The following is a 56,718-nucleotide window of genomic DNA, read 5'->3' as shown; positions in this document are numbered from 1 at the left end:
ACGGCCTGCTCAGCCCCGTCCACGCCGATCTGACCGGCCTTCCCCCGATACTCATCCAGGCGGGCTCGGAGGAGTACCTCCTCGACGACGCGATCCGGCTCGCCGCCCGCGCCGCCGCCGACCACGTCCCCGTCACCCTCGACGTCACCCCCCACGTCCTCCACGTCTTCCAGGCCTTCGCCGCCCTCCTCGAGGAAGGCGAGGACGCCCTCGTCCGCGCCGCTGCATTCCTGCACACCCACACCCGCTGACCACCGACAAGGATTCCTCTCGCATGGACCTCACCGACACAGTCGTCCTGATCACCGGCGCCTCCTCGGGCATCGGCGCCGCCACCGCCCGCGCCGCCGCCGACGCCGGCGCCCGGGTGGTGCTGGCCGCCCGGCGCACCGAACGGATCAACGCCCTCGCCAGCGACCTGCCCCACGCCCTCCCTGTCACCTGCGACGTGACCGACCCCAGCCAGATCCGTGCCGCGGTCAGGGCGGGCGCGGACCACTTCGGCCGCCTCGACGCCCTGGTCAACAACGCCGGCCAGGGCCTGCACCTGCCCCTGCAGGACGTCGACCCTGACGACTTCCGCGCCGTCCTGGACCTCAACGTGATCGCCCCACTGGTGGCAATGCAGGCGGTGCTGCCCATCATGCGCGCGCAAGGAGGAGGCGCCATCGTCAACGTCAGCTCCGCCACCACGCAGATGGTCCTGCCAGGACTCGGCGCATACGCGGCCGGCAAAGCCGCCCTGAACCAGCTCTCCGCCACCGCACGCACGGAACTGGCCGCAGACGGCATCACCGTCTCCACCGTCCTCCCCTTCGTCACCGCCACCGAGTTCCACCAGACCCTGCGCGCCGGAGCCGTCGTCCCCGCCGCCGCAGACTTCCCCGTCCACACCCCGGAACAGGTCGCCGCCGCGATCCTCGACCTCATCCGCACCGGACGGGCCGAAACCAGCCTCCTACCACCCGGCATCGGCAACCCGCAGCGCCCCTGACCGATCGCCCGCCGTGCCGGAAGACATAGGATTCGGGTCGACGAGAAGCGGAGGGAATGGCACGTCCTGGCGGATACGGACGGCAACGAGTTCTGCGTCATGGCCCCGCCCGACGCCTGCCAGACAGGCCCTGACACGGCCGGACTTCACCGATGCCCGCCCCACCTTGCGATTCGGGACCCTGCCGCCGGCGGAGGAGTAATGGCCGTTGTCCAGATCGGCGAGCAGGCCGTGCTGACCGGGTTCTCAGCCGAGCGTCCGGCGGATGATGAGGTTGGACGCCGGGTAGGTCTGCGTGACGATGTTCGCAAGGACCCGAAGTATCCCGGCACCATGAGTACGTCCGTGGGAACGCTCACGGCGGGCAGGCCCAGACGGCTGCCGGTGGCCGCCGCCATCTGGCGGAACGGGATGGGCCCCGTCCCCAACCGCGTGCCAGTACCTGCCGGGCGGCCCCTTCTCCAGGGCCAAGCGGAACAAGGAGGCGACATCGCGGACGTGCACGGCGTTCCACAGGTTCGCGCCGTCTCCTGGGCAGCCGACGAAGCCCTTCCCCTTCCCGAGCGCGATCAGCACGATCGAAGACCGCACTCCCCGCTCGGCGAGGCCGGTGACGGCGGCTCCACGACCTTGCGACCCCGCAGGGCGCCCTTGTACTCGTTGCACTGCGGGAAGGGCCGGGTCCTCCTCGCTGTCCGGTCGGCCCAGGTCCCCCGGCGAGCCTATGCTTCCCACTGCGACCAGCGGCTTTCCGGTCCCCGCCAGCGCCTCGCCGTACGCGAGCATGATCGGGAGCACCGCGGCGGCCACAGCCTCGATCCCCCCGAGGGAAGCAGGTCCTGCGGGTGCGCGACGTGGATGACGCCGTCGCAGCCCCCGGCTGCCTCCTTGAGCCCGTCGAGATCTCGAAGGTGCTCGGCTTCCGGGCAGGCATTGCGGTCATCCCGGCGGTGCGGGCGTTCGAGGCCCGGCACCCGGACGTGGTGGTGGACGTGCAGCGGATCGAAGGGGACGATCAGGCCGCGATGCTGCTCGACGGCCGCATCGACGTCGCGATGTGCGGCTGCTCATCGACGAGCCGACCCGCGCGTGGCCCCGCTGTACACCGAGCTGCGGGTGGTGGTGATACCCGCCGGCCAACGGTTGGCCGGCAGGAAGGAGGTCACCGAGGCCGGCCTGGCCGGCGAACCGCTGGCCTGGCATACCGACCCGAGCATGCAGCCCACCAGGCGCCCGCACCCCGGCGCCGGATACCTGGTGCGCGGGGTGGACGAGACACGCGAACATGTCGCGGCCGGCCGGGGCATCTCGTTCCTGGCCTGTTCGGCAACGGTGTTCTACTAGCATCCGGACGTCAGGTACATGCCCATCCCGGATCTGGCACCCGACAAGGTGTGCCTCGCGGTGGCGGCATCGCGCAACTCGTCGGTGGTCGACGACTTCTTCACCACCGCTCAGGCGACGGGGGAGGTCACGGCGGAATGCGGGAACTACGAAATGTGGCAGCTTGGGAGCGATTCCGTGTCAGAACACGGTTGAGCCGTCCGACTGCCACCAACAGTGCCAACAGGGGGCGCACGGCTACAGCGATGGCGAAGGCATTGAGGTTGGGGACGGCGGGAGGTAACCCTCCGCACAGCGGGCGGGCAGGGTCCTGAGCGGCGGCGCCCGGGAACCGCGGTCGACGAGGTCCTCACGGCGGTTCCTGTCGTCGTCCGGGTCAGGTCGCGGGGGTGGTGTGCCAGTCTGGGTGGCCGGGCATCGGTGGGGTGGCCGGGGAGTAGAGCCAGCCGTCGAGGAAGCCGGAGAGATCACGGCCAGCCACCTGCGAGGCGAGGCGGACGAAGTCGGCTGTGGTGGCCGAACCGTCCCGGTGCTTGAGCACCCAGTCATGTTCGACGCGCTGGAACGCGCGGTCGCCGATCTCTTCGCGCAGCGCGTAGAGGACCAACGATCCCCCGTCGTAGATGTTGGGGCGGAAGAGGCTGAGCCCGACGCCGGGGGTCGGCGCCTTGGGCGCTGCCGGTGGGCCGTCCGCGGCCCGTACCGCGTCCGAGTCCTGGTAGGCGGCCAGCATGCGATGGTCCAGCGTGGGGCCGCCCTGCTGCTCGCCGTAGAGGGTCTCGTACCAGGTGGCGTGGCCCTCGTTGAGCCACACGTCCGCCCAGCGGTTCGGGGAGACGCTGTCGCCGAACCACTGGTGGGAGAGTTCGTGGACCATCAGCGACTGGACGTACCATGCGGGCACGTCGGTTCGGGTGAAGAGGTTTTTTTCGAAGATCGGCAGGGTCTGGGTCTCCAGTTCCGCGCCGATGTGGGTGTCGGTGACCAGCAGCCCGTAGGTCTCGAAGGGGAAGCTGACGCCGAGTTGTTTCTCCATCCAGCCGATCTGGCCAGGCGTCATCTTCAGCCAGGGTTCGAGCGTCGCGGCCTCCGATGCTGGCACGACATCGCGTATCGGCAGACCGTGCGGCCCCTGCCGGTGCAGGATCGACGAGTCGCCGAGGGAGACCTGCATGAGGTACGTGGCCATGGGGTGTTCGCCTCGGTACACCCATGTGGTGGTCGCGCCGTGCCGGGCGTGGGAAATGAGTACACCGTTGGCGACCGCAGTGACATCGGCGGGCGCGGTGATCCGGTAGGTGAAGTAGGCCTTGTCCGACGGATGATCGTTGCTGGGGATCACCCGGTGAGCGGCATCGGGCTCGTTGAGTAGTTCGAGCCCGTCCGGGTTGGGTATCCAGCCACCCGTCATGCTGTTGCCTGTCGGGTCGTTCGAGTGGCTGATGCTGATCTGCAGATGCTGGCCGGCCCGTACGCGGTGGGCGGGGGTAAGCACCAAGTCCTCGCCGACCGTTGCGAAGGGCACCCGGCGGCCGTTGACCTCCACCCAGTGAACCGTGCCGTGGGTGTAGTCGAGGTTGATGGTGCTCAGCCGGGAGGTCGCCGTCGCGTCGATCCTCGTGACGGTGTCGAGGGGGCTGGTGTTGTCCCCGCTGTAGGTGAGGGAGATGTCGTAGGAGTGGACGTCGTAGCCGAAGTTGCCCAGATCGGGGAAGAGAGGGTCGCCGATTCCGGAGGCCGGGGGAGACACGGGCAGACCTGCGGCTATGAGCGCGATGGAAGCGGCTGCGAGCAGCCCAAGTCGCCCACCACGCAATACATTTCGCATGGTTGCAGTGTGACAGATGTGTCGCCGCCGAGCTTGTCCGCCCAGATTCGCTCGTCAGCCTCCTGGCCAACCAGAGCAATTTGCCGAGATGACCGGGCGCGAATACGTCATTGGTTCCGCCCGTGACGAACTGGGCCACCGGGCCTCTGCTTTCGCAGGAAGATCTCGGTCGATCCCCTGGACAGCAGAGGCCCCCATGCGCGGGCGCTTGCCCGCCGCATCGACCTGCTGGCGTTGTGGGCCGGTCAGCCGCAAAGGGTCAGGTCGACCTTGTCGCCGCTGTGGAGGACGGTCGGGCTGAGCGGGGAGACCGCGATGACCGAACCCGGCTTGCAGTTGTCGACCACCCCGTGGGTGACCTTGCCGACCTTGAGGCCGGCCTGCGCCAGTGCCGCCTTGGCCAGGAACAGGTCCATGTCCTTCAGGTCGAACGGCTTGATGTACGGCACCGTGGTGACGTCCCCCTTGACCGTGGTCGCCGTCGTGGTGGCGCGGGGGGAGGTCGGCGGCGCGTCATGCGTACCGGTGCCGACGGTGGCCAATGCGGTGCCGCCGCCGGCCAGGATGAGGGCAGCGGAGATACCCGCGATGAAACCGGCGCGCCTGCGGCGGGTACGGGTCTTGATGCCGGTGGCGTCGAAGTGCGGCGCGGGGGAGGTGTTGGCGAAGTCGTTCAAGGCGGTTACCAGTTCCTTCTCGAAGAATTCGGGGTGGGTGTCACCGCCGCGCCGCCCGGGGGTGGTGATGCGTAGCCGGTCATCCGGTTCGGGCTCCTTTCCGGGGCTGCGGTGACGAAGGTTCGGAGTGTGCGGGTATCTGGACCCGGAGCTTTTCGAGTCCCCGGGTGAGCTGGGACGTACGGCGCTCGGTGAGATCCGCAGATCCTCGGCGATTTCGGCATCAGAAAGGTCGTGGAAGTAGCGCAACACCACGACGGTGCGCATGCCTATCGGCAGACGTTGCAAGGCGCGGACCAATTGGTCCCTGCTGTCGACACGCCCGCATTCGTCCCCGGGGACGAGCCGGTCGTCACCGGTGTCCCGCTGGGGCACGACACGACGGAATCGCCGCCACCGGTCGTTGGCCAAATTCACCATGATGCGCCGCACATAAGCGTCCGGCGTGTCCTGGGCGACGATGGTGCGCCAACGGCGGCAGGTGCGTTCCAGGGGTTTCCTGGACCAGATCTTCAGCGGCCTCACGGCTTCCCGTCAGGACCAGGGCCCCTCGGAACAATGCCCCGGAGCGGGCCGCGACGAAGGAGGGAAAATCCTCCCCCCCGGGTCGATTCCCGCCGACGCCGGATCGGACCGGCCCGAGTATCCGGACCGGCCCGAGTATCCGGACCGACCGGACCATTCGGACCGACGGGTTCGACTCGCCTCGGAGAGCCGTGAATTCCATTTGGCTGCCAGAGCCACACCGCTCCCCCCTTCCTGTCCCCCAATGACGGTGGAGCGCCCCTGCCTGCTGCACCGCTTCTTTGAGACCTGCGTCACACAACGGGAAAGTCGAGCGGGCCAGTTGGAGCCGCGGGGCGGCGGTCGGCCCGACTCTTCGGGCCCGGGCAGGGACGGCAGGGCTGTGCCGACGGCGGTTCGCGCCGGCTGGGAGCCGAAGCAGTGCCGATCTCCGCGACACGCCCGTCAACACTCAGCCGGTGCGCTCAACTGGCCTGTTGCAGCCACAAGTCGGGGCCGAAGACCTCGTAGTGGATGTCCGCTGCCCGCACGCCGGAATCCAGCAACTGGGCACGGACGGCGCGCAGGAACGGCAGCGGACCGCACAGGTAGGCACGAGTCCCGGACGGAATCGCGGGTGCGCCGGGACCGGTCAGGTCCACCAGCCCGGTCCGGTCCTTGGGCCACTCGCCCAGGGGGCGCTCGTACCAGACATGGATCTCGGCGTCCGCCAGCTTCCCGGTCAGGTGCCCGAGCTCGGACCGGAAGGGATGCCTGGTCTGGTCGCGGTCACCGTGCACGGCGATGACCTTGCGTGAACTGCCCTCCTCGACGAGGGAGGCGAGCATGCTGATCATCGGCGTGCAGCCGATGCCAGCGGAGGCGAGCAGCAGCGGGGCGTCGTCCCGGTCCAGCACGACGTCCCCGGACGGTGCGCTGATCCGCAGTTCCAGGCCCACGCCGATTGCCTCGTGCAGGTGGTGGGACACCTCCCCGAGCGGGTTGCCCAGCTCGCGCTTCACGCTGAACTGCAGCGCGCCGTCCGGGTGACCGGACAGGCTGTACTGCCGTATCTGGCGTGCACCATCGGGTAGTTCCACCTGGACCGACACGTACTGGCCCGGCCGGCCCTCGGGCACGGGGAGCCCGTCGGCGGGAAGCACCAGGAAGGTGACCACGTCATCGGTCTCCTGGTACCGGGCCACGACCCGGTAGGTACGCCAGACTTCGCCCGGGGCAAGCCCCGACTGCGCGTACAGGCCGCGCTCCAGGGCCTTCAGCGCGTTGGCCATCAGCCAGTACACCTCGTCCCAGGCGGCCGCCACCTCAGGGGTGACCGCCTCGCCCAGGACTTCGGCGATTGCGGCGAACAGGTGCGTGTGAACGATCTCGTACTGGCCCTCGGTGATACCGAGCGAGACGTGCTTGTGGGCGATGCGCGCCAAAAGCGCGTCCGGGCGCTCCTCCGGGCGGGCCAGCAGCGCGCCGGCGAAGGCCGCGATCGAACCCGCGAGCGCCTGCTGCTGGCTGCCGTTGGCCTGGTTGCCGCGGTTGAACAGATGACCGAGCAGGTCCGGGTGGGCCTCGAACAAGCGCCGGTAGAACACCTGGCTGATCTCGCCGATGGCCGCGCCCACGACGGGCAGGGTGGCTTCAACAGTGCCGGCGGATCGGGATGACAGCATGGCGACTCCAAATTTGCATATCAGATTCATGTTTATCTCCGCGCCGACACGCCGCGTCGTTGCGGCGGTCGGGTGCGCCCCGGATTACGCCGGGGCGCTGCGCCCGGGCGGCCCCGACGGGCGAGGTGACAGGGCGAGCAGGACCGGGCCGGTCGGCGAGGCCACGAGGTCGCCGACGGACAGGTGGTCCAGGGCGGCGTAGAACTGCTCCTGGGCCTGGCGCAGTGCGCCCCGCAGCAGGCAGGCGGCCCGCAGCGGACAGGCCGGGGACTCTTCGCATCCGGCCACGTCGCCGGCCCCCTCCAGATCCCTGACCAGCGCACCGAGCGAGCCGGTGCGCCCGGCCCGGGTCAGCGTGAGGCCACCGCCGCTACCGCGCCGTGCCTCGACAACCCCGAGGTGGCACAGGCGTGCGACGACCTTGGCGGCGTGGGAGTACGGCACGGCGATCGAGTCCGCCACCTCCTGCGTGGTGAGGCTGACGCCATCTTCGAGGACCGCAAGCCGCATGGCGATCCGCAGCGCGATGTCGGTTCTCTTCGTCAGCCTCATGGGAGGACTGTAGCTAACCGGCATCCAACATTCGTATTCGGGGGTGTCCGGTGGGCATGACCGCCGCCGCGCGCGCCATGGAAGCCCTGCTCCTTGTTGATGCCCCCCTGGGCGCGTGAGCGCGCGTGAGCGCGCGGGGGAGCCGCTGACCGTGCGGGACGAGCAGGCGGGGGGCGCCAACGCCCGCCATCCCAACGTCCTCGCTGCCCAGCGCCGCGAACGCGCCCGCATCCGCGGCGACAAGGGTGGAAGCTCTGAAGAACGCGCCCGCAGCGCGCAGACAGCCCGGACGATCCCAGCGAGCAGCGGTACGAGGTTCACCGTGGACCGCCCGTCGCACGCTCGGCGGCGCCCACGGCCGGTGCCTGGGCCACGACGTGCCGGCCTGAGCCAGGCGCGCCCGGCCTCGCGCCCACAGCCCCAGCTGCGCGGGGCGACGGTGACGCTGGAGGTGGAGTTGCAGCGTCGGGTCGAGGCGGGCATGGAGGCGATGCTCGGCATTCGGTTCCTGGCGTCGGAGTACCCGACGGGTCCGTGGCACCGAGGCCGGATCGACACCCTGGGTCTGGACGAGAACGGCGCTCCGGTGGTGGTGGAGTACACGAAGACGGTGGACAGTGGGGGACTGTCCCAGGCTTCCTCCTACTTGTCGTGGTTGTGTTCCGCCCGTCACGAGTTCGAAGCGCTGGTGCGGAAGCGGCCGGGTTCCGGGGCAGTCGAGGAGATCGACTGGCGGAACGCGCGGGCGGTCTGCATCGCCGGCGACTCCTCCCGGCATGACCGGGTCGCGGTGTACGACAACCGCAGACGGATCGACCTGGTGCGCTACCGGGTCTTCGACGGTGGTCTGCTGAATCTGATGCTGGTCGAGTCTTCACCCGCGTCTGCCGGACCGGGTCCGGCGCAGCAGCGCAACCGGGGGGCGACCGGTGCCGGCGACAGGCTTCGGGCAGTGCCGAACGTTGTTCCTGACGGGCTGCGGGATCTGTACGGCGAGCTGGACGAGGCGTTGAACGCGTGGGGCGAGGTGGAGGTGGCCCGGCTTCGCCACTACATCGCGTACCGGCGGATGGTGAACCGCGCCTCGGTCCTCTTCCGTCCGTCGTACGGGATCATCCTGGTGCACCTCTCCCTCGACCCGGACACGGTCGTGCTGGAAGAGGGCTTCTCGCGCGATATGCGCGGTATCGGGCACCTAGCCTCCGCTTTTCGTTTGCGGTGGTGTCCAGACCTTGGGCGGGAACGCGAAAGTGCCTTCTGAGCTGGGATGATGAGGCTTGTCTAGGGCTTCTGCCATCACAGCGAGAAGGCACTTTCTGCGTGCAGACTACCGGGTCGCGTCCCAAGCTTGTCGTGTCGGCCGATGGCCGTGGGGTGGTCAGCCATGCCGGGTCGCGTCTGCTGGCCGACCTCGCCGATGCCACCGGCCTGACCGACGCGTTCAGTGACGCGCTGCGCCGGCTTCGGCCACGTGGCACCGGGCACGATCCGGGCAGGGTCGCAGTCGATGTGGCAGTCATGCTCGCCGACGGTGGCCAGACCATCTCCGATCTGGCCCTGGTGCGCGACCAACCGGAAGTATTCGGCCCGGTCGCCTCCACCCCGACGACCTGGCGTCTGCTGTCCTGCCTCGACCCGGCCGCGCTCGCCGCGTTGCGCTCGGCCAGAGCGGCCGCGCGGGAAGCGGCCTGGCTCCAGGTCACAGAAACCACAGGCGGTATACCCGCGGCCCGCGACGGCGGACGCGACCTGCCCGGCCTGGTCCTGGACATCGACGCTACCTTGGTGACCTGCCACTCCGACAAGGAACAGGCGGCACCGACCTACAAACGAGGGTTCGGCCACCACCCGCTTTTGTGCTTCCTCGACAACACCGGCGAGGCACTGGCCGGCGTGCTACGGCCTGGCAACGCAGGCGCCAACACCGCAACCGACCACCACCGTCCTCGACCGAGCCTTGGCCCAGATCCCCGACGCGCACCGCCACGGCACCCCGATCCTGGTCCGCGCCGACAGCGCCGGCGGCGCCAAAATCTTCCTCGCCCACCTGCGTTCCCTTCGGCAACGGGGCATCCACACGTCCTTCTCTGTCGGATACGCCATCACCGAGCCGGTCCGCCGGGCGATCCGGACCCTGCCCGAACAGTTCTGGCACCCGGCGCTGGAGCAGGACGGAACACTGCGGGCCGGCGCCGAGGTCGCAGAGCTGACCGGCATGGTCGACCTGACCGCACTCCCCGACGGCACGCGGGTCATCGTCCGGCGTGAACGCCCACACCCCGGAGCGCAGTTGTCGCTGTTCGACCTTGACGAGGGCATGCGCCACCAGGTGTTCCTCACCGACACCCCCGTCGGCGAAGGGTCCCTGCAGCATCTGGAGGTCCGCCACCGCGGCCACGCCCGCGTCGACGACCGCATCCGCTGCGGGAAAACCACCGGCTGCGGCCGGTTCCCCTCCCGCCACTTCGCGATCAACACCGCGTGGCTGGAGCTGGCCCTGACCGCCATCGACGTGCTCGCCTGGGCCCAGACTCTCCTGCTGGACGCCGAGTTGGCCACCGCAGAGCCGAAGAAGCTCCGCTACCGCTTGCTGCACGCAGCCGCCCGCCTTAGAGCGCCCGGCAGTAGGCGCTTCGGGGGGCCTGCAGGCGATTGTCTGATGTGTGTGAGCGGTGGGTACGCCGACGGGTTCGGTTACTGAGCGTTACGGGTCGGGGGATGTCCAGTGCGGCTTGCGCTTTCCGTTGCGTCAACTCCTACGGTCGCTCGTGTGGCCGGACACACCGGCCCGGCGAGGAAAGGTGCGGTGCCATGGCCTGGTCGATTGCGGACGTGGCCCGGATGTCCGGGGTGACGTCGCGGACCCTGCGCCACTACGACGAGATCGGCTTGCTTGCTCCCGCGTACATCGGCAGCAACGGCCACCGCTACTACGAGCAGGCCGGGCTGCTGCGGCTGCAGCAGATCCTGCTGATGCGGGAATTGGGTCTGGGGCTGCGGGAGATCGCGGCAGTCCTGGAGCGCCAGGTTGACCAGGTGGCCGCGCTGCGTGAGCACCAACGCAGACTGTTGGCCGAGCGGGACCGCCTCGACGTACTCGTCCGCACGGTCGCCCGCACCATCGCCGAACTAGAGGAGGACGAGGAGACACCCGACATGGGGAAGATCAGCAGGCCGGAGAACCTGTTCGCTGGCTTCGACACCGCACGCTACGAGTCGCCCGCCCGCACGCAGTGGCCCGACCAGGCGCAGCAGTCGGCGCAGTTCGCCGCCACGCTCACCGAGGCGGAGATGGAGCGGCTGCAGGGTGAGGCGACCGCAGCGATGGTCCGTATGGCCGAGTTCATGCAGGCTGACACGCCGATGACCGACCCCGCCGTGCAGGCCGAGGTCGACGCCCATTACCAGGGCATCTGCCGAATGTGGACATCGGACGCGGCCTCGTTCAAGGCCCTGGGGCAGAACTACGTCGAAGACGCGCAGTGGCGCGCGGCCTACGACCAGGTCGCCGCCGGGCTGGCCGAATACCAGCGGGACGCCATGGTCGCCTACGCCGACTCCCGGCTGAGCTGACCGGTCACCAGTTGCTGGGGCTGCAGACCCAGCAACCTGGCGCGCCTTCCACCCTGCTCCCCACGTTCCACCCGCTCCCATCTCCTGGCGGCGCCTTCCGTACGGAGCGGCACCGCCCCGCCCCTGGAGTACCCGCTGTGATCCCCGCCTACTGGCCCCGCCACCACCGCCATGAGGACAACGAACTCCTCGGCTACCTGCGCCCCGTTGAAGACGCCCTGGGTCAGTTCGTCCCGGCACCCTCGTCGGCCACCCGCTGAGCGGACCGGGCGGCGAGGACCACGCCCGCCAGTGCCTGGACCGCGCCGGACTGGACTACCTGGCCCAGGGCTGGCTGCTGTCCCTGCCCGGCCGCCCGGATCCCATCGCCGTTCAGATCGTCGAGGCCACCCCGCAGCAACTTCGCGTGAAGAACATCGATTACGGCTACCCGGACGCGGACATCGGCCACATCTTCGTCCTCGACGTCCCCACCACCGGACAGCTCCACCCGCGCTGAACCTCTACTGGGCCGGGTCGCCCGCCGGTTCAGCGGGTCGGAGGCTTGGTCATGTACATCTTGACGACAGCGGCCGGCATCGGGATGGGCTCGTACGGCGTGAGAGCCTCGGCGATGGCCTGGGCCAGGTCGTCGATCGTCCGCACCACGTACGTCGGCGGCGTGATCCAGGTCCGGAATGTGCCGTCGCCCGGCGGAGCGCGGATCAGCGGCGACCAGATCAAACATCTGGACCGGCTCTTCCGGCACCGCGCGCTCGCCGCCGAGCTCCACGGAAGGGAGCCGCTGACCGCCGGCCGCGAGGTGATCGCCGAGGTCCTGCGCGAACTCGCCGCCCAGCCGAAGGTCGTGCGGGTGTCGATGCAGACCAGCGGCGTCCAGCTCGACGCCGCGTGGCTCGACCTGTTCGACGAGCTCTGCCCCGGCCTGCAGATCGGCATCTCGCTGGACGGCGACGCCCAGGGCAACGCCTGGCGCATCGGCTACGACGGCGAGCCCGTCTACCCGCGCGTCGCGACGGCCCTGGAGCTGCTGGCCGAGCGGGGCCGCAAGGTCGGCGTACGAGGGCGCGCACATCACCCCCATTCGTGGAGCCGCCGTGAATCCGCACACCCGCCACGCTCTCAGCTCAGAGGCCGCGCAGCGTTCCCGCCCCGGGCCGGACGTAGACCGTCCAGGTCACGGTCGAGCAGACCGCGTACACCGCCAGGAAGGCGAGGTAGGCGGGGTCGCCGTTGTCGCCGGCCAGGAAGGACTGGCGGAAGGCGACGTTGACCAGCACCCCGCCGAACGCGCCGATCGCGCCGGCCATGCCGATGAGTGCCGATGCCCGGCGGCGGGCGTCGCCTTCCGCGGTGTCCGGGTTCGTGCCGGACGCGACGGCGGCGCGCCTCCTGGCCTGGAAGAGAGCCGGGATCATCTTGTAGGTCGAGCCGTTGCCGAGCCCGCTCAGCACGAAGAGGGCCACGAAGCCCGTGAGGAACACCGGCAACGAGTGCGCGTGCGAGGCCGCCAGGACGAGGCCCGCGCCCGCGGCCATCGCGACGAACGTCCACAGCGTCACCCTCGCGCCACCCCAGCGGTCGGCCATCCGTCCGCCGAACGGCCGCGCCAGCGAACCGAGCAGCGGGCCCAGGAAGGTCAGGCAGGCGGCCTTGACCGGGGTGTCGAACTGGGCGTGGAACTGGACCTGGAGCACCTCGCCGAAGGCGAAGCCGAAGCCGATGAACGAACCGAACGTGCCGACGTAGAGCAGAGACATCACCCAGCTGTGCGGGTCCCCGGCGACATCGCGCAGCGCCCACCGGTCGTCGGGCGCTGCGGGGAGGTTGTCCATCCTCAGCGCGGCGCCCAGCGCGGCCACCACGATCAGCGGTACGTACACCAGCGGCACCAGCCGCGGATGTGCCGCGCCCGCCGTGGCCAGCACCAGCAGGCCGACGAGCTGGACCACCGGAACCCCGAGGTTGCCGCCGCCCGCGTTGACACCGAGCGCCCAGCCCTTGAACCGCTGCGGGAAGAAGCCGTTGATGTTCGCCATCGACGAGGCGAAGTTGCCGCCGCCGACGCCCGCGACGCAGGCCACCGCCAGCAGCGTCCGGTAGGACACGCCGGGGTGCAGCACGATCCCCGCCAGTGCCGTGGGGACCAACAGCAGCAGGGCGCTCGCCACCGTCCAGTTCCGCCCGCCGAACCTCGCCACCGCGAAGGTGTACGGCAGCCGCAGCACCGCCCCGAGGGCCGTCGGCAGCGCGGTGAGGGTGAACTTGCCCGCCGCGTCGATGTGGTACTTCGGGCCGAGGAAGAGCACCAGCACGGACCACAGGCTCCACACCGAGAAGCCGATGTGCTCGGAGAACACCGAGAAGGCCAGGTTGCGGCGGGCGATCGCGGCGCCGCCCGCCTCCCAGAACGCCTCGTCCTCCGGGCGCCAGTCCGTGATGCCGCGCCCCCGGCCGGCGCCGGATGTCGTGCCCGTGCCCGTGCCCACCGCCGCACCCGCGTCCACCGCCGCACCCGTGCCCACCGCCGTGCCGGTGCCCGGGTCGGTCCCCTCCGTTCCGACGACCGTGCTCATCGGTTGCCACCCGCCTCACCTGGTTGGGAATGTCCGGTCTGACCGCGCCGTGCCCTGGCGACGCTACGAGCGACAGGTTTCGAGCGTCCTCCCGTCGCCGTTCGTCGGTGCTACGGCTCGCGCATTCACACCCGTTCAGATGGTGAGGAGAGCCCGGAAGGGGTGCCGGCCGTGCTGCGCACCGGATACGTCCGGAGCATGGCGGGCGTGCCGTCTGGAGCGGTCTCCTCGTCGAGGCAGCGGCCGTCGCGCAGGTCGAAGACGTGCTTGTACATCGGCGAGGCCACCGTCGGCGTGTCGCCGCGGCTGCCGAGGATGCCGCGGGAGATGACGTACGCGCCGCTGAACGGGTCGCGGTTGTCGAGCGCGTGGAGGCCGCCGGCGCGGTCGAGGAAGACCGCGATCTGCCGGCCGTCCTCGGTGAGCACGGCCACGCCGCGGCCGGGGGTCAGAGCGTCCTGGTCGCAGACCGGGGTCCAGCCGCGGCCGTCGAAGAGTTCCACGGTTCCGCTCATGCGCCACGCACCTCCAGCCGGGGGCCGGCGACCAGCGCCGGGGTGAGGATGCGCCCGTCCTCGCCGGGGCGGGCGGGGCGGACCTGTCCACGTTCGGGGACGAAGGTCACGGTCGGGTCGGGGGTGCCGGGGGCGTTGACGAAGGACGCGAAACGGCTCAGCCGCTCGGGGTCGTCCAGCACGGCGGCCCACTCGTCCTGGTAGCCGCCGACGTGCCGTTCCATCAGCGCGTCGAGCTCGGCGCAGATGCCCAGGGAGTCGTCCATGACGACGGCCCGCACGTGCTCCAGGCCGCCATCGATCCGCTCCAGCCACGTGGAGGTCCGCTCCAGCCGGTCCGCGGTGCGGATGTAGAACATCAGGAACCGGTCGATGGTGCGGATCAGCGTCTCGCGGTCCAGGTCGGCGGCCAGCAGGTCGGCGTGGCGCGGGGTCGTGCCGCCGTTCCCGCCGACGTACAGGTTCCAGCCGGAGGAGGTGGCGATGACGCCGAAGTCCTTGCCCTGCGCCTCGGCGCACTCGCGGGCGCAGCCAGAGACCGCGGACTTGAGCTTGTGCGGGGAGCGCAGGCCCCGATAGCGCAGTTCCAGTTCGATGGCAAGGCCGACCGAGTCCTGCACGCCGTAGCGGCACCAGGTCTCGCCGACGCAGGACTTCACCGTCCGCAGGGACTTGCCGTAGGCGTGGCCGGACTCGAAGCCCGCGGCCACCAGGCGGGCCCAGATCGCCGGGAGTTGGTCGACGCGGGCGCCGAACAGGTCGATCCGCTGCCCGCCGGTGATCTTCGTGTAGAGGCCGAAGTCGCGGGCGACCTCGCCGAGGGTGATCAGTCCGGTGGGAGTGATCTCGCCGCCGGGGATCCGTGGCACCACCGAATAGGAGCCGTTGCGCTGGAGGTTGGCGAGGAAGTGGTCGTTGGTGTCCTGGAGGGCTGCCTGTTCTCCGTCGAGGATGTGGCCGCCTGCCAGGCCGGCCAGGATCGAGGCGACGACGGGCTTGCAGATGTCGCAGCCCTCGCCCCTGCCGTGGCCGTCGATCAGGGCCGAGAACGAGGTGATCCCGGCGACGCGGGTGATCTCGTGGAGTTCGGCGCGGGTGTGGGCGAAGTGTTCGCACAGGCCGCGGGCGACACTGACGCCGCCGGCCTCCAGCTCCTCGGTGACGATGCCGCCCAGGACCTTGAGGCAACTGCCGCAGCCGGTACCGGCCTTGGTGCACTTCTTGACGTCCGGGACGGTGGTGCAGCCGTTGTCGGAGACCGCCTTCCTGATCGCGGCCTTGCTGACGTTGTGGCAGGAGCAGACCACGGCGTCGTCGGGAAGCGCGAGAGGCCCCGCGGGGCCGAGGCCGGCCGGCAGCACGAGCTGTTCGGGGGCGGTCTGCAACGGCTTGCGGGCGATGGCCAGCGGGCGCAGCAGCCCGTACGACTCGGTGTCACCGACCAGCACACCGCCGAGCAACTGCCCGTCTCGGCCGATGACGAGCTTGCGGTAGACGCCGGAGCGGCTGTCGCTGTAGAGGACGTCGAGGGCGCCCTCGGTCGCCCCGTGCGCGTCGCCGAAGCTGGCCACGTCGACACCGAGCAGCTTGAGCTTGGTGGACATGTCGGCGCCGGTGAAGGCGTCCTCGTCGCGGTACCCGCCGGCCAGCGAACGGGCGGCCGTCTCGGCCATCGCGTAACCGGGCGCCACCAGCCCGTACACCCTGCCGTCGGCGGCCAGCGCGCACTCGCCGATGGCGTGGACGCGGTGGTCGGCGGTGCGGCAGCGCTCGTCGACGACTACGCCGCCGCGCTCGCCGACCGGCAGGCCGCACTCCCGCGCCAGCTGGTCGCGGGGGCGCACCCCGGCGGAGAAGACGACCATGTCGGCGGGGAGTTCACGGCCGTCGGAGAGCCGCATGCCCCGCACCCGGCCGTCCTCGCCGACGAGGAGGGCCTGGGTGCCGGCGCCGGTGTGCACGTGGACGCCGAGGTTCTCGATCTTTCGCTTCAGCAGCCGGCCGCCGCCCTCGTCGACCTGGATCGCCATCAGCCGCGGAGCGAACTCCACGAGGTGTGTCTCCAGCCCCAGGGCGCTGAGCGCTCCGGCCGCCTCCAGGCCGAGCAGGCCGCCGCCGACCACGACGCCGGTCCGGGCATGCTCGGCGTCGGCGCGGATCGCCTCCAGGTCCTCGATGGTGCGGTAGACGTGGCAGCCGGGCGCGTCGTGGCCGGGGACGGGCGGGACGAACGGGTAGGAGCCGGTGGCCAGCACCAGCGCGTGGTAGGAAAAGGCCCGGCCGGAGGTGGTGGTGACCGTCCGCGCGGCCCGGTCGACCGAGGCGGCCCCGTCGCCCAGGCGCAGGTCGATGCAGTGCTCGGCGAGGAAGCCGGCCGGGGTGAGCGACAGTTCCTCGGCGCTCGTACCGGAGAACCACGAGGTCAGGTGGACACGGTCGTAGGCGGGGCGCGGCTCCTCGGCGAGCACGGTGACCCGCCAGGCGGCGGCTCCCGGCTGCTCGGTCAGGGCCTCCAGGAAGCGCTGGCCGACCATGCCGTGACCGACCACGACGAGGTCCTTGAGCCGGTGGGACGTCTGGCGATCGGTCATCGGAGAACTCCCTTTGCGGGCGGGGGGGTCGACGCCTCGACGGAGGTGGCGGCGGGCGGGGCGGGGGCGGCGGTGGCACCCGCGGTGAGGAGGTGGAGAGGGCGGTCGGGCAGCGGGGCGTCGTGCTCGTAGGCACGGGTGATCCCGTCCACGGTGGCCAGGTCGCCGAGGAGGATCGCGCCGACCAGGCGGTCGCCGCGCAGGACGAGCTTCTTGTAGCTGCCGCGTGTCGCGTCGCTCAGCCGCAGCACGTCCAGCTCGGGGTCGACGGCCAGAACCTCGTCGGTGTGGTCGATCTCGCCGAAGGCCGCGTACTCCAGCGGCCCGGCGGTCAGGCGGGCCAGCGGCCGGGAGCCGCTGTAGACGGCGTGCGGATCGGCGCCGGACAGCCGCGCGGCCAGCACGTCGGCCTGTTCCCAGGCAGGCCCGGACAGGCCGTGCACCGTGCCCCGGTGCTGCACGCAGTCGCCGATCGCGTACACCCCGGGCGCCGACGCGGCCAGTGTGTCGTCGACGACGACGCCGGTGCCGACGCGCAGGCCCACGGCGTGGGCGAGCGCGGTACGCGGCCGGACGCCGCAGGCGAGCACCACCAGGTCGGTGCCGAGGCAGTAGCCGGTGGCCAGCTCGACGTGGCGCCCGCCCCCGGCGGTGCGCCCGTCGGTGAAGGCGCGGGCACGGTTGCCGAGGTAGGTCTCGACGCCGAGGCGGCGCAGTCCGGCGCGGAGCGCCGCCGCAGCCTCCTCGTCGAGTTGGCGCTCGATCAGGTGCGGCCCCTGGTGCACGATCTCCACGGCCAGCCCGAGCGCGGCCAGCGCACGGGCGGTGCTGACGCCGAGGACCCCTCCGCCGACGACCACGGCGCGGCGCGCCAAGGTGGCGTCCTCGGCCAGCCGGACGCAGTCCGCGAGGGTGCGCAGGGCGTGCACACCCTCGCGCAGGCTCCCGCCGTCCGGGCCGCGCAGCCCGCGGACGGGTGGCAGCAGCGGATTGGCGCCGGTGGCGAGGACGAGGTCGTCCCAGCTCCGGCGCCGGCCGTCGGCGAGCGTCAGCGTGCGCGCGCGGAGGTCCACCGCCACCACCTCGCCGCCCACCTCCAGCCGCGCCCCGCCGATCGGCAGGGCGATCGCCTCGGCGTCGTAGCGGCCGGTGAGCACGTCGGCGAGCAGGACCCGGTTGTAGGGGGCGCGGGGCTCGGCCGCGAAGAGGGTGACCGTGCCGGTGCCGCCGAGCGCGGCGTAGCGTTCGGCGAACCGCGCGGCGGCCATCCCGCCCCCGACGACGGCGATACGGCGGCCCTTCACGCCGTCCCCCAGGGGCGCCCCGGGACGGGGCCGGCCGCGGCGGCCTCAGCCGCCTCCGATCCCAGAGCGTCGGCCCGTGCCGGTTCGACCCGGACGGCGCAGACCTTGAACTCCGGCATCTTCGACGTCGGGTCCAGCGCCGGGTTGGTGAGCGTGTTGGCACGGCCGGCGCCCGCCCAGTGGAAGGGCATGAACACCGTGTCGGGCCGGATCGCGTCGGTGATCCGGGCCGGCGCGACCACCCGGCCGCGCCGCGAGGTGACGGCCAGCAGTTCCCCCTCGGCGACGGCCAGCTGCCGCGCGAGGAGCGGGTGCAACTCCACGAAGGGGCCGGGCGCGGCGCGGGAGAGGGCCTCGACGCGCCGGGTCTGGGCGCCGCTCTGGTACTGGGACAGCACCCGTCCGGTGGTCAGGTGGAGCGGGTAGTCCGCGTCGGGCTCCTCCGCCGCCGGGCGGTGGGTGACGGGGGAGAAGCGGGCGCGGCCGTCCGGTGTGGCGAAGGCGTCGAGGAAGAGCCGCGGCGTGCCGGGATGGTCCTCCGCCGGGCAGGGCCAGAAGACGCCGTCCTCCGCGCGGATACGCCCGTAGGTGATGCCCGCGTAGTCGGCCGGCCCGCCGGCGGAGGCGCGGCGGAGCTCGTCGAAGACCTTCTCCGGGTCCTCCTCGAACCCGCTCGCGACGCCGAGCCGTCGGGCGAGTTCGCGCATCGTCCACAGGTCGCTCCGTACACCTTCGGGCGCTTCCACGGCGCGTCGGCGCAGGATCACCCGGCCTTCGAGGTTGGTCATCGTGCCGGTCTCCTCGGCCCACTGGGTGCTCGGCAGCACCACGTCGGCGAGCTGCGCCGTCTCGGACAGCACCAGGTCGCTGACCACCAGCAGGTCCAGCGCGCGCAGCCGCGCCGTGACGTGGGCCGCGTGCGGTGCGGAGACGACCGGGTTGGAGCCCATCAGCAGCATCCCGCGCACGCCGTCCGGGCCCGGCCGGCCGAGGCTGTCCAGCAGCTCGTAGGCCGACCGGCCCGCGTGCGGCAGCGCCGCCGGGTCGACCCCCCAGACCCGGGCGACGTGCTCACGCGCGGCGGGGTCGTCGATCGAGCGGTAGCCGGGGAGCTGGTCAGCCTTCTGGCCGTGCTCGCGCCCTCCCTGCCCGTTGCCCTGGCCGGTCAGGCAGCCGTAGCCGGAGTAGGGCCGGCCCGCCTTGCCGGCCGCCAGGCACAGGTTGATCCACGCCTTCACGGTGTCGGTGCCCTTGCTCTGCTGCTCCGGTCCGCGCGCGGTGAGCACCATCCCCGTACGGGCCTGTCCGAAGAGGCCCGCGACCTCGCGCAGCTGGGCGGCCGGTACGCCGGTCAGCCGTTCGACGCGCTCCGGCCAGTGGGCCGTCGCCGCTGCTCGGACCTCCTCGAAACCGGTGGTGCGGGCTTCGACGAAGGCGGTATCGACCAGGCCGTCGGCCATCAGCAGGTGCAGCAGGCCGAGAGCGAGCGCCAGGTCGGCTCCGGGCCGCGGTTGCAGGTGGATGTCGGCGTGCTCGGCGGTGCGGGTGCGCCGCGGGTCCACGACCACCAATGTGCCGCCGTTATCCCGCAGTTCACTGAAGTAGCGGAGCGCGGGCGGCATGGTCTCGGCGGGGTTGCCGCCGACCAGGATCAGGCACTCGGTGCGGGGGATGTCCTCCAGCGGGAAGGGCAGCCCGCGGTCCAGGCCGAAGGCGGCCCGATTCCCGGCGGCGGCCGAGGACATGCAGAAGCGCCCGTTGTAGTCGATGTTGGCGGTACCCAGCACCACCCGGGCGAACTTGCCCAGCTGGTACGCCTTCTCGTTGGTGAGCCCGCCGCCCCCGAAGACGCCGACCGCGTCGGCGCCGTGCTCGGACCGGATCGAGGCGAAGCCCCCCGCGACCCGGTCCAGCGCCTCGTCCCAGCTCGCCGCCCGCAACCCGCCGCGCACCCGCAGCAGCGGCGTGGTGAGGCGCGACGCCCGGCCGAGGAGCGCGGCGGCCGACCGCCCCTTCCCGCACAACGCACCCCGGTTCACCGGGAATTCGGGTCGCTCGACCACATGCGGCAAGCCGCCCCCGGGCGCCGTCCCGCCGCCGGACATCGCGTAATCCCCGGCCACCGCAAGGCGCATACCGCACTGCAACGAGCAGTACGGGCAGTGGGTGTCGGTCGTGGTATCCATGCCACGACCATGACGGCGGGGCGTTACACGCCCTTGTCGCCGGTGTTGCGCCCGGGGTACCCATCGCTCACGCGGCAGGGGTGACGTGGTGCGCGGCAGGACATGTTCCGTAACACGCGGCCGGAGTTGTCTAACGTGGGCGCGACCGCCGCGCAACCTCGTGGAAACCCGTCGCCCGGACCCTACGTCCATGGGCACCTCCCCGCACCCGGCCGCGCCCGGTCCGCTGACCGGCTTCACCGTCGGAGTGACCGCGGCCCGCCGCCGCGACGAACTCGTGGCGCTGCTGACCCGGCGCGGCGCCCGCGTGGTCGAGGCACCCGCGATGCGGATCCTCCCGCTGGAGGACGACATCGCGCTGCGCCGCGCCACCGAGCGCTGCCTCACCGCACCCCTGGACTACGTGGTGGCGACCACAGGAGTCGGCTGGCGCGGTTGGATGAGCGCGGCCGACGGCTGGGGGCGCGGCGCGGAGCTGGCCGCCGCCTGTCGCGACGCGGTCGTGCTGACCCGCGGCCCCAAGGCGACCGGGGCGGTGCGCGCCAGCGGACTGGACGAGGCGTACTCCCCGCACAGCGAGGCCACCGACGAACTGCTCACCTGGCTGCTGGCCCGACGGCTGACCGGGCGCCGGATCGCGGTGCAGGAACACGGCCTGCCGCTCACCTCGTTCAGCGCCGCCCTGCGCGAACGCGGCGCCGAGGTCGTCTCTGTGCCCGTCTACCGGTGGGCGCCCCCGGAGGACCCGGGCCCGGTACGGCGGCTGGTCGAGCAGACGGTCCGCCGCGAGGTGCACGCGGTGACCTTCACCAGTGCCCCCGCGATCACCGCGTTCCTCCAGACAGCGTCCGCCGACGGCCGGTACGAAAAGGTTCTTGAGGCTATGCGCACCGACGTGCTGTCCGTCTGCGTCGGCCCGGTCTGTGGCCGCCCGCTGGTGGACGCCGGCCTTCCTGTCGTCTGGCCCGAACGCGGGCGACTCGGCGCGCTTGTCCGCACGCTGACCGATACGCTGCCTGCCCGCAACCGCCAGGAGATCTGCCTCGGAGAGCGCGCGTTGGTGCTCCAGGGCAGCGCGCTGCTGGTGGACGGCGAGAGCCGCTGGCTGTCCCCGAAGAGCGCGATCCTGCTGCGGGCGCTGGCGGAGCGGCCGGGGCGGGTGCTCAGCCGCGCCGAGCTGATGCGCCGCGCCTGGGCGGACTCCGACGCCGACGAGCACGCCGTCGAGGCCGCGGTCGCCCGGTTGCGCGCCTCGCTGGGGCCGCACAGCGACCTGGTGCGGACGGTCCCCAAGCGCGGATACCGGCTGGCGGCGCTGTAACGTCCCCTGCTGTATCCGGCGCCCTGCCCGCCCGGGACCCTACCGCCGCCTCAACGCCGACGCCGCCACGATCGCGTCGTCGCTGCACGCCCGGCTCCCCTGCGGTGACACCCGCCCGCCTCGGCGCGGCGGGCCCTGCCGCCGAGGAGTCCGCCGCCGCACTGCGCGCGCGGGGACATGACCGCGTCTCGGTCGCCGGCTACCTGATGGGGGCGGGTCATCCACTCGGAGGACCCAACCGCCCCACCCAGGGGCCGGGACCTGCTTGGCGCGTCCCGCACCCCACACCCCGGTCACCTGGCAGAACCTCGCCATCGGCACACTGAAGCCGACAGGAGTCACCGACATCACCGCCCGGCTCCGCCACGACGCCCGAGCAGGGGACGGGCCGGGAACAGGCGCTCGCCTCCGGTCGGGCGCGGGCCCGCGCGTGCCGCGCCGCCCTCGCGGCCGCGCCGCGCTCCCCCACGCCGGACGGGACTTCACCGCGCCGCACGGTGGCATGACGACGCGGTTGCGCACCGGCGATGTCACCGGGTCCCGACTCGCCGTCGCCGTCGAACGGCTCGGGGTTCGCCTGCCGCCCGGTCCGCGCTTGGGGGTGGGGTGGTGCCTCCGTGTCCTACGGGCGCCGTCCTCTTCACCATCAGCGGCCCGGCCACCGGCAAGGCGGCGGACTGCTCCGTTCGGGCGCGGGGGGACAGGGAGTCCGTCAGCGTCTTCGTGGCTCAGGTGGTCCTGAGGCGGCCGTCCCTGACACTCCGGCCGCCCCAGGGGCGCCATCATGATGCTGCTCCGACGCCGGACCCCTACCCGGCTCGGCCAGGACCTGGGCGGGGCGATGCGGGAGATCGTGCGGATGGGTACGGTCCGGGCGCCGCAGTCCAGGCGACGGCTGCGACGGTCGCCAGCAGGGCGGCCCCGGCCACCGGCAGGACCCGGCCACCGAGCATGCCCCGGCCGAGACCGAGGACACGGCGGCGAGGCCGATGACCGCCCCGGTCAGACCGCAGACTGGACGCCGGTCTGCGCGACCCGCAACTCCTGGAGCAGGTCGCCCCACCGGCGGTCCGCTCGCTCCTCCGCGCTCTCCTGCCGCCCTGCGTCGGCGGACGGCTCGCGGTCGCCTGCACTCATCGCCGGTCCCTCCCTACGCGGTTCACGAACGCCGACTGGGTCAGCCCGGGAGTGACGCTCGCCGGCCACGAACGGTGGTGCGACGGTTGTCGGGCCGGGCAGGCCGCCACTCCTTCGAGGGTCCCATCCTCGGCTCCGGGACGGCCGTGTGCGCCGCCGACGCGGGTCACACAGCCCGATCCCCCCAGAGCGCCACCCAGCCAGGCGAAGCGAGCGAGTCGCGGAGCCGCCCGGGAGCACGTTCCTCACAGGTGTCCCTGTCCGTCCTACGAGGACCGAAAACGCCTCGAGCACGGGCCGGGAGCGAGAGGGTCCTCAGCCACCGCGCCGCACGGCCCGGCAGTGGCCTGCCCGAGGCGCTGTACTTGCGGGACCACCTCACCCGGCAGATCGAACTGGCCGACTCCGCGGAAGACGCGGGCGAGCGGTCCGCGCGCTGCACCTTCGTGGTGGTCGGCGCCGGCTACACCGGCACGGAAGTCGCAGCGCACGGGCAGCTGTTCACTCGCGCTCTGGCCCGTCGGCGCCCACTCTGTCCCGCGCATGTGTCCGTCCGCACTGGCTGCTGCTCGACGTCGCCGACAGGGTTCTTCCCGAACTCGGTCGCAGGCTGTCCGACGACGCCGACCGCGCACTGCGCCGTCGCGGTGTGGAGGTGCTCACCGGCACGTCGGTGGAGGAGGCCGTGGCCGACGGCGTGTGCCTGACCGGCGGCAGGTTCGTGCCCACACGGTCCCTCGTCTGGTGTGTCGGCGTCCGTCCCGATCCGCTGGTCGCGGAGCTGGGCCTGGAGACGGCCAAGGGACGCTTGACGGTGGACGAGTACCTGAACGTGCCCGGCCGTCCCGACGTGTTCGCCGCAGGTGACGCTGCCGCCGTACCCGACCTCGCCGGCCCGGGGAGCGTCACGCCGATGACCGCTCAGCACGCGGTACGGCAGGGCCGAACGGCCGCCCGCAACATCGCGGCGTCTCTCGGGCACGGCGAACCGCGCCCCTATCGGCACCACGACCTCGGTTTCGCCGTGGATCTCGGCGGCTTCCAGGCCACCGCAGATCCGCTGTGCATACCGCTGTCAGTATCCGTCGCGAAAGCCGTGACCAGGGGCTACCACCTGTCATCGCTGCCGGGCAACCGCGCCCGGGGGGCCGCCGACCGGCTACTGGACGCTGTGCTCCCCCGCCAGGCCGTCCAGCTCGGGCTGTTCCGCAGCCCGGCTGTCCCGCTGGAGAACGCGTCACCGGAAACCCCCGCGTCGCCGGGCGCCCAGCAGCGCCGGGACGGCGGCCCCGATCTTCACCAGGACGGGACCTGATCCCGATGATCCGGCCCGCCCGTCGTCCTGCGCGCAGGGTGTCATTCGCGGGCCGCGGGATACCCGCAAGGTGCCGTAGGAGGTGGTCGAACCGATGAGTTCCGAGACGGTACTGCGAGCCGGACGGCGCACCGTCCGGATCAGCCGGGCGGACAAGTTGCTCTTCCCCGGTGACGGCCTCACCAAAGCCGACCTCGCGAGCTACTACCGCGCCGCTGCCCCACGGATGCTGCCACACCCGCGGGGGCGGGCACTGATGCTGGAGCGGCACCCTGACGGCATCGAGGGGGAGAGTTTCATGCAGAAGGAGGTGTCGCACTACTTTCCCGACCGGGTGCACCGCACGACCGTGTCCAAGGAGGGCGGGTCGGTCACGCACCTGGTCTGCGACGACACCGCCACTCTACATGGCGGGACAGGCGTGTGTCACCCCGCACCGCTGGCTGAGCAGGGCCGACCGCCCGCACCACCCCGACCGGCTCGTCTTCGACCTTGACCCGGCCCGGACGACTTCGCTCCTGTGCGCCAATGCGCACGCCTGCTGCACGCACTGCTCGACGAACTGCGCCTGCCCTCCGCGGTGATGACGACCGGGTCGCGGGGTCTGCACGTTCTGGTGGCGCTGGACCGGCGCGCTCCTGACGACGACGTGCACGCCTTCGCCCATGACGTTGCCGGCGTTCTCGCCGAACGCCATCCGCAGGAGCTCACCACCGCCGCGCAAGCAGGCCCGACGCGACCGGCTCTATCTGGACGTTCAACGCATCGGCTATGCCCAGACCTCTGTGGCCCCCTACGCGGTCCGCGCGCGCCCGGGCGCTCCAGTCACCATGCCGCTGACGTGGGCGGAGGTCGACGACCCGGCCAGCACGGTGAGGCGCTGGTCCCTCACCGACATCGAGGAACGCCTGGCCGACCCCGATCCGTGGCAGGACGCGGCCTTGAAACGCGGCCGCCCACTCGCCGCGGCCCGGCATAGGCTCGGCCGCCTCCAGGGACGGTCCGTGGTGTGATCCGGCGTGCCGGTCTGACGTGCCGCCCGCCGGTACGGTTCCGCGCGACCTGCCCCGCAGCGTCAGGGTTCCGTTGTCGCCGCCGTGTGGCATCGGTCTGCCGTTCCGGTGACTCCGACTGGGCCTTGTGCCCCAGGTGGTGCACTTGCGCATGCGTGTGGCTCGGGCAGACATGAGGCTGGGGCCATGAAGGAAGAACGCGCCCGTCAGGCCCGATCGGCGTCCAGCCGCACCAGTGCTCGTCCGAAGCCGGTCTCAGGCGCAGAGGACGCGGCACGCCAAGCCGCCGGGACTCTCGGCGAACTGATCGGGCGCCCGACGGAGGGCTGTTCCGAAGTCGCGCCCACCGAGGACGAGGGTTGGCGGGTGTCGGTGGACGTCGTGGAGGTCCCCCGTATCCCGGACACCACCAGCTTGCTGGCGACGTACGAGGTGGAACTGGGCAAGGACGGCTCGCTCGTCAGCTACCGCCGGGTCCGCCGCTACTGGCGCGGCGCGGCCGACACGTGATCGCCCTGCCGCGATTCCGACCGGCGCTGACGACCCCGTAGGCCCTGACCGGCAACTGATCTGCCCTCACCTGTCCTGGATCATCCACCCGAAGGAACGGTGTCCTTGTGACCGTCATAACCGATGAAGTCGTCTGCGCGCCCCGTGCAGGCACCTTGTACGACGTCCTGGACCTCATCCTCGACCGGGGCATCGTCATCGACGTGTTCATCAGGGTGTCCCTGGTCGGCATCGAGATCCTGAAGATCGATGCCCGCATCGTCGTGGCGAGTGTCGACACGTATCTGCGGTTCGCCGAGGCGTGCAACCGGCTCGATCTGGAAAACGACTCCACCAGCCGTACCGTGCCGGAACTCTTCGGAGGTGCCGGGGCCGTGAAGAAGGCGGGGGCCAAGAAGGCGGCCCGCTCGGTGGGCGGCAAGGTCAAGGAGGCCATCGGTGTTGGTGACGACAAGGACGAGCGGGAAGAGGAGCGGCCTCGGCGCCGTACGCCTGCCCGCTCCGGGGGCCGTAGCCCTTCCCGGCGCCGTGACGAGGAAGGCTGAGCCAAGTTGAGCGTGTACGTCTACGGGCTGACCCGAGCGGGGCTCGCCCTGCCGCGGCCACTACATGGGGTCGGCGATCCACCGGCCCGGCTCCGCAAGCTGGTCGCGGGGAGCCTGGCCGCCGTGGTCAGCGCCGCACCGGAGAAGGTGCGCGCCTGCCGAAGGGATCTGCAGGCGCACCAGGCCGTCCTGCTCGCGGTCGCCGGCCTCGGCCCGCTGCTTCCCAGTCGGTTCGGTGTGGTGGCCGCCGGTGACGACGACGTGCTGGCGCGACTGCACGACGGGCCCGAGGGCTACGCGGCGGCGCTGGACCGGGTGGCGGACCGCGTGGAGTTGAACCTCAAGGTGTTCCCGCGCGAAGGCGGCCTGATGGATCTGGTCCGCGAGGACCCGGGAGTGCGCCGACTACGGCAGGAGGTTCGGCAGCGGCCCGGCTACGACGCGAGCATCCGGCTCGGCGAGGCCGTCATGACGGGTCTGTGCCGCAGGGCTGCCGCGGTGGCACGCGAAGCCGTGGTGGCGCTCACCGCCCTGGCCGATGAGGTCCAGGCCGGACCGGAGGTCCCTGGCTGCGTGCTCAACCTGTCCTTCCTCGTTCCCGACGCTCACATGACCGACTGCCGCGAGGTGGTCGACGACCTCGCCGAGCAGTTCGCCGACCGGGCGGACCTGCGGTTGACCGGGCCGCTGCCCTGCTACAGCTTCTGCGAACTGCCCACTCCGGCCGGTGTGTGAGATGGGCCTGTTGAAGGGCTTGCTCTTCCTACCCCTCGCCCCGGTCCAAGGCGTCGGCTGGATCTCGAAGGTGCTGCTGGACGCGGCGGAGGCCGAGATGTACGACCCGACCGTGCTCCGGGCCCGGCTCGCCGCGCTCCATCGCGCCTACGACGAAGGCGAGATCGACATCGAGTACTTCGACGCCGAGGAAGAGCGGCTGCTGGACCTGCTGGAACAACCCGCAACCGGGCGTCCAACGGCCGGCCATCCGAGAGGTGCTCGCTGATGAACAACTCGTGCAAGACAGCGGTAGCCACGGCGGTGGCAGGCGGCTACGTCCTGGGCCGCACCCGCAAGGCGAAGGCGGCTTTCGCGATCGCGACGCTGATCGCCGGCCGCCGGATCGGCCTGTCCCCCGCGGCGCTCGCCGCCGAGGGCATGCGCCAACTGCGGGAGCACCCGGGATTGGAGGGGCTTCGCAATCAGATCCGGGACGAACTGATGACCGCCGTGCGCAGCGCGACGTCAGCCTCCGCCGACCGGAAGTTCTCCGCGTTTGCCGACGCGCTGCGCGAACGCCGCCGCGGTGAACTGGAGGACACCGAGGCCGACGAAGACGACGGGTACGACGACGAGGACGGGTACGACGACGAGGAGGTCGGCGACGAGGGGCCGCAGGAGGAGCGAGCGGCGCCGAAGAAGGCGCGCCCGGCCAAGAAGGCCGAGAAGCGCACCGCAAAAGCCAGGAGCGGCGCACCGGAGAAGAAGCCGGCGGCGAAGAAGGCAGCCGCGAAGAAGGCCGCACCCGCCAAGAAGGCAGCGGGCAAGAAGACTGCGCCGGCGAAGAAGTCGACGTCCGGCAGGTCCCAGTCCGGTTCGAACCGGCGCGGAAGGTAGGCGGACATGGCCGAGAACAACGGGGAGTCCGAGAGCCCGAGGGGGCTCGATGACCTGCGCGAGGAGCTGGGGAACTTCCTGACCGACCTGGCACAGCAACTGGTCGGCAAGGCAGGCGACAAGGTGTCCGGCCTTACCGACCGTTTGACCGATGTGGCTGAGGGCGAGGGTGGCCTGATGGGCGCCGGAAGCCGGATGCTCAAGGGCGACTCACCACTCAAGGCGCTGGTGGGCCAGAAGGCGACGGACGCCAAGGACAAGGTGGTGGACAAGGTGAAGGACTCCGTCGGTGGAGGAGGGGGCAAGGGCGGCAGCAACATCAAGGCGGTCAACATCGTCGAGACGCTCGACGTCGGTGTCCCGCTGCGTACGGCGTACGACCAGTGGACGCAGTTCGAGGACTTCAGCGAGTTCACCAAGGGTGTCCGCAACGTCTCCCAGTCTGACGACGTCGAGACCGACTGGAACGTGAAGGTCGGTCCGTCCAGCCGCAGTTGGAAGGCGACGATCCAGGAGCAGGTCCCTGACGATCGGATCGTGTGGACCTCCGAAGGCGCCAAGGGCAGTACACACGGTGCCGTCACCTTCCATGAACTCGGGCCCACCCTGACGCGGATTCTCGTGGTCGTCGAGTACTACCCGGCCGGATTCTTCGAGAAGACCGGCAATCTCTGGCGTGCCCAGGGCAGACGCCTGCGTCTGGACCTCAAGCACTTCGGCCGCCACGTCACCCTCAACGCGGACGAGGAGTTGGAGGGCTGGCGCGGCGAGATCCGTGACGGCGAGGTCGTCCGCTCCCACGAGGAGGGGCTGCAGGACGACGAGGACGAGGAGTACGCGGACGACGAGTACGAGGACGGGAACGAGGACGACGAGGAAGAGGAAGACGACGGCGGCGAGGAGGACGGCGACGGCGAGGAGGACGAGGAAGAGGAAGAAGAGGAAGAGGACGAGGAAGGGCGGCCTCGGAGTCGGCGCCGGAGCAGGCGATGACAGGATTCGACTTCCCCACTGAGGTGACCCCCTACAACCCTCCTCCGTCGACGGCGAACCTGGCGGACATCCTGGAGCGCATCCTCGACAAGGGCATCGTCATCGCCGGGGACATCAAGATCGAGCTCCTGGACATCGAACTGCTGACGATCCGGCTGAGGCTGTTCATCTCCTCGGTGGAGACAGCCAAGAAGGCCGGCATCGACTGGTGGGAGACCGACCCTGCTCTCTCCTCCCGCGCGGCCGAAAACGCACTCAGCCGGGAGAACCAGGAGCTGCGGGACAGGCTGGCCCAGCTGGAGAGCCAGCCGGCCCTCGCCCCCAAGCGCCGGCGGCCGAAGGAGAACGCGTGAGCGCCACACCGGCGTGGGCCCCTGCGGTGTGTCCCGACGGCACGACGGCCATGTGCGTGTTCGCGGTCCGCGGCAACCCCGATCCGACCGGGCTTGTCGGCGTCCGCGGACACTCTGGGGGCAGCCCCCTGCGTCTGCTGGAGTTGCCCGGCTCCCTGTGGGCCGTCGTGCAGAGCGTTCCCGCCGAGGACTTCACCGAGGAAGCGCTACGGCAGCGGCTCTCCGATCCGGCGGCCCTGGAGGCATGTGCGCGCGCCCACCACGCCGTCGTCACGGCGGCCGCCGCGGACGGTCCGGTCGTTCCGCTGCCGCTCGCCACCCTGTTCACGGACCCGAACCGGGCCGTAGCCACTCTGGATGAGCAGCGCACGCACTTCCTCGCCGTACTGGACCGTGTGGCGGGCCGCTCCGAGTGGGCTGTCAAAGTCCATGTGCGGCAGGTCGGCGATGACAGCGGCCGCTGCGGTACCGACCCGGACAGGGCCGCCCCCGGTGGGGGCTTGGCCTACCTGAACCGGGTACGTGCCCGGGAGCGTGACCGCCACGCCCGGCAGGAAGCCGTCGGGCGGGCGGCGCAGCACGTCTACGACACCTCAGCCGCCTTCGCCGTCGCCGCCGTACGCCGACGGCCCCACGGCGCCGACATCACTGGCCGTGACCGGACCCAAGTACTCAATGCGGCCTTCCTCGTCGAGAGCACGCGCGCCGCCGACCTGGTCACGGCAATCCGAGCGATGGACGACACCTTCGAAGGCTTGGACGTGGAAACCGAGGTGTCAGGTCCCTGGGTGCCTTACTCCTTCACCGGCGAAGACGACTCATGACATCCGGGACCGGCGTCGTTCCGTGGCAGGGCCCGGACAGCGGCGCACCGCTGGGCGTGCCGCTCGTCGACCTGCTCGACCGGGTTCTGGCCACCGGCATCGTCATCAGCGGTGACCTCGTCATCGCCATCGCCGACGTCCCACTGATCCGCCTGTCCCTCCACGCCCTGCTCGCCTCGGTCAGCGAACGCGTCCCGGCCCCCTGGAACGACGGAGGTCCGCTGTGACCGCCCCCCGCGTCGACATCGACCCCGACAACGCGGCACGCGACCTGGTCTCCCTGGTCCTCACCGTGGTTGAACTCCTGCGCCAGCTCCTCGAACGGCAGGCCGTGCGGCGCATCGACCAGCAGGACCTGACTCCCGATCAGGAGGAACGACTCGGCACCACCCTCATGCTCCTCGACGGTGCCATGACCGATTTGTGCACCCACCACAACCTCCGCCGAGAAGACCTCAATCTCGACCTCGGCCCCCTGGGGCACCTGCTCCCGCAGGAGAACTGGTGAGGTGGCCGACGGCGGGGCCACCAGTACCGCTCCGGAGAGCGCCGTAGTGATCGGAATCGACGCCGCTTGGCAGTCAGGATGGCTGGCTCTGGTCGCGGTGGGCCAGGGCCACGGCGGGGGCGGGGCCCAGGCTCACCAGGCGTTCCAGACCGGCCGTCATGACCTGCGCCCACCTCCGGACCGTGCCCACATCTGTTCCTCGAAGGCGGGGGCGGCCCCGTCCGGATCTTCCGGGCAGAGCGATGGACGCAGCGCGTTCGGTATCGCGCACGTCGCGAAGGATCTGGGTATCCACAAGGGGGCCCTGCGCGGCTGGGTCCGCCAGGCCGAGGCCGACCGCGGTGAGCGTGACGACCGGTTGACCACCACCGAGCAGGACGAGCTCAGGCAACTCCGCCGGGAGAATGCCGAGTTGAGGCGGGCGAACGAGATCCTCAAGGCAGCCTCGGTGTTTTTTGCTCAGGAGACCGACTGTCCCCGGACGAGGCCGAGCAGGTGATCGGCCACCTGCGTGGCAGAGGTCTCGGGGTCGATCCCGTCTGCCGGGTTCTTCAGCTGTCGCCATCGACGTACGTCGCCCGCAAGGAGCGGCCGAAGCCGGCCCGTCGGCTCCGCGACGAACGGCTCATGCCGCTGATCGAGCGGGTCCACGCGGAGTCGGGTGGCACGTACGGTGCCCGCCGGATCACCCGCGCGCTCGGGCGCAAGGGCCACGAGGTGGCCCGCTGCACCGTCGAGCGGCTGATGGCCGAGTTTGGACTGGAGGGCGCGATCCGTGGACGGCGGCGTCGCACGACAGTTCCGGAGCCGTCGGCGCCGCGCCCGCCGGACCTGGTCGACCGGGACTTCACCGCGAGCCGGCCGGACCAGCTGTGAGTCGCCGACATCACGTATGTCCGCACCTGGTCGGGCTGGGCGTATGTGGCGTTCGTCCTGGACGTGTACTCCCGGATGATCGTCGGCTGGCAGGTCGCGAACCACATGCGGACCGAACTCCCGCTGGACGCACTGGAGATGGCCCTGTGGAGGCGGAGGATCACGAAGGACTCCGGCCTCGTCCATCACAGCGACCGGTTGAACTCGCCCGATACGTATCAATTCGGTACACCGACCGGCTCGCCGACCTCGGCGCTTCCGCCTCCGTCGGGTCCGTCGCCGACAGCTGCGACAACGCCATGGCCGAGGCCCTGAACGGCACGTTCAAGGCCGAGTTGATCGAGATGCAAGGCCCCTGGAAGGACATCGACCAGGTCGAACGGGCGATCTTCCAGTGGATCACCTGGTACAACGAGGAACGGCTCCACTCCGCACTCGACTACGTGCCGCCCGCCGAGCACGAACAGGGCTACTGGCGACGCCAGGAACCAGTCCCACAGTCTGCCTGAAACAAGATCACCGGACTCTACGAAACTCGGGGCAGCTCACATCAGCCCGCACCGGAGGTTCGGTGCGGGCGCCGCGGCCGATCGACGGCGTGACGTCATCGCAGGAACTCCGCCGCGAGGCGCGCCGCAGCCGGCAGGTCTCGCCCGGGCAGCCGAGCACCGGCTGCGCCGTGGAGGCCGCACCTCGCAGACGCCGGGCCGCCACCCGGAACCTGTGCCTGGGTCAGGTCTTTCACTGCGGGAACTTTTCGCTGCCTGCAAGAGACAACTCCCTATGACAGCGCGCGGCAACGCCCTCAGCCGTGCACAGGTGAAGGGTGATCGATGTTCATCGCGTTCAGGCGGCTCCGCCGCGTACTGTCTGCGTCGGTGCTGGTAATGGTGGCAGCCGGGTCGGTGACCGCCTGCGGAAGTTCCGCCGACCATGCGGCCGGCAGCACTCCCGGCGGTGCTGCGAGGCGTTCGGCCACCGGCTATCCGCTCACCGTTGACAATTGCGGGTACAAGGAGACGTTCACGAAGGCTCCGCGGCGGGTGGTGATCCTCAACGGGGTCTCCGTGGGCGAGGTGGAGTCCTTCATCGAGCTGGGCCTGCAGAAGACGATCATCGCCAACACGCAGAACTACGGTGTCTCCGACATTCCCGGTATGCAGCAGCAGATAGCCGCCCTGCCGAAAGGCGGGCTGACCATGAACCAGAACTACGGCGTGCCGGCCGAGCAGTTGATCGCCGCGAAGCCCGATCTGGTGGTGTCTCCCTATGCCGGCGGTTTCGACAGCAAGTCGGGCTTCGCCACCCGCGAGGAGCTGGCCAAGCTCGGTATCCGCACGATCGTCACCCCCGCCAACTGCGCCAACGGCAACCCGGAGGCCACCGCGGCGGAGAAGCAGTTCTACAACAAGGCGGGGGTGACCACCAGCTTCGACTTCCTGAACCTCCTGGGCAGGATCTTCGATGTCCCGGACAAGGCGGCGTCGGTCGTGTCCGGCGAGAAGGCGACGCTGGCGCGGGTGGCCAAGGCGGTCGCGCCCGACAAGGACGTGCGGGGCCTGATCGCCGGGCCCGGGGCGACGCCCGATGCTCCGTACGTGTGGACCGGAGGTGTCTTCGACGACGTGCTTCGCCGGGCCGGAGTGACCAACGCGTTCGCCGGTCAGCCTCGCGAGGCGACCATCAGCGCGGAGCAGCTCGCGAAGGCCGATGTGGGCATCCTCGTGCTCTTCGTCGACGGCAGCGTGGACGCGCCGTCCGCCGCGGCCAGGATCTTCGCCGAGCATCCGCTCTGGGCGGCGTCGAAGGCGAAGCGGTACGTCGTGGTCCACGACGGGATGTACTTCGGACCGGCAGCCGTCGACGGCGTGGAGAAGGTCGCCCGTGCGGCCCATCCTGATGCGTTCTGAGGTGTCGGCGCTCCCCGTGTCGGCGTCACGCTCGCGTCCTGGTGCCGGTCGGGTGGCCGTCACCGCCTGTCTGCTGGTCGCCGGCCTGATGGTCGCGATGGTGGCCGGCGTGTGCCTCGGCAGCGTTCACCTCGGTGTCGGCGACGTGCTGGGGGCCGTCGGGGACAACCTGACTGGACGGGCCTCGCGGGTGGACCCGATCGACCAGTACATCATCTGGGATCTGCGGGTGCCGCGCGTGCTGCTGGCCGCGCTGGTGGGCGCCGCGCTCGCGCTGGCCGGAACCGCCCTGCAGGGGCTGGTGCGCAATCCGCTGGCCGATCCCTACGTGATCGGGGTCTCCTCCGGCGGAACGCTCGGCGCCGTGCTGGTGATGGCCTACGGCACGACCGCACTCGCGGGGCTGTCGGTGTCCGTGGCCGCGTTCGCCGGAGCGGTGGTCGTGCTCGTCGCGGTGTTCGCCTTCGCCCAGATCTCCGGGACCTTCACGGATTCCCGGCTCGTGCTGGCCGGCGTCGCGCTCAGCTACGTCACCACCGCGATCACCAGCTTCGTACAACTGCAGGCCCAACCGGACCAGATCAGCGGCATCCTCTTCTGGACACTGGGCAGCGTCGCCGCTGCCCGGTGGAGCAACGTCCTGCTGCCGCTGATCGTCACCGTGCTGTGCGGCGGATGGCTGCTCACGCGCGGCCGCGGCCTCAACGCCCTGGCTCTCGGCGACGACGACGCGACGGCGGTGGGCGTCGACATCCGGACGTTCCGCCTGGGACTGCTGGTCGTGGCCGCGCTGCTCACGGCGGTCTCGGTCAGCAACGCCGGCGGCGTGGGCTTCGTCGGCCTGATCGTCCCGCAGACGGTGCGGCTCGTCGTAGGCGGCGACCACCGCCGACTGCTACCGCTGTCGGCCGTGGCCGGCGCGCTGCTGCTGGTCTGTGTCGATCTGGTCGCGCGCACCGTGGCCAGCCCGGCCGAGCTTCCGTTGACGATCTTCACCTCGCTCATCGGGGGACCGCTGTTCCTCATGATGATGCGACGGAAACCAGCCGAACAGGGGTGACAGCGCGATGAGGATCAGCGTGAGCGACGTCAGCGTGCGCATCGGTCCGCGTACGCTCATCGACGAGGTCGACCTGACCATCGCCGAAGGCTCGTTCGTCGCGATCGTAGGCCCCAACGGAGCAGGCAAGTCGACGCTGCTGCGCACCATCTACCGAGCGGTGCGCCCCGACGCCGGAGCCGTGGTCATCGGCGACACCGACGTATGGACGGCCCGACCACGCGATGTCGCCCGCCTGCGCGCGGTCGTCACCCAGCACCAAGCGGCAGCCGACGGCCTCCTCGTGCGCGACATCGTGGCGACCGGCCGGTTCGCCCGCCAACGCTGGTACCAACGCGACGGCCACGGCGACCACGACGCCGTGGACACCGCGCTCGACCGCTGCCGTGTCGGCCACCTCGCCCAACGGACGTTCCAGACACTGTCCGGCGGTGAGCGACAGCGCGTGCTGCTCGCCCGAGCCCTGGCACAGGACGCTCCCGTGCTGCTGCTCGACGAACCCACCAACCACCTCGACATCACCGCGCAGCTCGACACCCTCACGTTGCTCGCCGACCTGCCGGTGACCCGTATCGCCGTGCTGCACGACCTCGACCACGCCGTGGCCTACGCCGACACCCTGGTCGTGATGCACCAGGGAGTCCTCGTCGCAAAGGGATCACCCGAAGAGGCACTCACCCCGGATCTCGCCGAGCGGGTCTTCCGCGTCCGCGCACAGGTCGTGGACCACCCCATCACCAGTCGCCCACACCTCGTCGTCGCGCCGCTGTCCCCCGACAAGGCGGAGCGCCCAACAGACCGCCGGGGTCCGCCCGACGAGCGGCGTGACAGGAGCTGACGGTCACGGAAAAGCGGCAGCCGGCCGTCGAGGTGACGGCGAGGTCCGCGGCAGGTGAGCCATGGTCACGACGGCATCGGTCGCCACGCTCGGCCGAGGGCAGCGAGTCCTCGGTCACGGTGGTGCTCGCGGGTGCGTGACGGTGGCGATCACGGCTGCTCCTCCTTCAGCGGGTGCCCCCTTGAGTGGTCGTCCTGCCCTCCTCGGAAGTTCCACGTGACTCCCCGCGGGCTGAGGCGCGGGAGGCACACCGGCGCGCGGCTCGCCGCGCCCGTGCTTCGGAGGTGCTCGGTGCGTCGGCGTCACGCGACGGCGTCAGGGGTATGTCGCCGACGAGTGCGGCGGCACGTACGACCGGCGTCGCGGCGCTCAGCACGGGCGACCCCGAGAAGGTGGAGGAACGATGACCGACCTCAGCAACCTGCAGCCCCTGGCGACGTTCTGCGGCAAGTGCGACTGCGGCTGTCCGCAACTCTTCGTCGATCCGTCAGCGCCGGCGGACCGTCGGATCGTGATCACCGACGACTTCGGGCAGCGCGTGGAGATGAGCGCGGATCAGTTCGCGGACCTTGTGGCGGACGCGAAAGCCGGAAAGCTCGACGCGGTGGCCACGGCCTGACCGCGTTTCCAAGAGCCGGGCAGGGGTACCGCGCGGCCGGGCCGGGCGACGGCCGCCCCTGCCGCCGGGACGGGACTTTCCGGGTGTCATGATGGCTGGGCCATGGATCGTCCCGTTCGGGCTGCCGCCGACTTCAGACTGGTCAGGGCCGCGGTGTTCGCCGCGGCCTGCGTCCTGTTGTCGGCCCTGGGCCACGGAGTTGCGTCGGGCATGCCGGTCGGCGCCGGAACGCTGGTGGCCGGGTGGCTGGCCGTGATGTGCGTGGTCGTTCCCCTGGCCGGGCGCCGCAGGTCGCTGCGCGGCATCACCGCCGGTCTGGCGGCCGGCCAGCTCGGGCTCCACCTGATGTTCTGCCTGGCTCAGGGCACTTCGGGGGCATCCGGCTCGATGGCACCCCAGGAGCACGGCGTCATGGCGCTGGCCGCTCGTCTGGTGTGCGGGGGCCTGCCCGCGGGCTCGACGCCGGCTGACGCGGCGCACCTCGTACGGCAGGCGGGCCTCGCGCAGGCTGTCGCCGTTCCTGCCGGCTCGGCCGCCATGCCGGGAATGGGTTCTCCCGGATCGTCCGGCATGGGGATGGGCCTCATGCTGACGCCGGGCATGGTGACCGCGCACCTGCTGGCGGCCCTGGTGATGGGACTGCTGCTGTGGCGCGGCGAGGCGGCGCTCTGGCACCTCGCCCGGCAATCGGGTCGCGTGCTCGCTCCGGCCACGACCGCGGTGCTCGTCGCCGTGCGGGCCGGGTGCGCCGTGCTCGTCCTCCTCGCCGCGCGAGCCGGGCTGGAGGACGGCGAGCGGCGAGCGGCGCGGGCGGCCCACCGGCGCCCGGAGCGGCGCCGACCGAAGGCCGTTTCCGTACGGCACAGCGTGGTACGCAGGGGGCCACCCCCGGTGGCGGCCACGGCCTGACAGACCGTCACGCACACGGTGCGTGCTTGTCCTCATGGCCGGGGCGGTACTACCGGCGGGCTCGTGAACGACCCGCCGGAACATCCGGCCGGACCCCGGGGCAAACCCGGACCGTCGCTCTCAGCGGCGACCGGAACACCCCCGACGGCTCCCGCGAACTCCCGTGCACGCGCGACATGGCGGGGCGGTCGCGGGGGTCCTCGTCCCTGCCCGGGCGAGGGACGCGTCCGCGCCGGACCCTGCCTTCCTCCGTGCGTACCGGGCACGCACGGAACCACCACGCCGTCCTCACCCTGCCGTGCGCTGCCCGCAGACGGGTCGCACCGCGGGGTGGACGGCCGTGCACCAGAGGAAATCCGTCCATGCGTCACCACCGTCCGACCGCCGCCGCGGTCGCGCTCGCAGCCGTGTGCGCCCTCGCAGGGTGCAGCGGCTCTTCCGACAGCGGACCCGTCGCCAAGATCTCGACCCCGCCGTCCTCGTCGACTCACGGGGCCATCGTCTTCGACACGCCGTTCCCGAAACCCGCCCTGGATCTGACCGACCAGGACGGCAAGCGCTACGACCTGGTCCGGCGGACCGCCGGACGACCGCTGCTGCTGTACTTCGGCTACACCCACTGCCCCGACGTGTGCCCGACGACCATGGCCGACCTGGCCGGAGCCGTCCAACGGCTGCCGACCGGCAGCCCGCGCCCGACGGTCGTCTTCGTCACGACCGACCCGCAGCGTGACACTCCTGGCCGGCTCAAGCAGTGGCTTCGGGAGTTCGACCCCCATTTCGTGGGCCTGACCGGCGACTTCGGCACCATCCAGCGCGCCGCGCGCGGCCTCGGCATCGGTGTCTCGGCGCCGGTCCGCAACGCCGACGGAAGCGAGAGCGTCACCCACGGCGCCGAAGTCGTCGTCTTCTCCCCCAAGGACGACAAGGCACACCTGCTCTATCCCTCCGGCACGCCCGAGAGCCGCTTCGCCGCCGACCTGCCCCGCCTCGTCCAGGGAGCCACCCCGTGAACCACCGCACCGTCTCAGCCGTCGCGGTCGTGCTCGTCGCCGCCACGGCCGCCCTGACCGGCTGCTCCCACTCCTCCTCTGCGGGTTCGGCCACCGGCCGCCCCCGCCTCCACGTCTCCGGCGCCTACGTGCCCCGGCCGCCGCTCACGGACATGGCGACCGGTTACTTCACCGTCACCAACACCGGCTCGGCCGCCGACGCGCTGACCGGCGTCACCAGCGACCTCGCACCGATGGTGTCGCTGCACGTCACGACCGACACCGACGCGATGAAAGGAGTCTCGTCGCTGCCCATACCCGCTCACGGCTCGCTCGTGCTGAAGACCGGCGGCAACCACCTGATGCTCATGAACCTCACGGAACGGCCCGCCGTCGGCCGGCAGGTCACCTTCCACCTGCGGTTCGCCCACTCCGGACCGGTCACAGTCAAAGCGCCGGTCGAACCGGCCACCTACCAGCCCAAGAGCTGAACCCCGCCCGGGGGCGCCCCGTCCCGGTCACACCCGGGCGGGGCGCTCCGCCGAACCGTGCGCACCCCTTGAGGGAAGGACTCCCATGAATCCCGCCACCGCCCTGCTCCACGCCGGCGGCGCCATGCCGTCGATGCCGGGCATGAACGGCATGCCAGGCAAGAGCAACACCGGCATGAGCGGCCCGATGTGGATGCCACAGGCACCGCCGACCCTCGGACGCCTCCTGGCCTGGCACCCGCAACCGGTGCCGGTCGAAGCGGTGGCCTGCCTGCTGGCGCTGCTGCTGTACGGTGCCGCGGTCGTACGGCTGCGGCGCCGCGGCGACCGCTGGCCACTGCACCGCAGCGCCGCGTGGCTCGCGGGCGTCGCCACGGTCGCGACCGTGACCTGCACCGGGATCGGCGGCTACGGCATGGCCCTGTTCAGCGTCCACATGGTCCAGCACATGGTGCTGTCGATGCTCTCCCCGATCCTGGTGCTCCTCGGTGCGCCCGTCACGCTCGCCCTGCGCGCGCTGCCGGCCGCGGCGGGCGGCCGCACCGGCCCGCGCGAGCTCCTCGTCCGCCTGCTGCACAGCCGCTTCACGCAAGTGGTCTCCTCCCCGCTGTTCACGCTGCCGCTGTTCATCGCCAGCCTCTACGCCCTCTACTTCACCCCGCTGTTCGACTGGGCCATGAGCACCTGGCTCGGCCACGAGTGGATGCTCGCCCACTTCCTCGCCACCGGGCTGCTGTTCTTCTGGCCGATCATGGGCATCGACCCCGCCCCACGGCGGCCCAGCCACCTCATGCGGATGCTGGAACTGTTCATCGGCATGCCCTTCCACGCCTTCTTCGGCATCGCCGTGATGATGTCCAGCGGCCTGCTCGTCGGCTACTTCGCCCACCCGCCCGCCAGTTGGCACATCAGCGCGCTGAGCGACCAGTCCACCGGCGGCGGCATCGCCTGGGCGTTCAGCGAGGTCCCCACCCTGCTCGTCCTGCTGGCCCTGCTCGCCCAGTGGTTCGCCTCCGACCGCCGCACCGCGGCCCGCTCCGACCGCCAAGCGCTCCGCGACGACGACGCCGAGCTCACCTCCTACAACGCCTACCTGACCCGCCTCGCCGCCGCCGACCAGCGGCACGCGGGCTGACGCCCGCGACAACCGCTGCGTCGCGGGACCCGGCCAATGGCCCCAACCCCACACGTCAGCGACCGCGACGGCTCGCGTTCACCGGAAGAGCGGGAGGACTGAACTGAGGACCGTAGGTACTCGACGTGTCGGGGATCGCCGTCTCCATGAGTTCCACCGCAGACGGCTCCAGTCCGCGCATGGCATGCACCGCAGCGCCCAGGCTGCGCGCCCCGCCACCGGACCAGGCCGTCTCCAGAGAGTTCAGGACCTCGTGGTATCCGGTGTCGAAGCTGTTCAGGAGCTGCGCGACCTGAGGCGACGGGTCCTGCCAGCCTCCGGCCGGTACCACGGCCATAGGGCGGACATCGGGGAACGGGACCGCGTCGCCGGTGAACTCCCAAACGCCGTCGGTCTTCTGCAGGCACCTTCCGTGGTAGATCTCGCCGAACGCGTAGTAGTGCGCCGGCTGGTCATCCTGGAACGCCTCATCCGGAGAGCCCGTCGTGCCCTCGCCCTGCTCCTTGACGATCTCGATGGCTCTCTCGACGTCGTCGACGCTTTCCAGCGGCTTCAGATCGTCGGACCCGACGCGTGCCGCCAACTGCCCAGCTGACGCCAGCGTAGGAGCCTCGGCCCGGAACGCGCGCTGCAGTTCGCCGTAGAAGACACCGATGCTCGACGAGACATCGCCGACGCGGGCCAGCGGGAGTTCCGGGGCCTCGATGGCCATCATCACGTCGTGCACAAAGGACCTTGTCAGGCCCGAGAGGTACACGGTGACCCCGGCACGTACCCCTCCGGGCAGGGGCCCCGGATAGACCGGCGCCGCAGCCTTGATCTGCGGCTGCCCACCCACCGCGACCAGCAGGTTGCACACCACACCCAGGTGGTACATCTCGTCGTCGATGATCCGCCGGATCAGCCGCGCGGCCTGGCTTCCCCGGTCCTTCACCGACCACCAGCCGCACAGGTACGGCGGGATGGTCGACAGTTCGAGTTCCACCGCAACCTGCAGGGCCGTCCTGATCCAGCCGAGGTCCCGCTCGCGCTCGGCAACCGACAGCAGACGTGCGACGGATCGGCCGCCAGTCGCTGCGCCTGGTGGAACAGGCGGCAGCGAAGCGGCGGACACGGGGGCCGCGAGCGGACCTGCGGACGCCGCGGACACCGCCGCCACCAGCACGCTCCTGCGCCGCAACGACGCGGGAGCAGCGTCGTCCCCTTCTCCGCCACCGTCTGTCATCGCTGCCTCCGCGCCCGATCCGGTCCCTGCCGGTGACATCCTGTCGGACATGACGGGTTGCCTCCGGGTAGCCCCGACGCTAACGCCCGCGGAACCGCACGACCGCAACCCGCGGCATCGACAGGGGAGTTCCCACCTGATCGGCCCCCCGTGCTGGCGCTCGGCTCCCGCCGCGGAACCAGTTGGCCCGGTTCACACCATGGCGAGGAGCATCACAGCCATACCGAAGGCCATCGCGCCGTGGCAGCCGGCGTCCACGGCCCCGCGGAGCAAGGCGGATTCCTCCCGGTGGGTCCCTGGGACGGCGGGCCCGACAGCAGGGGGCTCCGGCACCGCCGGGGCGAGTCGGGCGGTGTCGAAGGCCCGCGAGAGCCACCACAGGCCCATGACCACGAAGACGACGAGGAGCACGACGGCCACGCTGTGGGAAGTGCCGTGGAGTTGCATCGACATGCCCCCGCCCGGACCGGACATGTCCATCCCCGGCATGTCCGCCATCGCGCCGGAACCGCCTGCCGGGGACGGGCCGCTGCTCATGTCGTCGGGCATGGCGAGCAGCATCCAGGCCATCCCACCCATCATCACCGCGTGCAGGACGACATGGGTGCGCGGGTGCCCTGCCTCCCCCGGGCCTCGCCAGATCCACCGGCCGCGCAGCAGCGCCGCCACCACGAACCACGCGGCGGCGAGGAGGAAGAAGACGGCCTGCGGGGTGGCGGGCACGTCCATGCCCCGGGGCCAGACCATGACCGCCATCGCTGTGCCCATCAGCGCATGGAGGGCGTGCGTGGTCCGCTCGGCCGCCGCGCGCGCCTGGCCCGGGCGCAGCGCCCGTGCCACGCTGAGCAGCGTCACCGCGGCGAACAGGACGGTCAGTATCCAGCGGAGTCCGTGCGCGGCGATCACCGGGCCACCTCCGCGGTCGTGCGCCGCCGGACCACCGCGCCGACCGCGAGGTCGACGGCGAGGAAGACCAGCAACGGCAGGCCCAGTAGCGGCAGGTAGTAGCCGAGCACGGCAACGACGAGAACCGCCGGGGCCAGCACCTGTCCGGGAATCCGGCGCCATGTGCCCCGCGCGGGGGCGCGCCCCATCGCCGGGCCGCCGCAGGTGGGCCTGCGCAGCCACCACATCCGGTAGCCGAGCAGGATCATGGTGATGAGGCTGATCGCGAGCAGCGCCAGCACGACCTGGTTGGCGAGGCCGAAGAGCAGGCCCATGTGGGCGTCGATGCCCCAGCGGGTCAGTTTGGCCAGCACCGGGTAGTCCGCGAAGCGGAGCTTGGCGGTGACCTTCCCGGTTGACGGGTCCACGGCCACGGAGTCCTGGCGTTCGGGCCAGTGCCGGGTGTTCTCCTGGACGGTCCAGGCCGTGCCTGGGGCGCTGGGCGGGGTGACGTCCAACACGCCGGTCAGCCCTGCACGGTGGGCGGAGTCCACCACGGCGTCGATGCCCACAGCCTGGCCGCCCTTGCGCGCCGTCGATGCGGCGGCGGGCAGGGTGGTGGAGACGGACGGGCTGCCGCCCTTCAACTGGGCGCGGAGTTCACTGATGCTGGCTCCGGCGTGGTTCGACCAGGTCAGACCGGTCGCGGACAGCCCGAGCAGGCCCAGCGACACGCACAACCCCACCACGGCGTGCCACGACAGCGTCCTGCGGCGGCCGGCGCCGCTTTTCACCCGCGGCAGCACCGTCCGGCGCAGCCGCTCGCCCTTCCGGCGGCGCGCCCCCAGCCACAGCGCGAGCCCCCCGAGGACCTCCACCCACAGCCAACTGGCCGCCAGCTCGCTGTAGTTGCGGCCGAACGCGCCCAGGTGCAGGGTGCGGTGCAGGCCGTCGAGCCAGGCGCGGACCGGCAGCCACTGGCCGTACGTGGTCAGGACGCCGCGCACCTCGCCGGTGTACGGGTCCACGAACGCGGTCCTGCTGTACCCGTCGGGCACGCCGGGGGTGCTGAACAGCACGCGGGTGGTGTCGTGCGGCCCGGCGGGCGGGCTGACGGACTGGAGGGTCCCGTCCGGAACGGCTGCCTTCCCGGCAGCAACCTGCCGGGCCAGCGGCACCACGTGCGCGGGGCTCTGCGCGGTCACGTGCAACTCGTGCCGGTATACGATCTGCTCGACCTGCGGCGTGGTGGTGTAGATCAGTCCGGTGGTCGCGGCGACGAGCAGGAACGGGCCGATGAGCACGCCGACGTAGAAGTGCAGCCGCATCAACAGCGGGCGGACTGCCGCCCAGAGCCCGGGCGATGCCGCGGGCCTGGTGGGGCCGTCTATTCGACTTGACGTGTCGGGGCCGTCGGCTTCCTCGGTCGGACCGTCGTCGTCCCCGTCTCGTCTTCCTGTGTCCAGCGTGCTGTCGCTCACTGCCATGGCGTCTCCTGCCAAGTGGTGCCGAGAATGGGGCAGCGAAAACCCGCCCACCTCTTCATTCGTCGGGCCGGCGAAGTACGTAGTTCCGAAAACATCCGTGTTGGTTCGTGGGGCTCGGTTGGCGAGGGCGCGCTCATGCGATGCCTCGGGACCGCCCCGCTCTTCGTCGACGAGCCCGCTGTCGCCGGAGGCCGGCACGCAGATCTGAGGAGCCGCCGTCGCGCCTGGCAGCGACCTCCATCCTTCCGTGCATGGAACGCACGGCACCTGAGACACCGCGCCCCGGGTCAGGCCAGCCGCCGCGGGCGGCGGCGTTCCCCGGTGGCCCGTTCCTGCCCTGACGGGCTCCACGAGCGCAGGCGAAGGCTGTTGGTGACGACCAGAAGCGAGCTGACGGACATCGCCACGGCCGCCGGCATCGGGTCGAGCCAGCCGGTCGCGGCGAGCGGAAGGGTCACGACGTTGTAGGCGAACGCCCAGGTCAGATTGGCGCGGATGGTGGTGAGGGTCCGGCGCGCGAGGAGTACCGCGTCGGCGACGGCGTGCAGGTCCGTGCGGACCAGGGTGATGTCCGCGGCGGCCGCCGCGGCGGCGGTGCCGTCACCGAGCGCGATGCCGAGGTCGGCGCGGGCGAGCGCTGCCGCGTCGTTGACGCCGTCGCCGATGAACGCGACCCGGTGGCCCTCGTCGCGGAGCCGTGCCACCAGTTCGGCCTTGTCGGCGGGCGAGCGCTGCGCGTGGACCTGGGTGATGTCCAGGTGCTCGGCCACCGCGCGGACCGGCCCGGGGCGGTCGCCGCTGGCCAGGACCGGGTGCACGCCGAGCCGGCGCAGGTGGTCCACCGCCCGGTAGGCGTCAGGGCGCAGTACGTCGCCGATCTCGACGACGGCCTCGGCGGTGCCGTCGACGGTGACCTGGACGCTGGTGTGCGCCGCGCGTTCGGCGGCGGCGACCGCCTGGGCCAGGGTTCCGGTCAGGCGGCGCTCCGGGGTGCCGACGGAGACACGGTGTCCCTCCACCAGGCCGCTGACCCCCGACCCCGCGGTCGCATGGAAGTCGGTGACAGGCGGCAGCGGTTCGTCCTGGTCGGCGCGGGCGCGGGCCGAAAGGGCCCGGCCCAGCGGGTGTTCGGAGCCGTGCTCCACGGCGCCGGCCAGCCGGAGCACCTCCTGCTCGCCGATGCCACCGGGCCGTACGGTCACATCGGCCACCGTCATCCGGCCGGTGGTGAGGGTGCCGGTCTTGTCCAGCACGACGGTGTCCACCTTCTGGAGCGACTCCAAGGCACGGGCCCCGCCGACCAGGACGCCCATCCGCGCGCCGCGGCCGGTGGCGGCCAGCAGGGCGGTCGGGGTGGCCAGGCCCAGCGCGCACGGGCATGCGACGACGAGGACCGCGACACAGGCGGTGACTGCCGACTGCGCGTCGGCGCCGGCCCCCAGCCAGAACCCGAGGACCACGACCGCGATGGTCAGCACCGCCGGGACGAACACCCCGGCGACCGCGTCGGCGAGGCGTTGGGCGCGGGCCTTGTCGGTCTGCGCGTCGGTGACCATCCGCGCGATACGGGCCAGCCTCGTGTCTGTGCCGACCGCCGTGGCCCGCACCAGCAGCAGGCCACCGGCGTTGACGGCGCCACCCACGACCTTCGCACGCGGCCCGACCTCGACCGGCTCGCTCTCCCCGGTGATCAGCGACAGGTCCACCGCGGAGACGCCCTCGACCACGGTGCCGTCGGTGGCGACGGGTTCGCCGGGCCGCACCATGAACTCCTGCCCCACCCGCAGCTGTTGCAACGGCACAGTGCGCTCGCCGGCCGCGTCGCGGACGGTCGCCTCCGCCACGGTCAGACCTGCGAGGGCGGTCAGCGCCCTGCCGGTGGCGCGGCGGGCCCTGCCCTCCAGCAGCCGCCCGGCGAGCACCGCCAGCGGAACACTGACCGCCCCTTCGAGATAGACGTGGGTGCCCTCGTGGAGCATCGGCATCAAGCTGAACGACATCCGGTAGTCGCTCCCGCCGGCACCGCCCCACAGCAGCGCGTACGTCGACCACCCCAGCGAGGCGGTCACGCCCAGGGAGACCAGGGTGTCCATGGTCGCGGTGGCGTGCCGCAGGCCCTGGATCATCCGGGCGTGGAAAGGCCACGCACCCCAGGTGGCCACCGGCACCGCGAGCACGAAGCACAGCCACTGCCAGCCGGCGAACTGCCATGCCGGCACCATCGACAGGGCCAGGACCGGCAGCGCCCCCGCCGCGACCAGCGCCACCCGCAGCAGCTCCGCGCGGTCGGCGCCAGGGCCGTCCGCGGGTTCCGGCTCGTCGCGCAGCACAGCGGCGCCGTACCCCGCCGCCTCGACGACACCCACCAACTCCTCGACGGTGACACTCCCGGGGTGGCTGACCCGGGCGGAGTTCGTGGCGAGATTCACCGTGGCGGTCACGCCCTCCAGCCGGGCCAGCCGCTTCTCCACCCGGCTGACGCAGGCGGCACAGGTCATGCCGGTGACGGCCAGGTCGGTCACCGTCGGCACGGCGGTCGTGCCGGGCGCGTGGACGGCGGTCGCGGCACCGTGTTCCGTGCTCATCGCATACCCGCCATGCCGTGGGTGCCGCCCGAACCGGAGCCGCCGTCCATGGACCCGCGGACACCGGCGGGGGCCGGGTGCATGCGCGGGTTGACCGGTCCGGCGGCGTGCCCGACCGACCAGGCGACGGCGAAGACGGCCACCAGGGCGACCAGGAACGCAGCCAGCACCGCAGCGGGCGGTACCTGCCGGACCGAGGACGCAGCCGGACCGGAAAGAGCGACCGCCTCGGCGGCCGGTGGTGTACGCACGGGAACTCCAATGAGCAGAGCGACGAACAGGAAGAGCCCGAGGGGCGAGGGAAGGGCCGGTCAGTCCCCGGCGCGCACGACCACGGCATCCGCCGTGACCGGACCGCTGCCGGCGAACTCCAGCGTGAGCCGGACATGCTGCCCGACGGTAAGGCTCGGCGGTGTCGGCACCATAAGGTCGGTGGTCTCCGCCGCCATCGTGAACGTCTGGCCGGGCCCCACCGTGAGACCGCGCAACGCTTCCATGTGGCCGGCATTCGAGGCCACCACGGTGTGGGCGAGCATCGCCGTACCCCACGGGGTCCCCGCCCCGGTCAGCGTGTCGGCCGACCCGCCGGTGTTGCGCAAGGTGACAAACGCGGCGGTCGCGTCCGAGGTCGTGGGCAGCAGTATCCGCGCGCCGCTGACACGCATCACGGCATCGGGAGCGCCCGCCGCGCCGGACGCGGCGTACACCGCCAGCGCGAACAGGGCGACGGCGGCGGCACCGAGCGGAACGGCCGCGCCGCGCAGCAGCGGTACGACCCGGCGGCGGAAGTGTGGGGCACGAGCGGGCGTACCAGTGTGGGACTTCACCCCCCAGTAGTCGTGCCCCGCCCTGGTGGAGTTCCCGGCGATTCACAGGAGATTCCGCAGCGGTCACTTCCACGGCCGTGTGTTCGGCCCGGTACCACAAAGGCCGCGCCCCACCGGCCCGGTACCGCGCCGTCATCGTCTGCGCCCGCCCTGGCGCCGCCTGCGTAAACGGCGGCCACGGTCGCCGACCACCACCGCGACAACCAGGTGGAACGCCACGGCCACGGCGGCTCCAACCGCAGCTCCCACGAGCGCTCCGAACCCGCCCGCCAGATGACCGCCGAGCCAGCCGTACCCGCCGGCCAGCAACGCAGAGCCGGCAGCCGTCAGCAGCCAGCTCTGCCCGTCACGGGTCCGACCGGTCCTGACCGGCTCCTCCCACGGCCAGGGGGGCGGCCCCTGGCTCGGGCGACTCGCCCGACGGGAGAGCAGTCGACGGAGGCAGCGGATCACCGGTGGTACCCGACCGCGCCCCGGGACCACTCCGCACCCGCGCTCGGTAAAGCGCGCCGAGCGAGCCTCCTCGTCCAGGGAACCTCTGCTGAGGGATGTATGTGCTGGGCCAATGTCACGGCCTGGGCCGCCTCTCGTCAATCGGTTGTCCGGGCCGGCTCCGGGCGTCGGAAGAGAACCGGTCGGGTGGACCTGCGGGTAAAGGGGTGCAGGCGGGATGAAAAGGGCGGGCCGCCGGCCGGCGGCCCGCCCGATGCTCCAGACCCACGAGGCGGTCAGGCCGCCACGGCTATCGCCTCCTCCGGTTCGTCGGCCGCGACCAGCAGCGCGTGGACATCCGCGCGGGCCCGTGCCACGCGTGAACGGACCGTGCCCACCGGGCAGCCGGTGCGGGCGGCGGCGTCGGCGTACGGCAGTCCCAGCAGTTGGGTGAGCACGAACGCCTCCCGGCGCACGCGGTCCACGGTGTGCAGCAGGTCGAGAAGTGCGACGCCCTCGTCGAAGCCGGGCGGGTGGGCGGGTTGCGCGCGCTCGGCGGACGCCAGCCAGTCGTCGGTACCTGACAGCTGGGGCCGGGCCGCGTCGTAGCGGTAGCGGTCGACCACGACCCGGCGGGCGATGGACAGCAGCCAGGTGCGGGCGCAGGAGCGTCCCGCGAACCGGGGCAGGCTCGCCAGCGCCCGCAGATAGGTCTCCTGGGTGAGGTCGTCGGCTGACGAGGAGTCCGCGGTCAGGTAGGTGACGAAGCGCCGCACGTCGCCGCGGGTGGCCCGCACGAAGTGCTCGATCGCTTCCTTGTCGCCGCTGCCCGCGGCCAGGGCCCAGGCAGTCACCTGGGAGTCGTCGCGTGCGACCGGTGAGCGGTCGCCCCGGGGTTTCCGGGCAGGTGTCATCTTCTCGGGTCCTTCGCTCGTGCGGGACCGGCCGTGTCACGGCACGCGGTCCCGCCGACGGACAGCCCGCCACGTGTCCTCGACGCTGCTACGAGCGCGGGACGTAACACGCGGTGACGTATGCGCGAACACGCTTACGGAACAGGCGTGTTGCCCGGCGGGCCGACGGGATCAGAGTCCGGCACGCTCCGCGCGGCCTCGCGGCGCCCGAGGGCGAGGGAGACGACAGGGCATACCGGCGCTGCGCCCGTCGAGCCGGCCGAGCAGCCGGTCAGATGGCGGGCGCCTGTCAGATCTGGACGACGAGAGACGGCGGCCCACGCCGCACCACGGCATGCCGCAGAATCCCTTCCGCGGGCCGAAGCCGAGGGGGCCCGTCCGCACGAACGCCGGGCACAGGCGGCAGCACAACGCCGCACACCGCAAGGACGTACCGCAGCGGGGCAGCCAGCACCCACGCCAGCGAGCGGACCATCCGGTAGAGGGCGACCTCGCCCCGCCACATCCACAGGCCGCACACCAGCGCGACGGCGGCGTGCAGCATGAGCATCCCCAGGGACCACTCGTGCATGTCCATACCGCCGCCCGGTCCCACCGTGGACCCCATGGCACCGGAACCGGTGGCTGAACCCGCCATACCCGGCATGGATGCCATGGACGCCATACCGCCCATACCCGTGGCGGGCATCGCCGGGTCCGATACCGCCGTCGCCGAAGCGCCGACAACCAACTGCCCGAGCATGAAGACGCAGTGCAGCGCGAGTTGAGTGGCCACGCTACCGCCGAGGATGACCCGCGCACCACGCTGCTTCCCAGTGGCCCACCACGCCATGGCGGTGACTCCGGCGAACGCGTACAGCAGCGCCCACACCGGCACGCCGGTGCCGGACATCATCGCGTGCCCGAGCCCGCTCACCGCCGTGCACACGGCCGCGAACACGGCCGAGCGCAGGACGCGGAGAGTGGGCATGCGAGCCATACCGACATCGTGCCAGCAGGCCGGCCACATGACGCCACTGGGGCAAGCACCGCGCCGTCCGACAAATCCGTCGGCCCACGGCAGTCCAGCCGCCGGGCCTCCCACCCTTCCTGCGACCCCATTGCAATTGTCAGACGTGCGCATCTACGCTGACCCGGCCGTGGTGCTCGGGAAGTCGGTGTGACGCCGACGCGGCCCTCGCCACTGTGATCGGGAAGTCATCGTGCTCGTTCCGCCCCGGACGGGATGGACGCCACTGGCCGCTTCGGCGACCGGGAAGGCGGAGCACGACGGCGTCGGACCCGTAAGCCAGGAGACCGGCCACGGCACGCACGACGAACTGTCCACGAGGTGCTGGAGAGGCTGCCCCCGCCATGACGCTGCCCGAAAACCCGTCCCTGCCGGCCGGAACGCCCGTGGGGGCGGCCTCCCCCGGGCCCGTCGTCCGCCGCTTCGAACGCGCCGACTGGATACGCACCGGCGTCCTGTTGGCCGCTATCGTCCTCCTGCACGTCGTGGCCTTCGCCATCCTGGTGACGATGGTCGCGCCGCACCACTACACCGTCGGCAAGCAGGCGTTCGGCGTCGGCCTCGGCGTCACCGCCTACACCCTCGGCATGCGCCACGCGTTCGACGCGGACCACATCGCGGCGATCGACAACACCACCCGCAAGTTGATGGCCGACGGGCAGCGGCCGGTCTCAGTCGGCTTCTGGTTCGCCCTCGGCCACTCCAGCATCGTCATCGCCATGGCGAGCCTGATCGCGGGCGGCGCCAAGATCGCCGGCACCCTCTTGAACGAGAACTCCGACGCCCACATCACCCTCGGTGTCATCGGCACCAGCGTGTCGGGGACCTTCCTCTACCTCATCGCCGCCCTCAACCTTGTCGCCCTGGTCGGCATCTACCGCGTCTTCAAGGAGATGCGCGCCGGCAACTTCGACGAGCACGAACTCGAGAAGCACCTGGACAACCGGGGCTTCATGAACCGCCTGCTCGGCCGCCTCACCAAGTCGGTCCGCCACCCCGGCCAGATGTACCCGATCGGCGTGCTGTTCGGCCTCGGCTTCGACACCGCCACCGAGGTCGCCCTCATGGTCATGGCCGGCTCCGGAGCCGCCGCCGGCCTGCCCTGGTACGCGGTCCTCTGCCTGCCGCTGCTGTTCGCCGCCGGCATGAGCCTGTTCGACACCCTCGACGGCACCTTCATGAACTTCGCCTACCACTGGGCGTTCTCCAATCCGGTCCGCAAGGTCTACTACAACCTCACCATCACCGGCCTGTCCATCGCCGTCGCCTTCGTCATCGGCACCATCGAACTCGTCGGCGTCCTCCACGACAACGCCGGCTTCAAGAACTCCCTCACCGACTGGATCGCCGCCATCAACCTCGACAACGTGGGCTACATCATCGTCGGCCTCTTCGTCGTCGTCTGGGGCTGTGCCCTGACCTACTGGCGACTGGCGAAGGTCGAACACCGCTGGGGAGGAGCGGCGCGTGGCGGCGCCGGAGGAGCCGGCACGGCACCTTGATCACACCCGCCCACCGTCCTCAAAGACGACGAGCTCGCCCTGTTCCCTGGCCGCGCCCACGGCGAGCCGAGGCAACCGCCGTCAATTGCTGCTGGCCATTGAAGCGCACGACAATCCCTCGGACAGGACGGCCCTCGTTCCGATGGTGAAGAAGACCCAGCACAATCACCAGGCCGCACGACTCCCCGGCGACATCCAACTCTGGCTCGCCGACAGCGGGTACGCTTCTGCCGCGTCCTTCGAGGCCCTCGCCAACCTCCCGCTACTGGTCTCGGTCACCAGCGATGCCGACCAGGCAGGATTTCCCGCGAAACGTCAGCAGGCCCCTGCCGGCCAGCAGGACATGGCGGCCCGCCTCGCCACCCCCACAGGACGGGCCCAGTACCGTCAACGCAGTGCCCTGGTCGAGCCGGGATTCGCCCAGATCTTCCAACGCTTCGGACGACACCTCAACTACCGCGGCCGCCAGGCGGTGGACGCCGAGATCAAGCTCCTCGGCACGGTGCACAACCTCAACAAGCTCATCAATCACACGCCCAAGAAGCACTCTTGACCTTCACCGGGCAGGAGCCGTGCGACAGCCTCGCTGTCGTCGCGCGGATGTTGCGAAACCCTCGCCGCACCCGGGCGGGCGTCAACTTGTGTGGAGGTAGTGGGCGTTCCCATGGGCGGCGCAGGTCCGTCGCGGCTGGTCGGGCGAGCCATAGCTGGGTGTGTGCGGCGATGATCAACATCGTCCACAGGTCCGCGCTGGTCGGGTCCCGGAGCTTGGGCACGGTCCAGCCCAGTGTCTGCTTCATCAGGCGGAAGGTGTGTTCCAGGTCGAATCTGCGCAGGTAGGACCGCCACAGTTGGTCGACGTGGGAGGGGGCGGCCCCGGGGCGTGAGGACCACAGCCACACCGGGTCGGGATCCCGTCCGCCGGGCAGGTGCTCGACGGTGAGGCGGATCACGAGGCCGTGCAGGACGGGGAGTTCGACGTTCTGGTCGGTGATCCAGGCCGAGCGGCGGGTGAGCCGGGGGTGGAGCCGGTCCCATGCCCGGGCGGTCGCGGTGCCGTAGCGGGTGGTGTCGGTTCGGGTCTCGGTCTGCGGGTCTCCCCAGGTGGTGGGTCTGGCCAGGGCGAACGGGGCGCCGTGCATGCGCGGGCGGCCCGGCCGGGGGGCCGCGTTGTGCGGGCGGCCCGGCCGGGGGGCCGCGTTGTGCGGGGCGGGGTCACGGGCCAGGACGCGGTCCGAGCGGAGCCTGCCGCATACCTCCACGGGCAGATCGGCGAGCAGGAAGGCCAGACGGGCCAGGTCGTAGCCGGCGTCAGCGACGACCAGCAGCTCGGGGTCGCCCTCGATCCAGTGTCCCGCCGTGATCAATTGCTCGACGACGTCGCGTAGTTGGGCGGCGGTGACGGCTGCGGCGTCGTCAGCCGGGCCCAGCCGGGCCGCCTCCAGCAGCCGGCACCAGGAGGTGCGGCCGGACTCCAGAGCTGCGACGAAGGAGTAGGGCCAGCCGGGGATGAACTGGTCCTTGCCGCGGCCGCGTCCGTAGACGTGGCAGAACAGCCGGTCGGGGCTGGTCTCGGCATCGGGGCGCAACCACGTGGAGACGTCCACGGCCAGCACGATCCGCCCGTCAACCGCACGCGGCACGGGCAGCGAGGCCAGCAAGCTCCGCAGCCGTGCCGGCTCGGCCCAGCCGGCGTTCAGCGCCTGGTAGAGGGCACCGTGCCCGCGCCGGTGCTCGGCCTCCAGACTCAGGTCGACCAGAGTCTGCACGGGTCCGTCCTTGCACAAGACCGCGTCGGTGAGCTCGAAGAGCGCGTCTGCACGGGCGTACAGACACTCGTAGAACTCGACCCGAAAGCGGGACAAGACACCCAACGCATCACCAGCGGACCCCGGGACAGGCAGACTCATACGCAGTGGCCGTTCTCTCGTGCTTCGTGACTCGACATCTCGAAGCGTGGAGAACGGCCGTCTCGGCTGTCCCGGGAAGAACCGCAGATCAGCAGGTCGAGTGAAGCCCGAGGTTAAAGATCAAGCTGACGTCAGTGCCTGAACAGAGTGCTGGTCAGGCTGCTGGCGCGAGGGTGACGTCGTGGCCGAGGGACTTGAGCTGGCGACCAGGTCGCGGGTCCGGCGGGTGGGGTCGGCTTTCAAGCGGCGGCAGACCGACGGTGCGGAGGGGACTGCGCTCGGAAGAGAAGATCTTGAGGTTCGCGCGATGAGTTCCGAAAGGGACGCCGGTATGTACTCACGGGCCCCTTCGGTCCCGACCAAGTGCAATGACTGGAGAGAACGATGTCCGACAACCGCGCGAACGACACGGCCGCGATCACTGCCGTCCTTGAGAGCCTCTACAAAGCGTGGGACGCCGGCGACGCCGACGCCTTCGTCGCCGACTACACGCAGGAGGCCACCGCGATCATGCCCGGCTCCTACCGCGCCTCCCGCGAGGAGGTTCGGCAGGGCATGGCGGCGGGGTTCGCCTCCTTCCTGAAGGGCACCACGACGACCAACCGGCAACTGGGGATCCGGTTCCTGGGCCGCGACGGCGCGATCGTCGTGAGCGAGTCCGGCATCCTCTTCCCCGGCGAGTCCGAGGTTCCCGCCGACCGGATCGTGTACGCGACCTGGGTGTTGGAGAAGCGCGACGACGCCTGGCTGATCGCCGCCTACCACAACAGCCCGGTCAAGTCCGCTAGCTGATCCAGAGTCAGTCCTGCCCGGGCCCGCCCGCACCTGTCGGGCGGGCCCGCCCGACAGGTACGGGCGGATCAGCCGTCGGCCTTCTGCGCCAAGCCGAAGGCGGCGAACACGTCGGCGTCCTGGAAGACCGAGACACGGCTGATGCCGCCGGCCGTGACCGTGAACACCTGCAGGGTGTGCAGCTCGAACACGCTGGCGTCCGCGCGCCGATAGGCGGCGAAGCCAGCCTGCCCGTTGGCCCGCACCGGCAGCAACCGCCAGGCCTTGCCGGCCTTGGCGAACACCCAGCCCATGAAGCTCGCGTAGTTCTCCCGGCCGGTGAACCAGTTGACCATGGGCGGCATCTCCATGAGGACGTCATCGGTCACCACCTGCAGCAGCCCTTGGATGTCCGCCCGGACGAAGGCCTCCATGTACCGGTCCACCCACGACCGCTGCTCCGCGTCGGAAGGCTCAGCGACCTGATCCTGCAGAACTCCCGCGGCCCGGACCCGGGCGCGAGCTCGCTGCAGCGAGCTGTTCACGGCCGCGACCGAGGTCTCCAGGATGCCGGCCGCCTCCGCCGCCGGGTAGTCGAGCACGTCGCGCAGGACCAGGACGGCGCGCTCTCTCGGTGACAGCAATTGCAGTGCTGCGACGAAGGCCAGCCGCAGGCTGCCCCTGTCGATCGCCGCGGTGGCCGGGGCGCCCGGGCCGAGCAGGCTGTCCGGGAGTGGCTGCAACCAGGTTGCCTCCCCGCCGTGGACGAGCGGGCCCAGCGGTTCGCTCTCGGTGGCCAGACCCGAGGGCATGGGGCGGCGGCCGAGCCCGTCCAGCGCGGTCAGACACGCATTCGTGGCGATCCGGTACAGCCAGGTCCGCAGGGAGGCACGCGACGGGTCGTAACGGTCCCGCGCGCGCCACGCCCGCAGGCACGTCTCCTGCACGAGTTCCTCGGCGTCGTGGACCGAGCCGAGCATCCGGTAGCAGTGCGCCAGCAGCTCCGGCCGGTACCGCTGCACCAAAGTCTCGAAGTCCCCCGTCGACGTCATCCCCGCGCTGCCGCCCTTCCGGTCTGCTCATTCGCCCCTACGGTAGCCGCCTCACGGGACCGGTTGCAGCCGTTCCGCTGCCGGGAACATCGGTCGCGGCGGGCGCTGTGCTCTCGCCGTGTCCTGCGCGGAGCAGGCGGGTACGTGAGGAACCAAGCACTTCCACGCCGCCCACGAGCACCGGCGCCTCTACCCACCCCGACCAGCAGGATTACGACTCGCCACTTGATCGCGAGCTTCACTCGAAATGAACCGCACCCAAAGGCGATCAGCTCGTCCGTACTCGCCTTCGCCCGCATGCGTCCTCCCCGGCCGCAGAACCACGCCGATCGTCCCACGTGTGCTCCCAAACGATCAGTAGGCCCCGAACAGTAACGCCCTCGGGCCCCTGACCCGGCACGGGCTCAAGCCGCCACAGCGGGGCCGCCAGGTGGAGTCATTTCTCACCCTCAAAGTCGGCACCCCCACGCACCGGGTGGAGTCAGAACTGACCTACAAGTGGCGTCAACTCTCGGTTCTGGCACAGATCTTGGGGAGCAGTTGCGGAGAGTCATCTCGGTGTTCGATTGCGAGGAGGCGGGTTCGCGTGAGATGGCGCACGCCTTGTGGTCCAGCGATCAGAATTGACGCTCCCCCAGGTCTCTGCCGCCCGCTGCTGCAGCCGGTTGTGGCCGGTGATGGTGCTGGTCATGCAGACCGATGGCCGCTACGGGTGGGCGGAAGTCTGCGAGGCGGAGTTCGGTACGTACCCGGTGGCGATCTGCCACCGGGTGAGGAACTCGTCGTTTGACTGGCCGGAGAGGCCGCGGTGACATCGGGAGCCGTACGTCTCCGACACACTTGCGATTCGAATCCGGTCGCCTCTACTGGGTCACGCGTGACGCATGGGGGAGCCTTGCGACGGCCGGGACGGAGCTGAACCGGGCGATCAGCTATGCCGACGCAACGGCATACGGGTCTCGGATGGTCCGTCGCCGGGACCATGACTGCCGAGGAAGGCGAAGCGGTACGCCTGCGGCGCGAGGCCCACGTCGCGGACGAAGTGACGGCGTAGATTCGTCGCACTGCCGAGCCCGCTGGCGGCGGACACCTGTTCCACGGGCAGCGTGCTGGTTTCCAGCAGGTGTTGCGCACGGCGGATGCGCTCCTGCTGGAGCCAGCGCATGGGGGGCACCCCGATGGTCTCCTCGAAGCGGCGGGCCAGGGTCCGGCGGCTGATGCCGGCCTGCCGTGCGAGGTCGGTGAGGGTGAGGGGGCCGTCGAGCCGTCCCCGGGCCCATTCCAAGAGGGGCCCGAGCGTGGTGTCGTCGCGGGCCACCGCGGGCAGTTCGACGTACTGGGCCTGGCCGCCCATGCGGTGCGGAGGTGTCACCAGGCGTCGGGCGAGCGCGTTGGCCACGGCGGCTCCGTGGTCGACGCGGACCAGTTCCAGGCACAGGTCGAGACCGGCTGCGGTACCAGCGGAGGTGTAGATACCGCCGTCCTCGACGTAGAGCACCTTCGGGTCCAGGCAGACCTCGGGATGGCGGCGGGCGAGTTCATGGGTGTGCATCCAGTGGGTGGTGGCCCGGCGGCCGTCCAGGAGGCCGGCTGCCGCCAGGACGAAGGCGCCGGAACAGATGGCCGCGATGCGTGCCCCCGCCGTATGTGCCGCACGGACCGCCTCGACCAGCTCGGGCGACGGCGCGCGGTGCACATTCGCGCAGGCGGGCACCACCACCGTGTCCGCACGGACCAGGTCGTCCATGTCGCCCGCACCGTGGGCGACGAAGCCGTGCGCGACCGTCGTACCGGGGTCGACCGTGCACACCTGCAGGTCGTACCACGGGTCGGTCAGGTCGGGGCGGTCGATGCCGAACACCTCACAGGGCACCGCCAGTTCGAAGATCGGCGCCTGGTCCGTCACGGCGAGGGCCACGCGGTGCGCGGCAAGATCCGTTCGCATCTCGGCAAGCTTGCCACTGGTCCGCAGGCAGCGGAATACCGAATCTGGGGGGAGACCGCCACGAGAGAGAAGGACCGGGATGAGCGCCACCGGACACCCCCCGAACACGCACGACAGCAGTTCCGCGGAGACCTCCCCACTGCAAGGCACGATCGGCTACGGGCAGGCAGTGGCTCTGTACGTCGGGGCCGTCCTTGGCGCCGGAGTCCTGGTGCTGCCCGGCCAGGTCGCGTCGGCAGCCGGGCCAGCCTCGCTGGTGTCATGGCTCTTCATGGGGCTGCTCGGCCTGCCACTGGCGATGACGTTCGCCGCCCTGGCCACGCGTTTCCCCGACCCCGGAGGCATCTCCACCTATGCCACCCGCGCCTTCGGGCCGACGGCAGGGGGGCTCGCCGGGTGGTTCTACTTCGTTGCCGGGTCGGTCGGGCAGACCATCGTCCCGCTGACCGGGGGCTACTACATCGCTGCTGCGCTCCGCGTGGACCAGGACTACGCCTTCCTCTTCGCAGCGGGCATCCTCGCGCTGGCGGTCGCGGCCAACCTGGTGGGGCTGCGGCTGAGCGGCCGTGTACAGCTCGCCCTCTCGGGCGGTGTGGCGCTGTTGCTCCTGGCCGCCACGCTCACCGCCCTCGCGCACGTCCACGCGTCAGCGTTCTCCTCCTTCGCGCCGAACGGCCTGTCCGGAATCGCCGACGGGGCTGTCGTACTGTTCTTCGCCTTCGCGGGCTGGGAAGCGGTCGCCCATCTGGCCGGTGAGTTCCGCGACGTACACCGCGACCTGACCCGGGCAACGGTGACGACCGTCGCCGTGGTCGTCGTGCTGTACCTGGGTGTCTCCTTCGCCGTCGTCGGCACCGGGACCTACGGCAATGCCCGGCTGGA

54 protein-coding genes, 6 pseudogenes and 1 riboswitch (2 of these 61 cut by a window edge) are annotated in these 56,718 nt (G+C 71.1%); of the genes and pseudogenes, 37 read left to right on the top strand and 23 right to left on the bottom strand.

Going from position 1 to position 56,718, the window contains the following annotated elements:
- The 4 genes from OG370_RS32965 to OG370_RS32950 form a co-directional block, all read left to right on the top strand.
- A protein-coding gene (locus tag OG370_RS32965) for an alpha/beta hydrolase (protein WP_328470707.1) crosses the window boundary here: on the top strand, window positions 1–251 show its 3' portion. Its footprint begins 637 nt before the window's first position; the window shows 251 of its 888 coding nt (coding positions 638–888); its start codon lies off the left edge, out of view; it ends in the stop codon at window positions 249–251.
- Window positions 252–274: 23 nt separating this feature from the next.
- Window positions 275–994 carry an SDR family NAD(P)-dependent oxidoreductase gene (locus OG370_RS32960; RefSeq protein ID WP_328470705.1) on the top strand — a complete coding sequence of 240 codons (720 nt, stop codon included), beginning with the start codon at window positions 275–277 and terminating at the stop codon, window positions 992–994.
- Window positions 995–2,083: 1,089 nt separating this feature from the next.
- Window positions 2,084–2,338, top strand: coding sequence for a hypothetical protein (locus tag OG370_RS32955; RefSeq protein WP_328470703.1), 255 nt, complete (start codon window positions 2,084–2,086; stop codon window positions 2,336–2,338).
- An 18-nt stretch (window positions 2,339–2,356) separates the two neighbouring features.
- Complete coding sequence (locus OG370_RS32950; RefSeq protein ID WP_328470701.1) at window positions 2,357–2,533, top strand: hypothetical protein; 177 nt, start codon at window positions 2,357–2,359, stop codon at window positions 2,531–2,533.
- A 181-nt stretch (window positions 2,534–2,714) separates the two neighbouring features.
- Here the strand turns inward: OG370_RS32950 and OG370_RS32945 are convergent, their stop codons facing one another.
- From OG370_RS32945 to OG370_RS32930, 4 genes are all read right to left on the bottom strand, one after another.
- Window positions 2,715–4,166 carry a M1 family metallopeptidase gene (locus OG370_RS32945; RefSeq protein WP_328470699.1) on the bottom strand — a complete coding sequence of 484 codons (1,452 nt, stop codon included), beginning with the start codon at window positions 4,164–4,166 and terminating at the stop codon, window positions 2,715–2,717.
- 245 nt (window positions 4,167–4,411) lie between these two features.
- Window positions 4,412–4,843 (bottom strand): PASTA domain-containing protein, encoded by a 432-nt coding sequence (locus OG370_RS32940; protein ID WP_328474654.1) that lies wholly within the window; start codon window positions 4,841–4,843, stop codon window positions 4,412–4,414.
- A 989-nt stretch (window positions 4,844–5,832) separates the two neighbouring features.
- The gene (locus tag OG370_RS32935; RefSeq protein ID WP_328470697.1) at window positions 5,833–7,032 is read right to left on the bottom strand and encodes a globin domain-containing protein; all 1,200 of its coding nucleotides are present in this window, start codon (window positions 7,030–7,032) and stop codon (window positions 5,833–5,835) included.
- 84 nt (window positions 7,033–7,116) lie between these two features.
- Entirely contained in the window at window positions 7,117–7,584 is a 468-nt protein-coding gene (locus OG370_RS32930; RefSeq protein ID WP_328470695.1) for an RrF2 family transcriptional regulator, read from the bottom strand.
- A gap of 178 nt (window positions 7,585–7,762) precedes the next feature.
- On the opposite strand from OG370_RS32930, the pseudogene OG370_RS32925 reads away from it, so the two are divergent.
- The 4 genes and pseudogenes from OG370_RS32925 to OG370_RS32910 form a co-directional block, all read left to right on the top strand.
- A pseudogene (locus OG370_RS32925) lies at window positions 7,763–7,831 on the top strand (integrase); the annotation flags it as partial.
- 192 nt (window positions 7,832–8,023) lie between these two features.
- On the top strand, window positions 8,024–8,845 hold the full coding sequence (locus OG370_RS32920) for a hypothetical protein (RefSeq protein WP_328474652.1): 822 nt from the start codon (window positions 8,024–8,026) through the stop codon (window positions 8,843–8,845).
- A gap of 29 nt (window positions 8,846–8,874) precedes the next feature.
- A pseudogene (locus OG370_RS32915) lies at window positions 8,875–10,213 on the top strand (IS1380 family transposase); the annotation flags it as partial.
- Between the two features lie 182 nt (window positions 10,214–10,395).
- Entirely contained in the window at window positions 10,396–11,157 is a 762-nt protein-coding gene (locus OG370_RS32910) for a MerR family transcriptional regulator (RefSeq protein ID WP_328470693.1), read from the top strand.
- A gap of 223 nt (window positions 11,158–11,380) precedes the next feature.
- On the opposite strand, the gene OG370_RS32905 is transcribed toward OG370_RS32910, so the two are convergent.
- The 6 genes from OG370_RS32905 to OG370_RS32880 all read right to left on the bottom strand — a co-directional run bounded on the left by OG370_RS32905 (window position 11,381) and on the right by OG370_RS32880 (window position 20,329).
- Window positions 11,381–12,232 carry a hypothetical protein gene (locus OG370_RS32905; RefSeq protein ID WP_328470691.1) on the bottom strand — a complete coding sequence of 284 codons (852 nt, stop codon included), beginning with the start codon at window positions 12,230–12,232 and terminating at the stop codon, window positions 11,381–11,383.
- 52 nt (window positions 12,233–12,284) lie between these two features.
- Complete coding sequence (locus OG370_RS32900) at window positions 12,285–13,733, bottom strand: nitrate/nitrite transporter (RefSeq protein ID WP_328470689.1); 1,449 nt, start codon at window positions 13,731–13,733, stop codon at window positions 12,285–12,287.
- 125 nt (window positions 13,734–13,858) lie between these two features.
- The gene (gene nirD / locus OG370_RS32895) at window positions 13,859–14,248 is read right to left on the bottom strand and encodes a nitrite reductase small subunit NirD (protein WP_328470687.1); all 390 of its coding nucleotides are present in this window, start codon (window positions 14,246–14,248) and stop codon (window positions 13,859–13,861) included.
- Window positions 14,245–16,839, bottom strand: a complete 2,595-nt coding sequence (gene nirB, locus OG370_RS32890) for a nitrite reductase large subunit NirB (protein WP_328470685.1) — start codon at window positions 16,837–16,839, stop codon at window positions 14,245–14,247. The genes nirD and nirB overlap by 4 nt, the downstream gene beginning before the upstream one ends.
- Entirely contained in the window at window positions 16,836–18,143 is a 1,308-nt protein-coding gene (locus tag OG370_RS32885; RefSeq protein ID WP_328470683.1) for an NAD(P)/FAD-dependent oxidoreductase, read from the bottom strand. Before OG370_RS32885 ends, nirB begins: the two co-directional genes overlap by 4 nt.
- Window positions 18,140–20,329: a molybdopterin oxidoreductase family protein gene (locus OG370_RS32880; RefSeq protein WP_328470681.1), complete on the bottom strand. Its 2,190-nt coding sequence runs from the start codon at window positions 20,327–20,329 to the stop codon at window positions 18,140–18,142. Before OG370_RS32880 ends, OG370_RS32885 begins: the two co-directional genes overlap by 4 nt.
- Before the next feature lie 190 nt (window positions 20,330–20,519).
- On the opposite strand from OG370_RS32880, the gene OG370_RS32875 reads away from it, so the two are divergent.
- Window positions 20,520–21,650: a uroporphyrinogen-III synthase gene (locus tag OG370_RS32875; RefSeq protein ID WP_328470679.1), complete on the top strand. Its 1,131-nt coding sequence runs from the start codon at window positions 20,520–20,522 to the stop codon at window positions 21,648–21,650.
- 1,014 nt (window positions 21,651–22,664) lie between these two features.
- Here the strand turns inward: OG370_RS32875 and OG370_RS32870 are convergent.
- Window positions 22,665–22,787: pseudogene (locus OG370_RS32870) on the bottom strand (DUF6328 family protein); the annotation flags it as partial.
- Window positions 22,788–23,131: 344 nt separating this feature from the next.
- Between OG370_RS32870 and OG370_RS32865 the strand changes: the two are divergent.
- The 16 genes and pseudogenes from OG370_RS32865 to OG370_RS32795 all read left to right on the top strand — a co-directional run.
- Window positions 23,132–24,072 (top strand): annotated as a pseudogene (locus tag OG370_RS32865) (NAD(P)/FAD-dependent oxidoreductase); the annotation flags it as partial.
- Between the two features lie 124 nt (window positions 24,073–24,196).
- A pseudogene (gene ligD / locus OG370_RS32860) lies at window positions 24,197–25,115 on the top strand (non-homologous end-joining DNA ligase).
- 186 nt (window positions 25,116–25,301) lie between these two features.
- Window positions 25,302–25,625: a gas vesicle protein GvpO gene (locus OG370_RS32855; RefSeq protein ID WP_328470677.1), complete on the top strand. Its 324-nt coding sequence runs from the start codon at window positions 25,302–25,304 to the stop codon at window positions 25,623–25,625.
- 107 nt (window positions 25,626–25,732) lie between these two features.
- Window positions 25,733–26,170, top strand: coding sequence for a gas vesicle protein GvpJ (gene gvpJ / locus OG370_RS32850; RefSeq protein WP_328470675.1), 438 nt, complete (start codon window positions 25,733–25,735; stop codon window positions 26,168–26,170).
- A gap of 12 nt (window positions 26,171–26,182) precedes the next feature.
- The gene (locus OG370_RS32845; protein ID WP_328474650.1) at window positions 26,183–26,905 is read left to right on the top strand and encodes a GvpL/GvpF family gas vesicle protein; all 723 of its coding nucleotides are present in this window, start codon (window positions 26,183–26,185) and stop codon (window positions 26,903–26,905) included.
- 1 nt (window position 26,906) lies between these two features.
- The gene (locus OG370_RS32840; protein ID WP_328470673.1) at window positions 26,907–27,173 is read left to right on the top strand and encodes a gas vesicle protein GvpG; all 267 of its coding nucleotides are present in this window, start codon (window positions 26,907–26,909) and stop codon (window positions 27,171–27,173) included.
- The gene (locus OG370_RS32835; protein ID WP_328470672.1) at window positions 27,173–27,784 is read left to right on the top strand and encodes a hypothetical protein; all 612 of its coding nucleotides are present in this window, start codon (window positions 27,173–27,175) and stop codon (window positions 27,782–27,784) included. Before OG370_RS32840 ends, OG370_RS32835 begins: the two co-directional genes overlap by 1 nt.
- A 6-nt stretch (window positions 27,785–27,790) precedes the next feature.
- Window positions 27,791–28,777, top strand: coding sequence for an SRPBCC family protein (locus tag OG370_RS32830; protein WP_328470671.1), 987 nt, complete (start codon window positions 27,791–27,793; stop codon window positions 28,775–28,777).
- Complete coding sequence (locus OG370_RS32825) at window positions 28,774–29,130, top strand: gas vesicle protein (RefSeq protein ID WP_328470670.1); 357 nt, start codon at window positions 28,774–28,776, stop codon at window positions 29,128–29,130. The genes OG370_RS32830 and OG370_RS32825 overlap by 4 nt, the downstream gene beginning before the upstream one ends.
- Entirely contained in the window at window positions 29,127–29,954 is an 828-nt protein-coding gene (locus tag OG370_RS32820; protein ID WP_328470668.1) for a GvpL/GvpF family gas vesicle protein, read from the top strand. The genes OG370_RS32825 and OG370_RS32820 overlap by 4 nt, the downstream gene beginning before the upstream one ends.
- Window positions 29,951–30,181, top strand: coding sequence for a gas vesicle protein (locus OG370_RS32815; RefSeq protein WP_328470666.1), 231 nt, complete (start codon window positions 29,951–29,953; stop codon window positions 30,179–30,181). The genes OG370_RS32820 and OG370_RS32815 overlap by 4 nt, the downstream gene beginning before the upstream one ends.
- Window positions 30,178–30,462: a gas vesicle protein K gene (locus OG370_RS32810; protein WP_328470664.1), complete on the top strand. Its 285-nt coding sequence runs from the start codon at window positions 30,178–30,180 to the stop codon at window positions 30,460–30,462. The genes OG370_RS32815 and OG370_RS32810 overlap by 4 nt, the downstream gene beginning before the upstream one ends.
- A 1-nt stretch (window position 30,463) precedes the next feature.
- Window positions 30,464–30,961 (top strand): transposase, encoded by a 498-nt coding sequence (locus OG370_RS32805; protein WP_328470662.1) that lies wholly within the window; start codon window positions 30,464–30,466, stop codon window positions 30,959–30,961.
- Window positions 30,958–31,338, top strand: a complete 381-nt coding sequence (locus tag OG370_RS32800) for an IS3 family transposase (RefSeq protein ID WP_328470660.1) — start codon at window positions 30,958–30,960, stop codon at window positions 31,336–31,338. Before OG370_RS32805 ends, OG370_RS32800 begins: the two co-directional genes overlap by 4 nt.
- 9 nt (window positions 31,339–31,347) lie before the next feature.
- On the top strand, window positions 31,348–31,653 hold the full coding sequence (locus OG370_RS41585) for a DDE-type integrase/transposase/recombinase (protein WP_443060912.1): 306 nt from the start codon (window positions 31,348–31,350) through the stop codon (window positions 31,651–31,653).
- The gene (locus OG370_RS32795) at window positions 31,638–31,847 is read left to right on the top strand and encodes an integrase core domain-containing protein (RefSeq protein WP_328470658.1); all 210 of its coding nucleotides are present in this window, start codon (window positions 31,638–31,640) and stop codon (window positions 31,845–31,847) included. Before OG370_RS41585 ends, OG370_RS32795 begins: the two co-directional genes overlap by 16 nt.
- A gap of 296 nt (window positions 31,848–32,143) precedes the next feature.
- Here OG370_RS32795 and OG370_RS32790 read toward each other — a convergent pair whose 3' ends face one another.
- On the bottom strand, window positions 32,144–32,317 hold the full coding sequence (locus tag OG370_RS32790; protein WP_328470656.1) for a hypothetical protein: 174 nt from the start codon (window positions 32,315–32,317) through the stop codon (window positions 32,144–32,146).
- A 64-nt stretch (window positions 32,318–32,381) separates the two neighbouring features.
- Here OG370_RS32790 and OG370_RS32785 point away from each other — a divergent pair, with 64 nt between their 5' ends.
- The 8 genes from OG370_RS32785 (at window position 32,382) to OG370_RS32750 (ending at window position 39,292) form a co-directional block, all read left to right on the top strand.
- Entirely contained in the window at window positions 32,382–33,248 is an 867-nt protein-coding gene (locus tag OG370_RS32785; RefSeq protein ID WP_328470654.1) for an ABC transporter substrate-binding protein, read from the top strand.
- A gap of 52 nt (window positions 33,249–33,300) precedes the next feature.
- The gene (locus OG370_RS32780; RefSeq protein WP_328470652.1) at window positions 33,301–34,308 is read left to right on the top strand and encodes a FecCD family ABC transporter permease; all 1,008 of its coding nucleotides are present in this window, start codon (window positions 33,301–33,303) and stop codon (window positions 34,306–34,308) included.
- A 19-nt stretch (window positions 34,309–34,327) separates the two neighbouring features.
- Window positions 34,328–35,146: an ABC transporter ATP-binding protein gene (locus OG370_RS32775; RefSeq protein ID WP_328470650.1), complete on the top strand. Its 819-nt coding sequence runs from the start codon at window positions 34,328–34,330 to the stop codon at window positions 35,144–35,146.
- Between the two features lie 403 nt (window positions 35,147–35,549).
- A complete protein-coding gene (locus tag OG370_RS32770) occupies window positions 35,550–35,765 on the top strand; it encodes a hypothetical protein (RefSeq protein ID WP_328470648.1) in 216 nt (71 codons plus the stop codon).
- Window positions 35,766–35,867: 102 nt separating this feature from the next.
- Complete coding sequence (locus OG370_RS32765) at window positions 35,868–36,674, top strand: hypothetical protein (protein WP_328470646.1); 807 nt, start codon at window positions 35,868–35,870, stop codon at window positions 36,672–36,674.
- A gap of 362 nt (window positions 36,675–37,036) precedes the next feature.
- Window positions 37,037–37,687 (top strand): SCO family protein, encoded by a 651-nt coding sequence (locus OG370_RS32760; protein ID WP_328470644.1) that lies wholly within the window; start codon window positions 37,037–37,039, stop codon window positions 37,685–37,687.
- Complete coding sequence (locus OG370_RS32755) at window positions 37,684–38,157, top strand: copper chaperone PCu(A)C (RefSeq protein WP_328470642.1); 474 nt, start codon at window positions 37,684–37,686, stop codon at window positions 38,155–38,157. Before OG370_RS32760 ends, OG370_RS32755 begins: the two co-directional genes overlap by 4 nt.
- Before the next feature lie 151 nt (window positions 38,158–38,308).
- Window positions 38,309–39,292 carry a cytochrome c oxidase assembly protein gene (locus tag OG370_RS32750; RefSeq protein WP_443060911.1) on the top strand — a complete coding sequence of 328 codons (984 nt, stop codon included), beginning with the start codon at window positions 38,309–38,311 and terminating at the stop codon, window positions 39,290–39,292.
- A gap of 55 nt (window positions 39,293–39,347) precedes the next feature.
- Here OG370_RS32750 and OG370_RS32745 read toward each other — a convergent pair whose 3' ends face one another.
- From OG370_RS32745 to OG370_RS32710, 8 genes are all read right to left on the bottom strand, one after another.
- Window positions 39,348–40,451: a ferritin-like domain-containing protein gene (locus tag OG370_RS32745; RefSeq protein ID WP_328470641.1), complete on the bottom strand. Its 1,104-nt coding sequence runs from the start codon at window positions 40,449–40,451 to the stop codon at window positions 39,348–39,350.
- Between the two features lie 258 nt (window positions 40,452–40,709).
- Window positions 40,710–41,423, bottom strand: a complete 714-nt coding sequence (locus OG370_RS32740; RefSeq protein ID WP_328470639.1) for a DUF5134 domain-containing protein — start codon at window positions 41,421–41,423, stop codon at window positions 40,710–40,712.
- Window positions 41,420–42,889: a PepSY-associated TM helix domain-containing protein gene (locus tag OG370_RS32735; protein WP_443060789.1), complete on the bottom strand. Its 1,470-nt coding sequence runs from the start codon at window positions 42,887–42,889 to the stop codon at window positions 41,420–41,422. Before OG370_RS32735 ends, OG370_RS32740 begins: the two co-directional genes overlap by 4 nt.
- Window positions 42,890–43,176: 287 nt before the next feature.
- Window positions 43,177–45,474, bottom strand: coding sequence for a heavy metal translocating P-type ATPase (locus tag OG370_RS32730; RefSeq protein WP_328470637.1), 2,298 nt, complete (start codon window positions 45,472–45,474; stop codon window positions 43,177–43,179).
- Complete coding sequence (locus tag OG370_RS32725) at window positions 45,471–45,725, bottom strand: hypothetical protein (RefSeq protein WP_328470635.1); 255 nt, start codon at window positions 45,723–45,725, stop codon at window positions 45,471–45,473. Before OG370_RS32725 ends, OG370_RS32730 begins: the two co-directional genes overlap by 4 nt.
- 60 nt (window positions 45,726–45,785) lie before the next feature.
- Window positions 45,786–46,301 carry a copper chaperone PCu(A)C gene (locus tag OG370_RS32720; protein WP_328470633.1) on the bottom strand — a complete coding sequence of 172 codons (516 nt, stop codon included), beginning with the start codon at window positions 46,299–46,301 and terminating at the stop codon, window positions 45,786–45,788.
- A 728-nt stretch (window positions 46,302–47,029) separates the two neighbouring features.
- On the bottom strand, window positions 47,030–47,647 hold the full coding sequence (locus OG370_RS32715; protein WP_328470631.1) for a sigma-70 family RNA polymerase sigma factor: 618 nt from the start codon (window positions 47,645–47,647) through the stop codon (window positions 47,030–47,032).
- Window positions 47,648–47,936: 289 nt separating this feature from the next.
- Window positions 47,937–48,626, bottom strand: a complete 690-nt coding sequence (locus OG370_RS32710; RefSeq protein WP_328470629.1) for a hypothetical protein — start codon at window positions 48,624–48,626, stop codon at window positions 47,937–47,939.
- Window positions 48,627–48,770: 144 nt separating this feature from the next.
- Window positions 48,771–48,966, top strand: a riboswitch (cobalamin riboswitch).
- Between the two features lie 34 nt (window positions 48,967–49,000).
- Here OG370_RS32710 and OG370_RS32705 point away from each other — a divergent pair.
- Together OG370_RS32705 and OG370_RS32700 are read left to right on the top strand one after the other, a co-directional pair.
- Window positions 49,001–50,158, top strand: a complete 1,158-nt coding sequence (locus tag OG370_RS32705; RefSeq protein WP_328470627.1) for a HoxN/HupN/NixA family nickel/cobalt transporter — start codon at window positions 49,001–49,003, stop codon at window positions 50,156–50,158.
- Window positions 50,124–50,711, top strand: a complete 588-nt coding sequence (locus OG370_RS32700; RefSeq protein ID WP_328470625.1) for a transposase — start codon at window positions 50,124–50,126, stop codon at window positions 50,709–50,711. Before OG370_RS32705 ends, OG370_RS32700 begins: the two co-directional genes overlap by 35 nt.
- Here the strand turns inward: OG370_RS32700 and OG370_RS32695 are convergent.
- Window positions 50,710–52,068 (bottom strand): annotated as a pseudogene (locus tag OG370_RS32695) (NF041680 family putative transposase); the annotation flags it as partial. The gene OG370_RS32700 and the pseudogene OG370_RS32695 sit on opposite strands and share 2 nt — an antisense overlap.
- Before the next feature lie 384 nt (window positions 52,069–52,452).
- Here OG370_RS32695 and OG370_RS32690 point away from each other — a divergent pair.
- Window positions 52,453–52,860 carry an SgcJ/EcaC family oxidoreductase gene (locus OG370_RS32690; protein ID WP_328470621.1) on the top strand — a complete coding sequence of 136 codons (408 nt, stop codon included), beginning with the start codon at window positions 52,453–52,455 and terminating at the stop codon, window positions 52,858–52,860.
- Window positions 52,861–52,928: 68 nt separating this feature from the next.
- Here OG370_RS32690 and OG370_RS32685 read toward each other — a convergent pair whose 3' ends face one another.
- A complete protein-coding gene (locus OG370_RS32685; protein WP_328470619.1) occupies window positions 52,929–53,891 on the bottom strand; it encodes an RNA polymerase subunit sigma-70 in 963 nt (320 codons plus the stop codon).
- Between the two features lie 928 nt (window positions 53,892–54,819).
- The gene (locus OG370_RS32680; protein ID WP_328470617.1) at window positions 54,820–55,836 is read right to left on the bottom strand and encodes a GlxA family transcriptional regulator; all 1,017 of its coding nucleotides are present in this window, start codon (window positions 55,834–55,836) and stop codon (window positions 54,820–54,822) included.
- Between the two features lie 79 nt (window positions 55,837–55,915).
- On the opposite strand from OG370_RS32680, the gene OG370_RS32675 reads away from it, so the two are divergent.
- Window positions 55,916–56,718, top strand: partial view of an APC family permease gene (locus OG370_RS32675; protein WP_328470615.1) — the 5' portion only. Its footprint extends 514 nt past the window's final position; 803 of the gene's 1,317 nt are visible here — the first part of the coding sequence; it begins with the start codon at window positions 55,916–55,918; its stop codon lies off the right edge, out of view.

Source organism: Streptomyces sp. NBC_00448 (assembly GCF_036014115.1).
GTDB lineage: Bacteria > Actinomycetota > Actinomycetes > Streptomycetales > Streptomycetaceae > Actinacidiphila.
This window is presented reverse-complemented; position numbering and strand designations above follow the sequence as displayed.

Bases quoted from the DNA above. Each gene is read 5' to 3' on its own strand.
- OG370_RS32945 (WP_328470699.1), bottom strand. From the start codon at position 4,166: ATGCGAAATGTATTGCGTGGTGGGCGACTTGGGCTGCTCGCAGCCGCT.
- OG370_RS32950 (WP_328470701.1), top strand. From the start codon at position 2,357: ATGCCCATCCCGGATCTGGCACCCGACAAGGTGTGCCTCGCGGTGGCG.
- OG370_RS32705 (WP_328470627.1), top strand. From the start codon at position 49,001: ATGACGCTGCCCGAAAACCCGTCCCTGCCGGCCGGAACGCCCGTGGGG.
- OG370_RS32880 (WP_328470681.1), bottom strand. From the start codon at position 20,329: ATGGATACCACGACCGACACCCACTGCCCGTACTGCTCGTTGCAGTGC.
- OG370_RS32750 (WP_443060911.1), top strand. From the start codon at position 38,309: ATGCCAGGCAAGAGCAACACCGGCATGAGCGGCCCGATGTGGATGCCA.
- OG370_RS32875 (WP_328470679.1), top strand. From the start codon at position 20,520: ATGGGCACCTCCCCGCACCCGGCCGCGCCCGGTCCGCTGACCGGCTTC.
- OG370_RS32730 (WP_328470637.1), bottom strand. From the start codon at position 45,474: ATGAGCACGGAACACGGTGCCGCGACCGCCGTCCACGCGCCCGGCACG.
- OG370_RS32910 (WP_328470693.1), top strand. From the start codon at position 10,396: ATGGCCTGGTCGATTGCGGACGTGGCCCGGATGTCCGGGGTGACGTCG.
- OG370_RS32855 (WP_328470677.1), top strand. From the start codon at position 25,302: ATGAAGGAAGAACGCGCCCGTCAGGCCCGATCGGCGTCCAGCCGCACC.
- OG370_RS32900 (WP_328470689.1), bottom strand. From the start codon at position 13,733: ATGAGCACGGTCGTCGGAACGGAGGGGACCGACCCGGGCACCGGCACG.
- OG370_RS32905 (WP_328470691.1), bottom strand. From the start codon at position 12,232: ATGTGCGCGCCCTCGTACGCCGACCTTGCGGCCCCGCTCGGCCAGCAG.
- OG370_RS32735 (WP_443060789.1), bottom strand. From the start codon at position 42,889: ATGGCAGTGAGCGACAGCACGCTGGACACAGGAAGACGAGACGGGGAC.
- OG370_RS32710 (WP_328470629.1), bottom strand. From the start codon at position 48,626: ATGGCTCGCATGCCCACTCTCCGCGTCCTGCGCTCGGCCGTGTTCGCG.
- OG370_RS32935 (WP_328470697.1), bottom strand. From the start codon at position 7,032: ATGCTGTCATCCCGATCCGCCGGCACTGTTGAAGCCACCCTGCCCGTC.
- OG370_RS32960 (WP_328470705.1), top strand. From the start codon at position 275: ATGGACCTCACCGACACAGTCGTCCTGATCACCGGCGCCTCCTCGGGC.
- OG370_RS32760 (WP_328470644.1), top strand. From the start codon at position 37,037: ATGCGTCACCACCGTCCGACCGCCGCCGCGGTCGCGCTCGCAGCCGTG.
- OG370_RS32690 (WP_328470621.1), top strand. From the start codon at position 52,453: ATGTCCGACAACCGCGCGAACGACACGGCCGCGATCACTGCCGTCCTT.
- OG370_RS32835 (WP_328470672.1), top strand. From the start codon at position 27,173: ATGAACAACTCGTGCAAGACAGCGGTAGCCACGGCGGTGGCAGGCGGC.
- nirD (WP_328470687.1), bottom strand. From the start codon at position 14,248: ATGAGCGGAACCGTGGAACTCTTCGACGGCCGCGGCTGGACCCCGGTC.
- OG370_RS32930 (WP_328470695.1), bottom strand. From the start codon at position 7,584: ATGAGGCTGACGAAGAGAACCGACATCGCGCTGCGGATCGCCATGCGG.
- OG370_RS32715 (WP_328470631.1), bottom strand. From the start codon at position 47,647: ATGACACCTGCCCGGAAACCCCGGGGCGACCGCTCACCGGTCGCACGC.
- OG370_RS32685 (WP_328470619.1), bottom strand. From the start codon at position 53,891: ATGACGTCGACGGGGGACTTCGAGACTTTGGTGCAGCGGTACCGGCCG.
- OG370_RS32770 (WP_328470648.1), top strand. From the start codon at position 35,550: ATGACCGACCTCAGCAACCTGCAGCCCCTGGCGACGTTCTGCGGCAAG.
- nirB (WP_328470685.1), bottom strand. From the start codon at position 16,839: ATGACCGATCGCCAGACGTCCCACCGGCTCAAGGACCTCGTCGTGGTC.
- OG370_RS32680 (WP_328470617.1), bottom strand. From the start codon at position 55,836: ATGCGAACGGATCTTGCCGCGCACCGCGTGGCCCTCGCCGTGACGGAC.
- OG370_RS32765 (WP_328470646.1), top strand. From the start codon at position 35,868: ATGGATCGTCCCGTTCGGGCTGCCGCCGACTTCAGACTGGTCAGGGCC.
- OG370_RS32840 (WP_328470673.1), top strand. From the start codon at position 26,907: ATGGGCCTGTTGAAGGGCTTGCTCTTCCTACCCCTCGCCCCGGTCCAA.
- OG370_RS32825 (WP_328470670.1), top strand. From the start codon at position 28,774: ATGACAGGATTCGACTTCCCCACTGAGGTGACCCCCTACAACCCTCCT.
- OG370_RS32795 (WP_328470658.1), top strand. From the start codon at position 31,638: ATGGCCGAGGCCCTGAACGGCACGTTCAAGGCCGAGTTGATCGAGATG.
- OG370_RS32815 (WP_328470666.1), top strand. From the start codon at position 29,951: ATGACATCCGGGACCGGCGTCGTTCCGTGGCAGGGCCCGGACAGCGGC.
- OG370_RS32830 (WP_328470671.1), top strand. From the start codon at position 27,791: ATGGCCGAGAACAACGGGGAGTCCGAGAGCCCGAGGGGGCTCGATGAC.